This window comes from Cryobacterium sp. TMT2-4, from assembly GCF_004402575.1.
Classification (GTDB): Bacteria; Actinomycetota; Actinomycetes; order Actinomycetales; family Microbacteriaceae; genus Cryobacterium; species Cryobacterium sandaracinum.
In genome coordinates this window covers 56541-110925 of sequence record NZ_SOGE01000044.1, presented here as the reverse complement: position 1 = coordinate 110925, position 54385 = coordinate 56541, and the positions used below count along the sequence as shown (strand labels likewise).

Here is a 54385-nt window from a genome sequence, read left to right as displayed (position 1 = left end):
ATCACCCGACGCCCTCATCGCCCTCGCCATGCTCAGCCTCGGCGGCCACAAACCAGTGCTCCCCGGCCGGGTTTAACCCACAGAAGCAGCAGGAGAGCCAAAATCTCCGTCGAATTGGTTCTACACCGGCTCAGGGGAACCGACGGGTCACTCCGGGGGGTCGTTCGCATGCTCGGCGGCTGCGGCCAGTGCGGCGCGCTCGCTCTTCGAGAGCCGCGCGACGTAAGCGCGCTTGAGTTCGGCCCAGCGGGGCATCGAGACCTGGTTGGCAGGTACCTGCTGGTCGGAACCGGTGGGAGTGGTGCGGTCGGCCATGGGGTACTCAGCGACGCTCGCCGATTGGGGCGGCGCTCGGCGGGGACTGGCGGGACAGGAACGCTCTCTTCAGGGACGCCCAACGCAGCAGGGAAACGTAGTGGGTAGCGGTGGATCCGGATGTATCAGCCAATGGTTCTCTCAGTCTCAAACGTGGTTTGAACGGCACGCCGCTGAGCCTGGTTCAATAGAAGAGCGATCGAGATTGTCACGGTAGAACATCGGGATCTGTCACGGTTGAGCATCGAGATGAAGACCGGCCCACCACCATCAGCGGACGGGATCGCAATTCACCAGTATACCGCGTCGCCTCTCAGGTCCACTGTCTCTAGCCCGGCATCCGCCCAGACGTTCGGGCTAGAGTCGGCGGATGCAACCGCCTCGCCCTGACGCCGACACCGCCGCCTCGACCCGGAACGCTCCGTCGACCGCACTAGGGAACGCGCCATTCGCGGGCTACGTGCAGGTGCGCGGGGCTCGGGAGAACAACCTCCGGAACGTTGATGTCGACGTTCCCCGGGACGCCATCGTCGCCTTCACCGGGGTCTCCGGCTCCGGAAAGTCGTCGCTGGCGTTCGGCACCATCTTCGCGGAGGCCCAGCGCCGGTTTCTGGAGTCCGTCGCGCCCTACGCGCGTCGGCTGATCCAGCAGGGCCACACCCCGCAGGTTGACGAAATCATGGGGCTGCCGCCGGCCGTGGCCCTGCAGCAGCGCCGAGGCGCGCCCAGCTCCCGCTCGAGCGTGGGCACCCTGACCACCCTGTCCAACTCGCTGCGCATGCTGTATTCCCGGGCCGGCATGTACCCGGCGGCTGCCCCACGCCTCGAGTCCGACTCCTTCTCCCCCAACACCGTGGCCGGCGCCTGCCCGCAGTGCCACGGCCTCGGCACGGCGCACACCGTGACCGAGGCAACCCTCGTGCCCGACCCTGCCCTGAGCATCCGTGACGGCGCCATCGCGGCCTGGCCGGGCGCCTGGCAGGGCAAGAACCTGCGGGACATCCTGATCACCCTTGGCTACGACGTGGACACCGCCTGGCAGGACCTGCCGCGCTCTGCGCGGGACTGGATCCTGTTCACTGAGGAACAGCCCGTGGTGGAGGTCACCCCGCAGCGCGACCGCATCGCCAAGCCGTACCAGGGCCGATTCTGGAGCGCGAAGAGCTACGTGCTGCACACCCTGGCCGACTCCAAGAGCCAGAGTCAGCGGGAGCGCGCGCTGCGTTTCGTCGAATCCGGCCCGTGTCCGCTGTGCGACGGCAGCGGTCTCACGCCCGCGGCCCTGGCGGTCACGGTGGCCGGCCGGTCGATCGCCCAGCTCAACCTGCTGCCGCTGACCGGGCTCGCCGAGCTGCTTCGCCCGACGCTCCGGGCGGGCGGTGCCGAGCGCACCGCCGCGCCTGGTTCCGCGGAGCCGCACACCGCGAGGCCGCACTCCGCGGAGCCCACGGAGGCCGCCGTGACCCTCACCCGGGACCTGCTCGCCCGCATCGAGGTGCTGCTCGAACTGGGCCTCGGCTACCTGAGCCTCGGGCGCGCGACGCCCACCCTCTCCCCCGGCGAGATGCAGCGCCTGCGCATCGCCACCCAGCTGCGCTCGGGCCTGTTCGGCGTGATCTACGTGCTCGACGAACCGTCGGCCGGGCTGCACCCGGCCGACGCCGAACCGCTGCTGCTCGTGCTGGAGCAGCTGAAGGCATCCGGCAACTCGGTCTTCGTCGTCGAGCACAACATGGACATCGTGCGCCGCGCCGACTGGGTCGTCGACGTGGGCCCGCTGGCCGGGGCCGGCGGCGGCGTCGTGCTCTACAGCGGACCCATCGCAGGTTTGGCCGATGTGTCGGAGTCGGTTACCCGGCAGTTCCTGTTCCCGGCCGCGCCGGAGCCGGCCGCGCCAGCCACGCTCCAGCCCGACGCGCCCCAGCCCGCGGCGCTGCGCACACCAGAACGCTGGCTGGGCCTGCACGGTGTCACCCGGCACAACCTCCGAGGCGTCGACGCCGGCTTCCCGCTCGGTGTGCTGACCGCGGTGACCGGCGTGTCCGGTTCGGGCAAATCCACCCTGGTCAGCCAGGTTCTGGCGGATGCCGTGCGGCTCGCGCTGCATCCGGAGTCCGACGTCGCCGTCGCCTCTGATCCGACGGCAGCCGCAGGCGCCATCGACGACGACGGCAACGACGGCGACGACGGCGAACGCGGCGACCCCGAGCCGCGGGCGCGGGTCGACCGGATCACCGGCCTGGAGGCCGTGGACCGCCTGGTGCGCGTGGACCAGAAGCCGATCGGGCGCACTCCGCGCTCCAACCTGGCCACCTACACCGGGCTCTTCGACGCGGTGCGCGCGACCTTCGCGGCCACGGACGAGGCCCGGAAGCGCGGCTACGGCGCCGGGCGGTTTTCCTTCAACGTGCCCGGCGGCCGCTGCGAGACCTGTCTTGGAGAGGGCTCGGTGAGCGTCGGGCTGCTCTTCTTGCCCGGCAGCTACACGCCCTGCCCGACCTGCCTTGGCTCGCGCTACAACCCGGAGACCCTTCAGGTGACCTATCAGGGCAAGTCCATCGCCGACGTGCTCGGCCTGAGCGTCGAGGAGGCCGCCGGCTTCCTCGCCGACGTGCCGGCCGCTGCCCGCAGCCTCGCCACCCTGCGGGAGGTCGGGCTCGGCTACCTGCGTCTCGGCCAGCCGGCCACCGAGCTCTCCGGCGGCGAGGCCCAACGCATCAAGCTCGCCACCGAACTGCAGCGCGCCCGCCGCGGCCACACGATGTACCTCCTCGACGAGCCGACCACCGGACTGCACCCCGCGGATGTCCGCCTTCTCCTGGCCCAGCTGGGCCGCCTCGTCGACGCCGGCAATACGGTGATCGTCGTCGAGCACAACCTCGATGTGGTGGCCGCCGCCGACTGGGTGATCGACCTGGGACCGGCCGGCGGAGATGCGGGCGGCCAGATCGTGGCGACCGGAACCCCGGATGCCGTCGCGCGGCACCCGCACAGCCGCACCGCGCCTTACCTTGCCCGCCGCTTGGCTGATCGCTAGTTCGGCGACGCAAGTGCCATAGATTGGGAAGCGTACGTGTCGGCGCGAAGGAGCACTCATGACTGGTTGGCGGATCCGCGACTTTCACTCGGACGACCTCGACGGTATCCTTCGCCTCTGGGAAGAGATCACGGCCGCCAAGACGGAGCCCGTCTACGGCCTGTCCGAGGTGCTGGCCTCCTGCCAGAAGGATGACGCCGTGGTCGCCCTTGCCGGCGACGAGGTCGTCGGGGCCGCCGTGGGCCGCGCCGCCCACGCCCAGGGCTGGGTCGTCTTCCTCGCCACCGCGCAGCGCTACCAGGGCCGCGGCATCGGCACGGCCCTGCTGGCCGCCCTCGAGAAGAAGATGTCCCGGCACGCGTTGACCAAGCTGTCCGCGCTGATGCCCGAATCGGCCACGCGCGTCGACGCCTTCGTGAAGCGGGGCTTCGAGGTCAAGCAGCACCTGCGCTACTTCGAGCGCCACATCCCGGTGCAGCGCGAGGAGCTGCGATCGCTCAGCGAACTGGGCGGGCGCATCCTGCCGCGCGATCTCTGGGAGGGCGTCGGCGGCATGCGAACCGAAAAGGAGCTGCTCGAACGAAGGCTCGTCATGCCGCTGGCCAAACCCGACATGGCCGAACAGTACGGCGTCGTGCCACCGAAGGCGGTCGTGCTCTTCGGGCCTCCCGGAACGGGCAAGACCACCTTCGCAAAGGCCATCGCGTCGCGGCTGGAATGGCCCTTTGTCGAGGTCTTCCCCTCGCGGCTCGCGGCTGACCCCAAGGGCCTTGCCGGTGCGCTTCGGGAGACCTTCCTGAAGATCTCCGAGCTGGAGCACGCGGTCGTGTTCATCGACGAGGTCGAGGAGATCGCGGCGCAACGCGGCGGCGAGCCACCCTCGGCGCTGCAGGGCGTCACCAATGAGCTGCTGAAGATCATTCCCGCCTTCCGCGAGCAGCCCGGCCGGCTCCTGGTCTGCGCCACGAACTTCATCCGCGCCCTCGATTCCGCCTTTCTCCGGCACGGACGCTTCGACTACGTCATCCCGATCGGGCTTCCGGATGTCGCCGCCCGCCAGGCCATCTGGGAGCGCTACATCCCCGAGGGCAGGAAAAGCACGGTCGACCTGAGCGCGCTCGTCACCGCAAGCGACGGGTTCTCACCAGCCGACATCGAGTACGCCGCCCGGCGCGCCTCTCAGCAGGCGCTGGAACGCGCACTGTTCGAGGGGGAGGACGAGTCGACGCCCGGCGGCCCGGGCACCGAGGACTACCTGGTCGCGATCCGGTCGACCCGCACGACCGTGTCGGCCCAGGTCGCCAGCGAATTCCTGGAGGACATCGAGCGGCTCGCCCGGCTCTGAGCACGAGGTGCCGGGCAACGGACACCGCGCCAGGCCGGCAACCTCAGGCCCCGAGGCCCCGTTCGGCGCGGCCCGATTCCTGGATGAACTCGGTCAGGGTGGCTTCGATCGTGGCATACGACCAGCGGTACGCGGCATCCTCGTCGCGCGCGAACAGCGCCTCGGCCAGCTGGTTGTGCCGGTGGGCCGACGGCGGCGTGTACTCGGTGATGGTGAAGCGCTTCTCCTCCTCGCGCGTGCGGAGGAGCGCCGCGACCGTGCCGGCGAAGTGCCCCATCACGCTGTTGCCGGAGGCGATCAGGATCAGGGAGTGGAACTCGATGTCGGCCTCGAGGAACCCGCGACCGTCGCCGGCAAGGTCAGCCGCGACCATGCCCTCGGCTGCCGCCCGCACCGCGTCCAGCTGCTCGGCGGTCATCAGGCGCGCGCTCAGTCGGGCGGCCACAGGCTCGATGCCGAGGCGCAGTTCGAGCATCTCGCGCATCTGGGTGAGATAGTCGGTGCCGCGTCCGCGCCAGTAGATGATCTGCGGGTGCATCAGGTCCCAGGAGGTGCGGGGCAGCACCTGGGTGCCCACCCGCTGCCGCGGCTCGACCATACCCAGCGACTGCAGCACCCGCAGTGCCTCGCGCAGCACGGAGCGAGAAACCGCGAATTCCTCGCTGATCACGTCCAGGTTCAGGATGTCGCCGGTCAGATATCCGCCGTCGACGATCTGTTGGCCCAGCGAGTTCACCACCCGCGCATGAAGCCCTCGCTCACGCCACACTCCTGCGCCCGCCCCACGGTTCATCTCAGCTTCTCCCTGCGGACTGGCCGCGCGCGTCGTCGCGACGTCGCCCATCGTGATCGTACCGGCGTTGGTCCCGGAGTCGCGATTCGTGTGCCACACTCAAATATCTGATTAATCAGATTATTGGACGATGAGGTCGCAGTGAAGCAGCCTCGGAATGGAAATTCAGATGATTCTTCCCTACGCGGCTCCGGTGGTTCCGATTGAACCGGCCGGCAGCGACCTCCAGCTCATCCTCGCCGCCCTCGTCGGCGTCGCGGTGATCATCCTGCTCATCACCTGGCTCAAGGTGCATCCGTTCCTCGCCCTCTCGATCGGCGCCGTGGGCGTCGGCGTCGGGGCCGGCCTCGCTCCCGCCGCCGCCGTCACGAGCTTCAGCGCCGGCTTCGGCGCCACCATGGCCGGCGTCGGCATCCTGGTCGGCTTCGGCGCCATGTTCGGCAAGCTGCTGGCCGACTCCGGCGGAGCCGACCGCATCGTCGACTCGCTGGTGACGCGCTCGAGCGCCCGCACCCTGCCGTGGACGATGGCCCTGATCGGCGGGCTGATCGGCCTGCCGATGTTCTTCGAAGTCGGCCTCGTGCTGCTCATCCCGGTGATCATCCTGGTGGCCCGCCGCAGCGGGCTCTCGCTCATCCGCATCGCCATCCCGGCCCTCGCCGGCCTGTCCGTCATGCACGGCCTGGTGCCGCCGCACCCCGGTCCACTCGTGGCCGTGACCACTCTCGATGCGAACCTCGGGCTCACTCTCGCGATCGGCGTGCTCATCGCCATTCCGACCGTCATCATCGCCGGCCCGATCTTCAGCCGGTTCGCGAGCCGCTGGGTCTCCGTGCCCGTGCCGGCCCTGTTCCTCACCAACGAGGATCAGGGTCTGGGCGAGAACATTCGGCGCCCGAGCTTCCTGATCACCATCTCGGGCATCCTGCTCCCCGTCGTGCTGATGCTCGCCCGATCGATCGCCGACGCGATCGACCCGGGATCCACCTCGCCTCTCAACGCCACGCTCGACTTCCTCGGCACGCCGATGATCGCCCTCGGCATCGCTGTGATCTACGCGATGATCGTCTTCGGTCGCGGTGGCGGCATGGACCGCGCCGGGGTCGCCAGGTCCCTCTCCGACTCCCTCCCGCCGATCGCGGGCATCCTGCTCATCGTGGGTGCGGGCGGCGGGTTCAAGCAGGTGCTCATCGACACCGGCATCGGCACCGTCATCGCCGACGCCGTGGCCGGCAGCAGCGTCTCGGTGCTCGTGCTGGCGTGGTTCGTCGCCGCCCTGATCCGCGTCGCTACCGGGTCGGCCACCGTCGCCACCGTGACGGCCGCCGGCATCCTCGCCCCCGTCGCGGCCAGCCTGGGCAGCACGGATGTCTCGCTGATGGTTCTCGCCATCGGCGCCGGTTCGCTCTTCCTCTCCCACGTCAACGATGCCGGGTTCTGGCTCGTCAAGGAGTATCTCGGCACGACCGTCGGGCAGACTCTGAAGACCTGGACCGTGATGGAATGTCTGATCTCCGTGGTCGGCCTTGCCGGCGTCCTCCTGCTGAATATCGTGATCTAGCATGTTCGAGACTCAGCAGCCCGTGCTCGTGATCATGGGCATCTCCGGATCCGGCAAGTCCACCGTGGCGGGGCTCCTCGCCGGCCAGCTGGGCTGGGATCTCGAGGAGGGCGACGACCTGCATCCCCAGGCGAACATCGACAAGATGTCTGCCGGTCGGCCTTTGAACGACGAGGACCGCGCGCCCTGGCTCGACACGGTCTCCTCGTGGATCATCGAGCACACCATGGCGGGGGCGCCGGGAATCATCACCTGCTCGGCGCTCAAGCGCCGTTACCGCGACGTGCTGCGCGAGCACAACGTGATCTTTGTGCACCTGACCGGGTCGACGGACCTGATCGGGCGCCGGCTTGCGACGCGCCTCGACCACTACATGCCGACCTCCCTGCTCGATTCGCAGGTGGCCACACTCGAGGCGCCTGACGCCGACGAGCGCGCGATCTCCATCGACGCCGGCCGCGCTCCGGCCGAGGAGGCCGCCGAGATCGTGCGGCGGCTCGGGCTCACGCCCCGGTCCGGCTCGTCGAGCCTGGGCGCGCGAGAACCGGGCAAGTCCTCGGTGCCGGGGTCGCGAGCAATTTCCTGATCGGGTCTGGCGAGTGTCGGCGGCATGAACTACACTCACAGAATCGAATAGATGTTCGAGAAAATCAAGGGAGCCACGCATGCCTCAGATCATTGACGCAGTCGTCGACGTGGAGCTGTCCATCGACGGCGACCCGCGGGCGTTCATCTGGAACCGGTTCGAACACACCGTCATCGGCCAGCCGCAGGCGATCTTCACCCGCACCCGCTGGTGGGAGAATGCCGGCGGCGTGCCGTCCCGCATCGACACCGAGCTCTGGCGCCTCGATGCCTCGCGCGGCGACGAGGAACAACACCGCTACGACCTGCGCCGCGACACCGACGGGTCGTGGGTGCTCGCGCTCGACTGGGGGTGAGCCCCGGCCCGGGTGTCGCCCCGGACCGAGGCTGCTCCCAGCTGACGCCGATCCGCCCGGTATACCCTGAGGGGGCATCCACGGTGAGCGACAGGCCGACGGAAGCCCAGACCACAGTTCGGACGGAGGCGGCAAGCTGCACACACGCGCTGCGATCTCGCTCCGTGGTGGACGCCGGGTCTTCCACTCCGCCCTGCTCATGATGGCCGCGCTGCTGCTCTGCCTGCTCGCGGCGCACACGGCCGGAACCGGACACGGGCCGGCGCACGGACCGGGCGGCCTGTCCTCGGCCCCGACCGCTCCCGCTCCCTCATCAACAACAGCGTCAACAACCATGACCACTGCGATGACCGCCGACGCACACTCCGCGGCCGGGCACACCGCATCATCCGCCGCGCCTCTCGCTGCATCCCTCGCTGCATCCCTCCCCGCATCCCTCACCGGCCCGCTGCTCGAGCGCATCGCGCCCGCGACCGCGACCGTGGTCGCCCTCTCCGCCGGCGCACTCGGCAGCGCCGACACCCACGCGATGTCCGGTCTGGCCACCCTCTCGATGACGTGTTCCCTGCTGCTTGTGCTGGTCGGCCTGATTCTGCTGGCACGGCGCCCGTCGGCCTGCCGTCGCCTGCTCGAGGCCGGCAGCTTCATCGTCGGCTCCTTTTGGGAGATTCCGCTGCACCTGCATCGGCCCCGCCTCACCCTGCTCTCCATCAGCCGCATTTAGGCCGAAACCCTCGCCAGCGCACCCCACCGGCCTGCGCGGCCCGGCCGCACCCCGGCCCCCGGTTTCTCAACCTTTTGTCAACGAATGGAACACCAATGCTCCGCACCATCCGCACCTCGCTGATCGCCGCCGCCGCGCTCACCACGGCGCTCACCCTTACCGCCTGCGGCGACCCGACCCCGGCCGCCGACGCCCCGGCCGCCGACGGACCCACCGCCACCGCGTCCGCCAACGCCAACGCCGCGGATGTCGACTTCGCCCAGATGATGATCCCCCACCACGAGCAGGCCGTCGCGATGAGCGACGACTTCCTCGCCAAGCACGGCACCGACCCGCGCGTCGTCGCCCTGGCGACCAAGATCAAGGCCGCGCAGGAGCCCGAGATCACCCAGCTGACCGATTGGCTGGGCGAGTGGGGCGCCGAAACGGGCGGCATGTCCGACATGAACCACGGCACCGACGGCATGATGAGCGAGGCCGACATGATGACGCTCGGCAACGCCTCGGGCGCAGACGCCGACCGGGTGTTCCTCAAGCTGATGATCGCGCACCACGAGGGCGCAATCGCCATGGCGCAGACGCACATCGACGAGGGCAGCAACGCCGACGCCCAGACCCTCTCGGCCACCATCGTCGCGTCGCAATCCGCCGAAATCGCCGTCATGACCGACCTCCTCGCCGCGTACTGACCCATGACGACGTCCAGCAGAACCCTCCGCCTCGGCGGCGCCGCCCTGATCACCGTCGGCCTCGCGGCCGCGCTGGCCGGTTGCGCGCCCACTCCGGCTGCTCCGCCAACCGGCACGTCCGCCCCCACCACGGCGGCTTTTGAACACATTCACGGCCTCGGCGCCGACCCGTCCACCGGCAAGACCTACGCCGGCACGCACCAGGGCGTGTGGCAGGTCCCGACCGACCTGCTGCCCGACAGCTACCTGGCCGGCGCGCCGGAGGCCGGGCTCACCCAGCCCACCCTGAGCGATGGCCCGGCCTTCGACGCCATGGGCTTCACGGTGGCAGCGCCGGGCCTGCTGCTGGCCTCCGGGCATCCGGGCTCCGACGAGTCCACGTTGGTGGGCCCCAACGTGGGACTGATCAGCAGCGTGGATGCGGCAGCCACGTGGTCGAACGTCTCTCTCGCCGGCAAGACCGACTTCCACGACCTCGACGCGGTGACCCTGCCGCCGGGAGCCTTGCGCGTCTACGGCTACGACGCCGCCGCCGGCAGGGTCAGCATCAGCGACGACGATGGGGCCACCTGGTCGCCCGGAGCCGCGGTGGCGCTGCGCGACCTCGCCGCCGACCCGGCGACCCCCAACCGGGTCTTCGCGACCACCGAGAACGGCCTCGCCGTGAGCAAGGATGCCGGGCGCACGTTCGCGCTGGTCCCCGGCGCACCGATGCTGTACCTGATCGACGTTCAGGATGCCGCGGCCGGCGGCGGTGTCGTCGGCATCGACCCGGAGGGCGTGCTCTGGCACGAGGAGGCCGGAAGCGGAACCTGGACCCGCGGAGGACAGACCGACGGCAGCCCGGAGGCCTTCGGCTTCGTCGGCGGGAGCGTGCCCTGGCTCCTCGCCGCCGACCGACGCGGGGTCGTCGCGAGCGACGACTTCGGTCTCACCTGGACCGTGCTCGTTGCGGCCCAGGCCTAGCCCGGTGCGACGGATGAAGCTATGACCACCACGCTCCCAGCCGGTTCCCAGCCGCGCCGGGCAGAACCCGCTGCTCGCCTAGAATGAGCCCGAAAGAATTGAAGGACATGAAGCACACTGGGTTGTTCCGGCGCACGCCACCGGTTGCGGTCGAAACCGGCCGTCTCGCCGATTTCGCTTACCTCGAACCCGGCGCGGTCTACCTCGACTCCGCCTGTCAGAGCCTCCGGCCGCAGCCGGTCCTCGACGCCCTGACCGAGTACTACACGGAGTACAACGCCTGCGGCGGGCGCGTGAAATACGCCTGGGGCACCCGCGTCGACCGGGAGGTGCAGGACGCCCGCCGGGCCGTGCTCGAGCTGCTCGGCCTCTCCGGCCGGGGTCACGCGGTCTCCTTCACCCTCAACACGACCTTCGGGCTGAACCTGCTGCTGCATCAGCTGCCGCAGGGCCGGTTCGGGCAGATGGTCACGAGCCACATCGAGCACAATTCGGTCTTCCTGCCCACCATGACGGCGGCGACCCGACTGGGGGTGCCCCGCCTGGTGCTCGACCGCGCCCCCGACGGCGCCCTGGTCTACCGGCCGGCCCAGCTCGAACGCGCGATCGTGGTCGTCAACGTGGCCTCCAACATCGACGGGCGTCTGCTTACCAACCTCACCGACCTGGTGCGCGACACCCACGCCCGCGGCGGCATCGTCATTCTCGACGCCGCCCAGGCCATGGCGCACGAACGCACCCTGCTGGCCAAAACCGAGGCCGACGCGCTCTGCTTCTCCGCCCACAAGATGTACGGCGCCAGCCTCGGCGTGGTCGTCGCCACCCACGAGCTGCTCAGTTCCCTCGAGCTCACCTTCGTGGGCGGCGGCATGGTGGCGGACGTCCGCGAAGACTCCTACGACCTTCTCGCCAACGACCCGGGCGCCCTGCTCGAACCCGGGCTGCAGGCCTGGGGCGAGATCATCGCCCTGCGCCGTGCGATCGAGTGGCTGGGACAGGTGCGCCCTGGCGGCCGGCCCGCGGCCGAGCACCTTCAGGGTCTCTCGCAGCGTCTCTTCGAGGGTCTCGGCGACATCCCCGGCCTCACTCTGGTCAACACCGCGGCCAGCCCGGTGATCAGCGCCTACGCCCCGAAACAGGATTCGCACCGGCTCGCCGTGTTCCTCTCCCAGTCCCACATCATGGTGCGCAGCGGCTACTTCTGCGCCCACCACTACCTGAAAGACCAGCTCGGGCTGCCGCCGCTGCTGCGCTTCTCGCTCGGACTGCACTCAACCACGGCCGATGTCGATCAGGCCGCACAGGCCCTCGCGCGCCTGATGAAAGGCCTCTCCTAAGTGTTCTGCATTGCCGCATTCATCGTTCTCGTTCTCATGGGGGCCGTGTCGGCACGATACCGCCGCTACCTAGGCAGGGCGTGGAACTGCACCCTCCGCCGTGTCACGTTCCGCCCCTGCGACACCACCTTCAAGCAGGACATCAAGGACCACCTGCTCGCGCCGCTGGCGGTGCGCCGTCCGAAGCTCGTCGGCCCGGCATCCGTCGCCCTCGAGGTGGTCGCGCTGCTCGTGGTGCTCACCACCGTCTGGAGCGCATACGTCGTCGTCAAGAGCGGTGTGAACCTGTACGTCTACGGCACCTGCAACAAGCAGGATTCCGCATCCTGCAGCCTGGGCGCCGAGGCCTGCTCGATCCCCGACCAGACGCCCACCTTCGGCGAGTCCCTGCTCTCCGGCGACGTGATCGGCGCCTTCGGCAACGACTTCGCCAGCCTCGGCGAGACGTTCTCGGCGATCCCCTCCCGCATGCAGAACTGGGAGGCCGAGGAATACCTGCCCGCCAACGCCAGCTACCTGGGCGTCTACGACGCGAAGAAGGAAACCGCGCTCGAGGTCATCGACCCCGGCTGCACCTACTGCCTGCAGCTGTTCAACAACATCGAGGAGGCCGGGTTCGACGACCGGATGAACCTCACCTACATCGCCTACCCGATCGCCGCCGCCGACGGCTACAAGTTCCAGAACTCGCTGCTCGTCACCCAGTACCTCGAGGCGCTGCGGCTGAACCCTCTCGCCGACGCCGCCACGCCGGTCGACTGGGAGATCCTGCGCCGGATCTACACGGAAGTCGATGACAAGGGCGTTTCCTGGCAGAGCGTGATCAACGGCGCCGAGCCGGCTGTCGCCACCGCGCTGCTGCAGGACTGGTCGGCCGAATTCGGCCTGAGCCAGGAACAGGTCGCCGACGTGGCATCCGTCGCCGCCTCCGACGAGGTCGCGGACATCATCGCCGCGAACACACGGCTGGTCGAGGAGAGCATCCACACCGTGAAGATCCCGACGATCATCTTCGATGGCCGCCGTCACGACGGCCTGGTCTCGGTGGGCGACCTGGACTAGCCCGGCGAGACTGTGAACGGCTAGACCGGCTTGACCACCATCAGCACGACCACGACCACCAGGAGCAGCGAGACGATGCCCGAGCCCATGGCCACGCGCGAGTAACCGGCGACCTTGGCGCCGGCGACCCGGGTACCGCCGGCGGACTGCTCGGCGAGGAGCTCCGAGACCGACTTCATGGCCGGAACCACCAGGAACAGGCTGAGTACGAGGGCCACCGCGTAGAGCACGATCGACAGCCAGATCCAGGTCGACGCAAGGGAGGCGTTGTCCCTGAAGCCCGCCGCGCCGAAACCGAGGAACACCACCAGCAGCGACAGCAGAGTGAAGAGATTGGTGGACTTCGCCAGTGAGGCCACCTGGCCGGCTTCCCCTGCACGCATGGAGCGCATGGCGGTCATGGGGAGGATGGCCATGGGCCCGACGATGAAGACGCCGGAGACAATGTGCAGGGTGTTGAGGGGTTCCATTTTTCCAGCGTAGGCCCCCGCCGTCCGCTCGCCGGTGCACCGACACGTTTGAGGGGTTGGCGGCCCGCACCTCTCACGGCTGTCGTCTCGAGGCCCGCACCTCGGGGTGGTCGTCGGGCAGGGCGTGCCGGGAGCCGGCGCGCAGCAGCACGAGGTTCTTCCGCTCCCAGTCGAGCACGGCCTGCCGCTGCGGATCGATCGCCCGACCTTCCGCGCAAGCCGCGGCGGCGCGCCCGCAGACGCAGGCCAGCGGCATGCCCTCCACGGCGTGGTGCAGCTGCCCGATCCGCCAGAGCACGGCCATAGCCCAGTCGAGCTGACGGTGCGCGAGCTCGGTCTTCCGCTCGGCGCGCCGCACCAGGTCACTCTCGAGGAGCGCGCGCACCCCGGCGCTCTTCGTGCGGTCGGACTCGCCGGCCACGACGCCGCGCAGCTCCACCACCTGGGCCGTGAGCCCGTCGATCACCGCCTGCTGCTCGGCATCCGCCCCCGCCGACTTCTCGGCGAACTGCCGGTGGTTCTCCTGCTGGTCGGCGTATTGCCCGACCCACAGCTTGATGTGCTCCGCGTCCCGGCGGGTGGCCTTTTCCGCCCCCAGGTGGTGCAGGCAGGATGCGCAGACCACCTGGTCGGTCGCCGAGGTGAACGTGAACGGCTGCAGCGACTGGCAGCAGAAGCACTGCGCCCGGATGGCCACATACAACGGATACGGGTGGGTCACGGTTGGTCCTTCGTTAGCCTTCTTGAGCCCTATCGCCGAGCGTACCCAATCGGTGGGAGGCCGGGGTCACCCGCGGATGGCGGCCATCCGCTCGGCCAGTTGCGCGGGCGTCAGCGGTGCGCCTCCCCCGATGAAGGACCTCCCTGGGCCGCGGGATTTCCTGCTGGGGATGAGGGTTCCGTCCCCGGCCTCCGGGCCGGCCCCTTTTCGCAGCATCCCACCGGGCACGCATCCGTCCATGGTCCGAGCGCGGTGAGCGCGCAGCGTTCCGGGGTCGTTGCCGGCGTCAGTCGCTCAAGCAACAGGTCGACGAGCCCCGCCACGAACGCCGGGTGCAGGCCGGGGGTCGACACCCGGGTAAACCCCAGGTCGTGCGCGGCGGCAGTGGCCGCCGCCTCCGTGTCGAGGTCCCAGGAGACCTCCATGTGGTCGGAGATGAATCCGATCGGCACCACGACGACGGCCCGCGTGCCGGCCGCGGCGAGCACGACGATGACGTCGTTGACGTCAGGTTCGAGCCAAGGCATTTCGGGCGGACCCGACCGCGACTGGAATGCCAGAGACCAGGCCGGGGTGGCGTCGGCCACTGTGTCGTCGTCCGCCGCCGCTAAAACGGCGGCCATCACCACCTCCGCGACGGACCGGTGCTGCGCCTCGTAGGCCCCGCCGGCACCGAAGGATCGCTCGCGTGGGCCACTCTGCTCGGCATCCGCCATCGGGATGGAGTGGGTTGTGAAGAGCACGTGAACGTCGTCCGGGGCCAGGCCCTGCCGCGCGAAGTCGGCGAGGGCGGAGCAGACGCCGAGCACGAACGGGGCGACGAAGCCGGGATGGTCGAAGTAGGGGCGAACCGCGTCGATGCGCACGGCGTCGCCGAGCCCGGTGGCGCACCGCGCCTCGGCCAGGTCTTCCCGGTACTGCCGGCAGCTCGAGTAGGAGCTGTACGCGCTCGTCGTGAGCGCGAGCAATCGGGTGTGGCCGGCGTCGACGGCCGCCGTCACGGCGTCTCGCAGGTACGGAGCCCAATTGCGGTTCCCCCAGTACACCGGCACGAAGGTGTCTCGGGCGGCCAGTTCGGTTTGGAGCGCGTCACGGAGCGCCCGGTTTTGGGCGTTGACCGGGCTCACACCACCCGAGGAGCGGTAGTGGGCGGCCACGGTTTCGAGGCGTGCCTCCGGAACTCCGCGGCCCCGGGTGACGTTCCGTAGGAACGGGATGACGTCGTCCTGGCCCTCGGGGCCTCCGAAGCCGAGGAGGACCACGGCGTCGTACCCGGCTGGCTCCGCGGAAGGCGCGGGCACGAGGCCATCCACTGGCTGGGACTCAGGCACCGACGTGGGCGCCGGCCGCGCCGGGCTGGAACGGGCAGGCCGGGTCTTCCCCCAGCGGATCGCCGCTCGACGCGAACGCGCGGGCTCGGGAGCCCCCGCACAGGTCCGCGTACTCACAGCTGCCGCAGCGGCCGGTGAACTCCGTGGCCCGGATCTGTTTGAGTAGCGGGTTGTCCCGATAGATCTCGGCCAGCGGGGTCGTGCACACGTTCCCGAGGCCGAGCGGCAGGAACCCGGCCGGGTAGACCTCGCCGTCGTAGGCCACGAAGACGATGCCCTTGCCGTCGCGGGTCGACGCGGTCTGCGCCCGTGGCAGGCCCGCGGGCGGCCCCATCAGGGCTTCCAGCCTCGCGGACAGGGTGTTGTACGGTGCGCTCATCGGTGCAGGGTCACCGGCGCGTCGGCGGGCGACGATTCGCCGGAAAAAGGGTGCCTCGACCGTGCGCACGATGAAGCCGTGCTGGGAGGCGTCGAAGAGGAAGTGGCAGATGTCTTCGTGCTCCGCTGGGCTGACGGCCTCGGTCGAGACGCCGCGGCCGACCTGGACGAGGAAGAAGACCTCCCAGATAGCGGCGCCGGCGTTCTTGATCAGGGCCGCGACATCTGCGAGCTCGTCGACATTGGCGCGCATGACGGTCGTGTTGACCTGGACGGTCAACCCCGCCGTGGCGAGAGCCCGGATCGCCGCCATGGTGTCGTCGAAGTGGCCCGGGATCCCGCGCACGCCCTCATGGGTCGCGGCGACGGCGCCGTCAAGGCTGATCGACACCGCCTTGACCCCGCTCGCCACGATCCGTTCGATCATCTGCGGAGTGAGACTCGGCGTGACCGACGGGGACAGCGCCGTCGGCAGTCCAAGGCCGGTGGCGTAGTCGACGAGTTCGAACAGGTCAGGGCGCATCAGGCAGTCGCCGCCGGTGAGCACCAGGATCGGGTACGGCCGGCCGAATCCGGCCACCTGGTCAATCAGGTCTTTGCCCGCTGCCGTGGTCAGCTCGCCCGGTAGGGCTTGCATCGTGGCGCTGGCCCGGCAGTGTTTGCAGGCAAGCGGGCAGGCGCGGGTGGTTTCCCAGAACACCAGCATCGGGCGCTGCGCGTAGTCCGGGCCCTTTCCACGGCGGGCGGTCGGCAGGGTCGGCAACACGGCGGTCTCGCCGAGGGGGATGCTGAGCCCGCTCATGCGGGCACCTCGCTCGCGGGACGCGCATCGGTCAGAAGCTGCGCGAGCTTGTCGGCGGTGCGCTCGGCATCGGCCACGCAGCTGGCCAGCCCGACCCCCCGGTAGGCGGAACCGGTCAGGTAGAGCCCCGGCAGCCGACCCAGAGCCTCCTCCGCGGCGGCGAGCCGGCCCTGATGGCCGACGATGTACTGCGGCATCGCCTGCAGCCAGCGCTCGATGTGCTGCTCGGTCGGGCGCCCGGTCAGACCCATGGCCTCGACGAGTTCGGCGTGCACCTGGCTGACCAGGGTGTCCTCATCGAGGTCCATCCAGCGCTGGTCGCGGCGCCTGCCCACCATGCAGCGGATGATCATGGTTGTGTCATCGGCGAGGTGCGGCCACTTGGCGCTGGACCAGGTGCAGCCGACAATGAGTTTGCCTTCCTCCGGCGGCACCAGGAAGCCCGTGCCGACGAGGTTGTGGGCGACGGCGGAGCGCGGATAGGCCAGGCAGATCGTGGCAACATCGACGTAGGGAATACCCGCCAGCGCGGCGGCCAGGTCGGGGGCTTCCTTGCGCACCATGTCCGCCGCAGCGAACGCGGGAGTGGCGAGCACCACCGCGTCGGCCTCGAGCACCGTGCCATCGCTCAGTTTCACCTCATAGCCGGCGGTGCCGCGCGACACGGAGACGACCGCCGTACCGAGGCGCACATCGTCGCCCACGACGTGGACGGCCAGTGCGTCGATCAACCGGGCGAGTCCCCCACGGAGGGTGACGAGGACCGCACCTCCTGCTCCGGCGGGCTTGGGTGGGGCATTCCGGCGTCGGCGCCGCAGTCCGAGGTAGAGGCTGCGATTGCCGCGGGCGAGAGCGTCGATGTCAGGCGCGGTGCTCCGAGCACTGAGCTCGTCGGCCCTGCCGGCATGCACACCTCCGAGCAGCGGATCGACGAGGCGATCGAACACCTGCCCGCCCATCCTCGGGCGAACGATTTCGGCGATTGTGGGGTCGTCTGGCAATCCCGCCGGGGCCGCCTTCACGAGGTCCAGGGCAGCACGGGCAAGACCGAGCGGCGACAGCAGTCGGGATTTCATCAGGGGCAGCAGCCGATCGGGGATGCCGAAGAGGGTGCCGGCCGGGAGCCGTCGCAGCTTACCGCGCGACCAGATGCGTGCGCCGGACCCGGCGGGGGCCACGACGAGGTCGCTGACCCCGAGATCCTCGATGAGGGCTGCCACCACGGGTGCCCGCACCATCAGCGCGTCAGGTCCGACGTCAACGAGGTGCCCGCCGAATTGCTCAGTGGAGATCTTGCCTCCCAACCGCGCCCCACCCTCAACCAGAGTGAGACGCACCCCGTCGCCAAGCCGGCGGTGCAGGTAGTGTGCTGTCGCCAATCCGCTGATTCCGCCGCCGACGATGACGACCCGTGGTTGAGCGAGCATTCGACATACCTCCAGTTGCCGGTGAATCCGGGGCAACCGGCAACCTGTGGCAATCCTTGTTACTTCGATCCTACGACCGTCGTTTCCAGCGGCCTCTCGCGGGCCGTCGGTGGCGGCCGCCGATCGGAGCACGAATCGCCGCCCGGACCGGGCCCGGGCCAGCCCTGGAATCAGCCCGGACCACGGCCGTATTCACGCCTTCTCATATTCCGTCGGACGGTTGCGCGCGACCGCCGCGCAGGCCCGTTCGACGGCGGCCACGGATGCGGCGACGTCGTCCGCATCCGTCGACCAGTTGCTCACGGAGACCCGCAGCACATCCCGGTCCTGCCAACACGAACCCGACATCCAGGCGATTCCCTCCTTGAGTAGTTCTTCCGTCACCCGTCGGGTGCGCTCGTCGTCGCCGAAGCTGACGCAGACCTGGGTGAAGACCACGTCGTTGAGCACCTCGGCGCCGGTGATGCGACCCAGTCCGTCGGCGATGGCCCGGGCGTGATCGGCCAGCCGCTCCACCAGCATCACGGTGCCCGATCGGCCCAGGGAGCGCAGAGCCGCCCAGACCGGAACACCGCGCTCGGCGCGACAGCTCGGGCACCTTTTCGTAGGGGTCACCCGGACCGGTCTCGTCGGCGAACAGGTAGCTCGTGTGCACCCCGAAGGTGGACCGCAGCTCGGCGGGCCTGGCCACGATGGCCATGCCACAGTCGTAGGGCACTTGGAGTGTCTTGTGCGCGTCGGTGGCCCAGGAATCGGCGGTGTCGAGGCCTGCCAGCTGCTCGCGGTAGCGCGGGCTCACTGCGGCCCAGAGGCCGAAGGCGCCGTCGACGTGCACCCAGGCACCATGCTGGTGGGCGAGGTCGGTGAGTTCACCGACCGGGTCGAAGGCGCCGGAGTGCACATTGCCGGCCTGAAGGCAGACGATCGCGGGGCCAGTGCCCTGGTTGAGCGCGGCCGCCAGGGCCTCGGGGAGCATGCGGCCCTGGTCGTCGGCCGGGACGACAATGGGGGCGCCGAGTCCCAGGTAGCGCAGAACCAGGTCAATCACCGCGTGGCGCTCATCGCCCACGTAGACGGCGACGCGGGGCGCCCCGGCCAGACCGGCGATCGCGACGTCCCAGCCGGCGCCGCCGAGCACATGATCGCGTCCGGCCGCCAAACCTACGAAGTTCGCCATGGTAGCCCCGGTGGTGAAGCCCACGTCGGCGCCGTCCGGCAGACCCAGCAGATCGAGGATCCAGCCGCCGGCGGCCTCCTCGGCGGCGGCCGTGGCCGGGGTCGCGAAGCGCATGCCGGCGTTCTGGTCCCACGCGCTGACCAGCCAGTCGGCTGCCAGGGCTGCCGGCAACGTGCCGCCGATCACCCAGCCGAAAAAGCGGCCGGACGTCATCGCCATCAGCCCCGGTTCGGCCAGCCGGGCCAGCTCGTCGATCACCTCCGCCGGGTCCGTCGGCTGCAGCGGCAGCGGCGCTGCGAAGCCCGCGGCGAGGGTGTCGGCGTCGACGCGTGGCCCCACGGGCCGGGTGGGCAGGGAGGAGAGCCAGTCCAGGGCATGGGCTTTCGCTCGCTCCAGGGCCTGACGATAGTCATCCGGGTCAGCAGACATGCCGAGATTTTATGCCCGCCGGGAGACCACCGAAAGAGCGCTGTTTTCCGGGCGCGGGTCGTCGCTGGCGAGGATGACCCATCGGAGGCGATCGCGACCCCCGTCCCGGCTCCGACGGCGATGCCCCCGTCGGCCTGCGTCGGCGAACACGCGGTCGATGCCCGGTTCCGCGGCGACCGTACGGTTTTGTTCCGACATGGGGGCTCGTCCAGCCGAAATTCAGCCCGTCCGCCGTACCGTGGTCAATGGAGTTCCCCCACTCCAAACGAATCGGCCCCGGCAGATTCCTCGCCTCCCCCCAGGCGCGGTGAAGCCGGGGCTTTTTCGTGGCGGTCAGCGAACTTCCTTGAACAAATCACGGCCGATCGGCTCTCGCGACCGCTCTGAGAATCAGAGTCGCACTTCCCCCGATTGGGGCGGCTCTGGGGTGACGCGCAGACCGGCGGGTGTGTTCGAGATGCGGACGAGTTACTCCACCCTTGCCCGGTTCAGGAGAGGTTCTTTGCTGCCTTGAAAGTTGAACTGCAACGGGATGGTGGGGTGGATCCAGATGGAGCTGTGGCCGCTGCCAGCCGCCGCCGTGTACTCCCAGGAGAAAGAGAAGCTCTCCCCTCGACGCACCTTGGCGAGGATGACGATCTTGAGCTGCGAGACCCCGATCATCGAACTCGACAATGACAGAGGGATTTCCGTAGACAAATTCGCCCATGATTATTGTCCGAGTCCCACGTCGATGTCGCCCATCATGGCATCGAAGTCCTTCGCTGTTGCCTCTGCGTCCCCGTTTTTTTCCACAGTTTCCTTGATGCCCACTTCCGGCAGCTGCGGAACGGGAAAACGACGTGCCTCCTCTTCTACACCGTCGCCGACATCGGCGATATCCCTGGCCCCGAAGCCACGGCGGGTGTTGTTCGGGACGCTCCAGCGCCCTGCACGGAGCAGAAGGCCCCTTGCGCGAAGCGTAGGGGGCCTCCTGTACGGACGCCGCGTCAAGGGCAGATCCGGTCCGTGCACCGAGTCAGTTAGCGGCGGTTGTCGCGCTCGTCGCGGTCGCAGTTCTCACGGCTTCCCGATTTGGCCAGGCCGCGGCTAATCATGTAACCGATGGTGAGGAGCGTGGCGGACAGACAGGCGGAGCTGGCCCCGAAACCCTGCCCGTCGTCCCCGTTATCGACCATGGCGGAAGCGATGAACGCGCGACGAGAATCAGCATTCAGGCGATGAATTCGGTCGTCTTGAAAGCAGCCTTCGTCTCGGTCGAAACGCTCACGGGCTCAGATCACACCGCTGTCTGTGTTCGACGGAACCTGGTTCTGACACACCACGCGTTGCTCCTGCTCGGCGCCGGACCGCACGGACCGACTCAGCGTCCGGCGTTGGCCTCCGGGCGCAGACGGATGAGCCGATGCGGGCCATCTTCCTGCAGCTCGGCCACCTCGCTGCGCGAGGAGAGGAAGTCGGTGAAGGAACGGAAGCCGAGCGGTTTTTCGTTGAACGAGGGGTCCATCCGGCGCATCTGGTTCTTTACCGTGCCGGTGTTCAGCCACTCGTCATCGTCGCCCTTTGCGTGCCCGATCTGCAGGGCACGCACGAGGAGCTCCGACGCGATTGTCTGAGGGTCGATGTCCTCGGCCGGTTCCGGCTCCGGCTCGTCGAATTGCGAACTTGTGGTGTGCGAGAACATCGGGATCGTCGTCAGGGTGCGGGCTTTGACGGGCACCGTCTTGGGTGGCACGGTCGCGGGTTCTGCGGCCTTCCTGCCCGACGGGGGCTTCTGCACGAGCGCCACGGGGGCGGGCGCGGCGGCGGCGACCTTCGCTATGCCGGGGAGAGAGTCATAGTCTTCGAATTCGTCGCACGCAGCCGCGAGGGAGGTGCTGGTCGACCCGGCCACTCCAATGCCCACCACGAAGCGACCGAGACGTTTCGACTTCTGGGCGAGGGCGATGTAATCCGAGTCACCGGCGACGATGATGACGTGGGTGAGGTCGGGCAGCCGGAAGAGGTCTTCGACCACGTCGACGGCAAGACGGATGTCCGCCCCGTTCTTCGTTCCCCGCGTGGTCGTGGTGAATAGCTGGGTGAGGTCAACCGCTCGGGACATGAGCTGGCGTTGGTAGCTCGCATTCACGGGCACGGACCAGTCGGCGTACGCGCGATTGACAACCAGCGTGCCGAACGACGCGGCGAAATCAATGATCGCGTTGAAGTCGACCGTCGCGGCGTTCAGCTTCGCGGCAACCTCGGGCTCGGCATCCGCGCTCGATCTGTCGAAATTACGGATGCCATCGCGCTGGAAGGCATTTCGTCCGTGTAGTTGCTGATAGCGAGAGACGACGATGTTGTCGAAGTCGATGTAGAGGCCGACGCGTGCATCATTCGGTTCAGTCATGGTGGGTTCCTTAGCTACCGGGCGGACGAATCAGTCGCAACCCCAGACTCAAGTCTGCTGCGCACGATGCGACGACGGCAACTCGCGGAATCGACTGCGGCGCTCAGTACGCGCGCACCGATCCGCGCCGAGCCTGCCGGGAGGTACACAATGAGGTATGGCCACTGACGATCCATGCCCGGTTTTCTTTCTCTCGGATAGCACCGGAATCACGGCGGAAACGCTCGGGAGCACCCTCCTGTCCCAGTTCCCCACCGTGGAGTTCGACCGCACGACGATCCCGTTCATCCTGAATGTGGACCAGGCCCAGGCCGTGGTCGACCTGATCGACGCTCTGGTGGAGCGCGGCCAGAAGCCGATCGTATTCTCCACGGCCGTGACCAGCGACATCCGCCGCACCCTCGGCACCTGCACGGCCACCCTGATCGACCTGCTCGGAACCTATCTCGGCGAGCTCGAGGAGACCCTGGCGACGCAGGCCAGCAACGAACCAGGGCGCGCCCACGGCCTCGGCAACGCCGCCCGCTATCAGTCCCGCATGACGGCCGTCGAATACGCGATGGAGCACGATGACGGCCAGAGCCTGCGAGCGCTCGAGAAGGCGCAGCTGATCCTGGTGGCCCCGTCGCGCTGCGGCAAGACCCCCACCACGATGTACCTGGCGCTGCAGCACGGCATCTTCGCGGCGAACTTTCCTCTCGTCGACGAGGACTTCGAGCGGGAGGGTCTCCCCAAGCCACTGCGACCGTTCGTGGACAAGTGCTTCGGGCTCACCACCAATCCCCTGCGCCTGAGCCAGGTGCGCACCCAGCGCCGGGAAGGTTCGCCCTACGCGTCCCTGCGGCAGTGCGGGTTCGAGCTGCGCAGTGCGGAGCGACTCTATGCCTCCCACGGAATTCCGTTCCTCAACTCGGCGAGCATGTCCGTGGAGGAGATGTCGGCCATGATTCTGCAGCAAATGAACCTCAAGCGCTGACTCACATTCAAAACGCAGACAAGTGAACATGTCAATCAAGTAAACAAATTGCGCTCAGGCCGGATAGACCTGTCACTATGGGAACAGGGCGCTTATCCATGAGGTGAGCCTCCTCACCTCGTGGCCTCACCTCTGGTCGCACACTGCAAGGGAGCAGAACACATGACGACAGACATCCTCTGGTTTTCCGAAATCGGACTCACGGACCTGGACCGGGTGGGCGGCAAGAACGCTTCCCTGGGCGAAATGGTGCAGAATCTGACGTCGGCCGGCGTCAAGGTGCCCGACGGATTCGCCACCACCGCGGACTCCTACCGCCGGTTCCTGTCCGATTCCGGTTTGGACCAGCGGATCATCGAGCGCCTGCGGGGCCTCGACATCGACGACGTCACCGCGCTGGCAGCGGCCGGCAAGGAAATCCGCGGCCTGATGCGTGACACGCCCTTCCTGCCCGAGTTCGAGTCCCAGATCCGGGCCGCCTACGCGGCCCTGGTCCTGAAGCACGGCGGCTCCGACGACATTTCCTGGGCGGTGCGTTCCAGCGCCACCGCCGAGGACCTTCCGGATGCGTCCTTCGCCGGTCAGCAGGAGACGTTCCTGAATGTGCGCGGAATCGAGAACATCCTGCCGGCCATCAAAGATGTCTTCGCCTCCCTCTACAACGACCGGGCGATCGCCTACCGGGTGCACCACGATTTCGAGCACGCCGAGGTGGCGCTGTCGGCCGGGATCCAGCGCATGGTGCGCTCGGACATCGGCTCCTCCGGGGTCATGTTCACGATGGACACCGAATCCGGCTTCCGCGACGCGGTCTTCATCACCTCCTCCTACGGTCTGGGCGAGGCCGTCGTGCAGGGCGCCGTCAACCCCGACGAGTTCTACGTCTACAAGCCGGCACTCGAGGCCGGCCGTCCCGCCATCCTCAAGCGCACCCTCGGCGAGAAGGCGCTGCAGATGACCTTCACGAAGAACCGTGAAATCGGCCGCACGATCGACTTCGTTCCCGTGGACGTCGACCTGCGCAACCTGTTCAGCATCGCCGATGCCGACGTGGAGGAGCTGGCCCGCCACGCCCTCTCGATCGAGGCGCACTACGGACGCCCGATGGACATCGAGTGGGGCAAAGACGGCATCGACGGCGGCATCTACATCCTGCAGGCCCGCCCGGAGACGGTTCAGTCGCGAGCGACCGCGGTGTCCCAGAGCCGGTTCAAGATGAACGAGACCGGTAAGGTGCTGGTCGAGGGCCGCGCCATCGGCCAACGGATCGGCGCCGGAAGCGTGCGCATCCTCTCGTCCATCGACCAGATGGCGAGCTTTGCCACCGGCGACGTGCTCGTCGCGGACATGACCGACCCCGACTGGGAACCGATCATGAAGCGCGCCAGCGCCATCGTGACCAACCGCGGCGGCCGCACCTGCCATGCCGCGATCATCGCCCGCGAACTCGGCATTCCCGCGGTCGTCGGCACCGGGACCGCCACCGACATCCTCTCCGACGGCCTCGAAGTCACGGTGTCCTGCGCCGAGGGTGAGGCGGGCCTGATCTACGAAGGGCTGCTCGACTTCGGCATCGAGGAGACCGCGCTCACCACCCTGCCGCCGGCCCCGGTGAAGGTCATGATGAATGTCGGCACCCCGGAGCAGGCGTTCACGTTCGCCCAGCTGCCCAACCACGGCGTGGGTCTCGCCCGGCTCGAATTCATCATCAACCGTCAGATCGGCATCCACCCCAAGGCCTTGCTCAACCTTGCCGACCAGCCCGCCGACGTGGCCCGCGAGATCAACACCCGCATCGCCGCCTACGGCAATCCGCGCGACTACTACATCAAGCGCCTGGCCGAGGGCGTGTCCACGATCGCGGCCGCCTTCGCGCCGGAGACCGTGATCGTGCGGATGAGCGATTTCAAGTCCAACGAGTACGCCAACCTCATCGGCGGACCGGCCTACGAGCCGCACGAAGAGAACCCGATGCTCGGGTTCCGCGGTGCGTCCCGCTACCTCGAGCCCTCGTTCCGGGACTGCTTCGACCTCGAATGCGAGGCGCTCTCATTCGTGCGAAACGAGATGGGGCTGACCAACGTCAAGCTGATGATCCCCTTCGTGCGCACCCTGGACGAGGCCGCGGGCGTTATTGAACTGCTCGCGGAGAACGGGCTGCGCCGTGGGGAGAACGGCCTTGAGATCGTCATGATGTGCGAGCTGCCGGCCAATGCGCTGCTCGCCGACGAGTTCCTGGACTACTTCGACGGGTTCTCCATCGGCTCCAACGACATGACGCAGCTGGCGCTCGGCCTCGACCGCGACTCGGCGATCGTCGCCGGCGGCTTCGACGAGCGCGACCCGGCCGTGAAGAAACTGCTCAGCATGGCGATCGCGGCCTGCAAGGCCCGCGGCAAGTATGTGGGCATTTGCGGTCAAGGCCCCAGCGACCACCCGGACTTTGCCGAGTGGCTCGTCGCCGAGGGCATCGACTCCGTGTCGCTGAACCCCGACACCGTGGTCGACACCTGGCTGCGGCTCGCCGGCGTGACCGCGGGCAGCAATCACTTCGGCACGGATGACGCCGCCACCGACCCCAAGGATGCCTCGGCCGCCTGATCGGAGGTCGAGCTCGCCGAGCCCCGCGGGCGGCGCCCGAATCACCCGGGAACGTGCCACGCAGCTCGGCGCACTCCGGGCATCCGTCGTCGGTGCCTAAACTCGGGGATTTTCACGACACGCCGCGAGATCAGGCTGGGGTGACCCAGCCGGCGTTACGGCAATTTCTCCGAGTTTGCGTAGCGACGGATGCAGCGGGCACCGGGCGTCAGAGCGGCCCGATCAGCTTGCCGGCGTCAGTAGACGTACGGCTGGGCGGGCTGGTCCGTGGGTGTGATCTCGCTCGGAACAAGGGCGATGGTCTCATCGCTGCGGATGCTCGGGTTGGTGTTGAAACCGCTCTCGATGGCAACCCAGCTGTCGGTCGGGAATTCGTCCTGCCAGCCGGGGTAGTAGACGGGGATGCCGACCGGCTGCGCGTCGACCGCGCAGCAGGACACGACGAAGCGGGCCACGAAGAACACGTTCTCGGGGTCGCTCGTGTCGGGCGTGACGAACCCGGTCACGGTCGCGGTCTTGTCGGCGAAGAAGTCCTCGCCGGCGCCTTGGCGCAGCAGCGAGGACCAGTCCCGCACGGTGAAGGTCGAGTAGTTGCCGCCGACGAGGTCGCTCGCCTCTTTCTGCGTGATGAGCGAGGTCGAGCCGTTCAGGTCGCGCTTGGCGACCGTGGCCGTGGTCAGGGTCGCCGGCGGCAACACCAGGAGGCCCACGGTGGCCGCGACGATGATCAGGATGCTGCCGGCCGGCCAGAGCCACGCCCAGCGTCCTCCGTCGTCCTCAGGCAGCTCGTGCTCGTGCTCGTCTTCGGCTGCGGGCAGGAGAGCGAATGCGGCCACCACCAGCGCGGCGGCGATCACGGCCATCACCATGGTGAACACGAAGTACCGGGGGTGGATGTAGAGCCCGAGCTGCCCGCTGACCCCCAGGCAGACCGTGGCCACAATGCCCACGATGCTGAGAAGCGCGCCCTGCCAGCGCCGCAGGAGCCGTCTAAACGACATAGTTGATCGCCAATCCGAGAACCGCGGAGCAGAGAGCCACAATCAGGGTGAGCTGCATCAGGGTCTTGGCCGTGAAGGTCGTGCGCAGCAGGGCCAGCATCTTGATGTCGATCATCGGGCCGAAGACCAGGAAGGCCACGATGGCACCGGGCATGAACGTCGCACCGAACGAGAGGACGAAGAAGGCGTCGACGTTGGAGCAGATCGAAACCACGAAGGCCAGGGCCATCAGCGCCAGCACGGACCAGACCGGGTGGCTGCCGAGCGTCACGAGCACCTCGCGGGAGACGGCGGTCTGGATCAGCCCGGCCAGTCCGGCGCCGATAAAGAGCGCCGGCAACATCGCGCTGGTCTCCTTCGTGAACAGGCCGGCGCTGCGCTTGATCTTCCCGTCGGCCGCGTCATGGTGGTCGCCGAGTGCACAGGCATCCTGAAACCGGGGAGCGAGCAGGGACTCGGGTTTCGGGTGCCGGCTGTAGATGTAGCCGATCAGGTTGGCGATCAGGAATCCGCCGGCGATGCGCCAGACCAGGATGCCACTGTCCCAACCGAAGGCCTGCTGGGTGGTGATGATGGTCACCGGGTTGAGGATCGGGGCCGCGAAGAGGAACGTCATCGATTCGCCGACCGTCAGCCCCTTGGCGATCAGGCCGCGCGCCAGAGGCACATTGCCGCACTCGCAAACCGGCAGCAGCATGCCCAGCAGCGAGAGTACGACCCGCCGGGCGACCGGGTTCTTCGGCAGGCGCCGCAGCAGGAACCCCTCCGGCAGCCAGGTCTGCACCACGATCGACAGCACGATGCCGAGGAAGACGAACGGCAGCGACTCGATCACCACGCTGATCGACAGGGTGACGAAGTCGCGGAAGGTGTCCGCCAGGGTGTCGGCAGGGGCCGACGGCGCAAACACGCGCAGCAGGATCACCAGCCCGATGATGACGAGGCCGACGGAGAGGCCGCGGCCGGGCCTCCGGCGCGCGGTGAAGGGCCGCGCGGCGATGGTCTGACTCATGGGTATATCTTGTCCTGTTTCGACTCGGTTGCGCTCGGGACAGGCAGCCATCGGCAGGAGGTTGGCGGGGGTATCCCTCGGTTAGCCGCACCAATCAGGGAGAAAACCGGACACGCTACGGCTGCTGGTGCCGCGGTCGAGGTCTACCAGGGTGGTCGTCATGCCCGAGAACGCGGGCAGGGTCGGGTAGTAGTCGCCGAGGCCGGCCGCCGGGATCGTCTCCACCGCGAGGTACTGGCCGTTCGGCGAGACGCAGAAGTCCCGCACGCGCGACGCGTCCGACGCGGGAGTGAACGCGACGCTCGAGTCGGCGGCGTCGGTGACGGCGATCAGGTAAGCCAGCTGGTTGCTGTCGCCGGTCTCCTGCAGAAACAGGCGGGCGTAGCGCCCCTGCTCGGTGAGGAGCACGAGCTTGCCGGGGTAGGCGCTCGCTTCGAGCAGGCTGGGCGCGAGGTCGAGTGTGGTCACGGCACCGTCGGCGAGGTCGATCGTCGAGCCTTGGTCGGGGTCGGCGACGACGAGCGCGCGGGTGCCGGGAATGAATCCGCGCATCTCGTCGTGCTCGCCCAACGGGGTCAGCACGGCGTCGCCGAGCATGTCGATCAGGAACAGAGTCTGCCCGGCGTTCTGCACGACGAGAGAGGTGCTGTCCGGCACGAAGCGCAGGTCCATCACCGTCATCGGCAGGCCGTCCACCCCGGTGACCTCGGCCGGGAGGCCCGAGTACTCGGTCAGGTCGTAGACGAAGGGGGTGCGGTCGTAGCGGCGCCCCGCCGTCTCCGGGGCGCTGGTGAAGGTGTACGCGATCAGGGTTTTCGATGGGGAGGCCGCCAGGTTCTCGATCACGCCCGCGCCCGGCACGGGCACCTGCACGTTGTCCCCGCCCCCGAACGAGACCACCTCGAGGGTGGCCGTGTCGTCTTCGGCGAGCGTGACGGCGGCGAGGTGGTTCTCCAGGGCGACATACTGCTGGATGCGCGGGGCGCTGAACACGATGTCTCCGTCGCCCCGGCCCTGCAGGGTCGTTCGGCGCACGGTGTCGGGCCGCTTCGCACCGGCGTCATCCACCCGGCTGTCGCGCTGCAGCGCATAGATGTCGACGTCCGGGGTTGTGAACTCGTATTCCAGGGTGGCGGTGGCGTCCTGGGTGATGCTCGCGACATCCGTCACCGTCACCGTATAGACGGTGTTGTAGCGCAGGATGCCGGCGAACTCCACCGTCAGGGCGCGGTCGGCGACACGGGCGGAGACCTCTGTAGCCGGGGATACCGCCACCTGGCCGGCTTGGACCTCGGCCAGCGGCTGGTTCGCGGTGAGCAGCAGGCGCGCGTTGCCACGCGTGACGGCGGCGTCGAGGTTGATCTCGGCGGAGGCCAGGCGGGGACCCTGGCTGAAGTTGGCCATCGCGAGGCCCGCCACCAGCAGGACGAGAACCGCAACCGTGACCGAGAAGAGCTGTCGGAAACGCCGGCCCGCCAGCCGCGCGGAGCGCGATCGATTCGCGGACGCGGGTGCGGCCGAGAGCGCGCTCCGTTCTTGGTTCATCCTGCCAATAGTATCGGCCGATTTTCCGGGCGCGCCGGAGACCGGGGGATCAGGGCCGCGCAACCGGAGAAATCGGCGCAACGCCGTCGGGGGCATAGGATCGGGGGGAGTATTCAGGCGTATGCAGTCCTAGCCCTGGTCCGCAGCGTCGTCAATCGCATTCCTCGCCGCGTTGGCGCACATCACGTCGATCCCCCGATCGAGATCGTGATCATTTGACCGCTTCGATCAGACCTCCCACTGTCTCAGGACCTACCAAGCAAGGCATCAGTTATGACTTCTACGCGATTCCCCCTGTCGCGCGCGGAAACGCGCGCCCGGCTCCTGTCCATGCGCGGTGTACTCTTCGACCTCGACGGGGTGCTCACGCCCACCGCCGATGTTCACATGGCCGCCTGGTCGCGCCTGTTCACCCGCTTTCTCGAGGACCAGGGAGTGAGCCCCGCCTACAGCGAGGCCGACTACTTCCAGTACATCGATGGCAAGCCCCGCTATGACGGCGTGCGGTCGCTGCTCGCCTCCCGGGGCATCCAGCTGCCCGACGGCGACCCGACGGACGCCCCGGAGCGCAACACCGTCTGCGGCCTCGGCAACCGCAAGAACGAGGCCTTCAACGAGACCCTCGCCGAAAGCGGTGTCACGCCCTACCCGGGATCGATCGAGTTCCTCGACTACGTCGTGGCCGCCGGCCTCGCCGTGGCCGTCGTCACCAGCTCGCGCAACGGGGAGAAGACCCTCGCGGCAGCCGGCATTCGCGGACGCTTCGAAATCGTCGTCGACGGCCTGCTCTCGGCCGAGCGTGGTCTGGCCGGCAAGCCGGCCCCCGACACCTATGAGCTCGGCGCGGCACTCCTCGGCCTCGATGCGGTCCAGTGCGTCGTCGTCGAAGACGCGCACTCGGGCATCCAGGCCGGTCGCGCCGGCAACTTCGGCCTCGTGCTCGGAGTGGACCGCGGCGTGGGCACGCAGACCCTGCTCGACGCCGGGGCCGACGTCGTCGTTACCGACCTGCACGAGCTGCTCCCCAACGTCGAAACGGAGGCCGGAGAATGAACCGGATCACCGACACGAACGACCCGCTCGACCGCAACCGATTTCCGATCGACGAGTGGGCCCTGGTCGAGAAGGACTTCTCGGGTGACGACATGGGACGCACCGAGACGCTGTTCGCCATCGGCAACGGGTACCTCGGCCTGCGCGGCAACGTGGACGAGGGCCGGGACGGCCACGCCCACGGCACGTTCATCAACGGGTTCCACGAGACCTGGCAGATCCGGCACGCGGAAGAGGCTTTCGGCTTCGCACGCGTCGGGCAGACGATCGTCAACGCGCCGGATGCCAAGATCATTCGCATTTACGTCGACGACGAGCCGCTCGTCCTGACCCTCGCGGATCTGCTCAGCTATGAGCGCCGCCTCGACTTCGCCGGCGGCATCCTCTCCCGATCCCTCGAATGGCGCACGCCCTCGGGCAAGCGCGTGCTGATCCAGTCGCGCCGCCTGGTGTCGTTCACGGAACGCCACCTCGCAATCCTCGAGTACGAGGTCACCATGCTGGACGCCGACGCGTCGGTCGTGATCTCCAGCCAGATCCTCAACCGCCAGGACGGCATCGGCGAGTACGACGCCCCGAAGCCCACCAACGGCAAGGACTTCGACCCGCGTAGGGCCGAGTCGTTCACCGACCGGGTGCTGCGCCCCCGCTTCAAACGGGCATCCGAGGGCCGCTACATCCTCGGCTTCCGCTGCACGAACTCGGGCATGACCATCGCCTGCGCCGCCGACCACCAGCTTGAGACGCTCAATGAGTACGACGAGGCCTCGCACATCGGCGACGACCTCGCCAAGCACGTCTACCGCATCAAGGCCAAGCAGGGCCAGTCCATCCGACTGACCAAGACCCTCAGCTACCACACCTCCACCGGCGTGCCCACGCACGAGCTCGCCGACCGGTGCGACCGCACGCTCGACCGCGCCGTCGCAGCCGGAACCGAGCAGTACGTCGCCGAGCAGCGCGACTGGCTCACCGCCTTCTGGGCGCGCACGGATGTCGAACTCGCCGGCCAGCCTGCCCTCCAGCAGGCCACCCGCTGGAACTTCTTTCAGCTCGCGCAGGCGTCCATGCGAGCCGACGGCCAGGGCGTGTCCGCGAAGGGCGTGTCCGGATCCGGCTACGGCGGTCACTATTTCTGGGACACGGAAGTGTACGTGCTCCCCTTCCTGACCTACACGTCACCGAACGCCGCGCGCAACGCGCTGCGGTTCCGGCACGCGATGCTCGAGCACGCCAGGATGCGCGCCACCGAACTGAACCAGCTGGGCGCGCTGTTCCCGTGGCGCACGATCAACGGCCTGGAGTCGTCCGCGTACTACGCCGCCGGCACCGCGCAGTATCACATCGACGCTGACATCTCCTATGCGCTGACCCAGTACGTGTCGGCCACCGGCGATGAGGACTTCCTCTCCCGCGAGGCCATCGACATCCTGGTGGAGACGGCGCGCATGTGGGCCGACCTCGGCTTCTGGCGCGGCAACGGCAACGACGTCTTCCACATTCACGGCGTTACCGGGCCCGACGAGTACACGACCGTCGTCAACGACAACCTCTACACGAACATCATGGCCCGCTCGAACCTGCGGGACGCGGTCACCAGTGTGCGCAGACTGCGCGAGGTCGACATCGCCTCCTACGACTTCATGGTCGCCCGCCTCGGGCTCGGCGAGGCCGAGATCATCGAGTGGTCGTTCGCCGCGGAAGCAATGCACATCCCCTTTGACAAGACCCTGGGCATCCACCCGCAGGACGCGCAGTTCCTGGAGAAGGAACGTTGGGACCTCTCGCAGACGCCGCCCGCCAACCGCCCGCTGCTGCTGCACTACCACCCCCTCGTGATCTACCGCTTCCAGGTGCTCAAGCAGGCGGATGTCGTGCTCGCCCTCCTGCTGCAGGGTGACCAGTTCACGCCGGAGCAGAAACGTGCCGACTTCGATTACTACGACCCGATCACCACGGGTGACTCGACGCTGTCCGACGTCGTGCAGTCGATCATCGCGGCCGAGGTCGGCTACCACGAGCTGGCGCTCAAATACTTCACCTCGGGCCTGTTCGTCGACCTCGCCGATCTGCACCACAACGCGGCGGACGGCGTTCACGTGGCATCCGCCGGCGGTGTCTGGAGCGCGCTCGTCTACGGCTTCGGCGGCATGCGCGACCACGGCGGCAAGATCACCCTCGACCCGCGACTGCCTGAGACCTGGGAGGCGCTGACCTTCCGCGTCACGCTCCGGGGAACCCGGCTGCGCGTGGACGTGCGGCAGAGCGAGGTCAACCTCACGATCGAGGAGGGCGTCGACGTCATGCTGTCCGTGCGCGGTGTTTCCGTCATCGTGCGGATGGGCCTGCCCATCACGGTCGCGCTGACCCACCAGGGCCCGCGCGACCCGGGAGCACCCTCTCGGACCTTGGTCGAGGGCGGGCGACGGGCCGACGGCACCGTCATCACGTCCTCGATCCCGACGATCGCGCACACCACCGAGTTCCTGGAGCCGAACGACTAGTTCGCTTCCGCGGGGAGGGCCACGGCACATCGTCGGGGGCCCTCCCTCGTTTCTAGCCCTGGCCCTGGCCCCGGCCCCTCGTCCGTCGCTCTGGCAATAACCAATTCGACGGAGATTTCGCGATAGTGACCGCGTTTCACATGAAATAGGTCGATTTTCGTCAAAATCTCCGTCGAATTCGTTCGCGGCGTCGGCAGGCCAGTGCCCGGGGAGCCGGAAACCGGGACTGCTACCGAGTTACAGCGCCGCCTGGATGGCCGCCGCGTAGGCCTGGTAGCCGGCGGGGGTCGGGTGGAAGGCATCCGGACCGGCGAAGTAGACCCACGAGTCGACGTCTCCGATGCCGTGGCCCGCGAAAGCCGCGGACACGTCGACGTATTCGATGCTGGAGTTCGGTCGGATTGCCTGGGCCTGGGCTACGACGCCCTGGATGGTCTGGTTTAGCAGCATGGTTGCCCCGTTGAGCTGGGCGATCAGCGGGTTAGCCGAGGGGGCAAAGAGCAGCGGGTAGCCGGTGACGACCACGTGGGCATTCGGGGCGGCCGCCGCGACGCGCGCGTAGGTGTCGGCCAGACGGGCTGTAAGCTCGCCGGAATAGATCAGGGCGCCGGCGGTGGAGATGGCGTTCCCGCACGCGACCGGATCCGCGGACGCGCACGCCGCCGCCACGCCGGCCACATTCAGATCGTTGCCGCCCACGGTAAGTGTCACCAGGGTGGTCCCCCGGTTCAGGGACGACAGCTGCGTGGTGGTCACAGTCCCGGTGGTGGCCAGGCTGCAACTGACGTTGCGCAGCAGGTTCGTGCCCTTCACCGCGTCCAGAAGGGCGGGGTAGCCGTTCGGGCTCTGCAGGCAGCTGTCCACGTAGTCACCGCCGCCTTGCCCGGCCGCGTAAGAGTCGCCCAAGGCGACGTACTTGTTGGCCGGGGCCGTGGGTGCGGCGGATGCCGGTAGAGCACCAGCGGCAAGCACGCCCGAGGCGGCGAGGATGGCGGCGAGGACGCAGGACAGGAGTCGGATTCGGGGTTTCATGGCCCGACTTTACTCGGATCTGCGCTCTAGGTGCAGGGTTGATTTCGGCACGACCTCAGCGACTCCCGGAAAGCGGCCTGGCGCTCAGCCAGCTCGGCTTTCTGGGCCGCCCGTGCTCACGGTGCCGACCTCACCAATTCGACGGAGATTTTGCCGGGATCACCCCGATCGGTGCGAAAAACCGGGTTCCTGAGCAAAATCTCCGTCGAATTGGTTCGCGCGCTCAGGGGATTGAATCGCGCGTCAGGCGGCAAGAACGTCAGGCGGTAAGGGGCACGTAGCGGTAATACTCGATGCCCTGGTCGTAGAAGTCGGGGCCGTTCGCGGTGCCGAGGTGGTCGACGACGAACTGGTCCTCGGCCGGGGCCGGCACGAGGTCACCGGGGCGCCCCTCGTGCAGCGCGATGTACTGCGCCTCGGTCAGGTCGACCGGGCCGTGCAGGGCGGTCTCGAAGTTGATGCGTGCGGCGGCGGCCTGCCAACCCTCGGCGACCCGCATCGGGAGAGCCTCGGCGGCGTCGCCGCTGCCGTAGCCGAGCGCCAGCCACTCCTGGCCGGCGAGCTCGAGCCCCTCCGTCAGTGCGTGCTGCAGACCGGATGCGAGCCACGCCGGCAGTGCGGCCGTGTAGAGGTTGCCCAGGTCGCGCATGGCGTCCGAGCCGAGGCCGAGCTTCTCGCTGACCAGGGTGTTCCAGACTTCGGTGCTGCGCAGGTGCTGGCGCAGGCGGCGGGACAGCGGGAAGACGTCACCGATGATCTCGCCGATGTCGGCCCCGTTTCCGTGGAACGGCGAGGGTGCGCACATCTCGGCGAGCAGGAGGTCGGCGTCGATCCCGGCATCCGCGCAGTGCGCGCGCAGCTGGTCGCGGCCCGATTCCTCGTCGGCCGCGAGCGTGAACAGGTAGGCCATCACCCAGCCGGTCGCCGGCATCTGGTGGTACGGGCGGTGCATGAACACCCGGTCGACCTCGTTGAAGTAATCGAGGGAATTGCCGGGGCGCTTTCCCAGCATGGCCGTCATCGCGTGGTGGGTCGCGTCGATGTAGCAGCTGGTCGAGTACCGGCCGTTGAACACGGGCAGGTCCTGCATCTGCCCGTCGTCGCGGGGCGGCTGCCCGCGGAAGCGCGCGAACGGCTTGCGGAAGTCGGCCACCCGGTAGTCGGAGTCGCTGCCGGACCCGGCCAGATTTACTTCCAGCAGTCGGGCCTCGCTTTCCAGGAGCACAGCGACGGCGCCTGCACCTTGGGTGGGCTCGCCGCTGCCGCCGCGAGCGTATTCGGCGATGTCGGCGGAGACGACGATGGCCTGGCGGCCCACGCCATCCGTCGCCAGGTAGCGCAGGGCGGCCTTGATGCCGTAGACGCCGGCGAGGCAGGCCTGCTTGAACTCGGGCACCTCGCAGTCGCGCGCGAGCAGCGGCATGCCATGGGCGGTGAGGGCATCGTTGACCATGCCCTTGACGATGACCGCACCGGCCGAGTTGTCGCTGCTGGATTCGGTGCCGAGGGCCAGGAGGCCGACCTGACCGGGGTCGATGTCGTAGTCGCGGATCAAACGCCACACCGCGTTCGCCGCGAGCGTGTAGACACTTTGGCCTGGGCCGCGCATGCGGAAGCTGCGTCCAACGACGTTCCGGACCTTCCCCCACGGCTGGTCGTTCCAGTCGCACCAGGCTTCGAGCTGCACCCGGTAGGGCGGCACGAACAGGGAGAATCCACTAATTCCAGGCGTCAACAGTTCCCTCTTCAGGTTTGGCGTGGTTGTTCACCCACACCGGGTCTCAAACGCACCACTCCATTATCAACGGATCGGTTGGTGAAAGTGGTGACCAGGATCAGATCGTCAGGCGGAACCGACCCGATCACGGCGGTGCGGCCCCCCGGGAAGCGACTAAAATCGAGTGAACCCGATCGGAGCACCACTGTGGACCAACCCATCGATGGTGGCGCCACCGCCGTGGCCCGCGCGCACAGCAACATCGCCCTCGTCAAATACTGGGGCAAGCGCGACGCCGCCCTGAACACGCCCGCGGTCGGCTCCATCTCGGTCACGCTCGACGCGCTCTACACCGACACCCGCGTCACCTTCACGCCCGGTCTGGTCGCCGATGAACTGTGGCTGGCCGGATGCCGCATCCCGGCCACGCGCATCAGTCACGTTCTCGACCTGGTGCGTGGGCATGCCGCCAGCATTGGCCTGTCCGCCGCCCGACTGAACGCCATCGTGACGTCGACGAACAACTTTCCGACCGGGGCCGGCCTCGCCTCGTCGGCGTCCGGCTTCGCCGCCCTCGCGGTTGCCGCGTCCGGCGCCGCCGGCCTCACCCTGGCCGACCGGGAACTGTCGATCCTGGCCCGGCACGGCTCGGGCTCGGCCGCCCGCTCGATCTTCGGCGGCTTCGCCGAGATGCACGCCGGCACCGCCGCCGACGGATCGGACGCCTACGCGGAAGAGCTGCTCGACCGGGCGGACTGGCCGCTGGCGGTCGTCGTGGCGATCACCGAGCACGGCGAGAAATCGATAAATTCCACTATCGGCATGAACGAGAGCAAGGCCTCCTCGCCGTTCTACCAGGCCTGGCGTGACTCGGCCGACGACGACCTCAACGAGATGCGCTCCGCCATCCGTGACCGCGATTTCGCCCGGCTCGGGCAGCTCTCCGAGTACAACTGCCTCAAACTGCACGCCCTGATGCTCACGACCCGACCCGCACTGATCTATTGGAACGCCGCGACCGTCGCCGCGATGCACGCCGTGGCGGGTCTTCGCGCCCAGGGCGTGCCGGCCTATTTCACCATCGACGCCGGGCCGCAAGTCAAGGTGCTCTGCCTGCCCGGCGACGCCGCCGCGGTTCAGCGGGCGATGGTGCTCGTGCCCGGCGTGCTCGAGGCGCGCATCAGCGCGCTCGGCCCGGCCGCCTGCCGGCTGGAATGACCATGGCGACGACTCTGCCGACGCCTCCGCCGAAGCCGACGATCCGGGCGTCCGCGCCCGGCAAGCTCTTCCTGCTGGGCGAGTACGCCGTGCTCGAGGGCGCGCCGGCCCTGCTCACCTCCGTCGACCGACGCGTAGAGGTGACGGTCGACGAGTCACCCACGGGCTCCTGGCAGGTCAGCGCGTCCAATTTGGGCATCCGGAACCTGGTGTTGGGCACGGGTGGCGCCCTCCCGGCCGGGCTCACCGACCAGCAGCGCGACCACCTCCGCGTCTTCGACCAGGTGCGCGTCGCCGTGCAGGCCGCTGCGCTGCAGGCGCGGGTGCTGCCGCAGAGTCAGGCCCCGCTCGCCATCACCATCGACAGCAGCGCGCTGTCCCGGGGCGGCCACAAGCTCGGCCTCGGTTCCAGCGCCGCCACCGCTGCCGGCCTGACCGACGCCCTGGCCCGCGCCCTGGGCCTGACGCTCGACCGGGACGAGCTGTTCCGCCTGGCCCACGCCGCCCACCGCAGCGCGCAGAACGGCGCCGGCAGCGGCGGAGACGTGGCCGCGAGCGTGCACGGCGGGTTGATCCGCTATGCCCCGGGTGCCGCAGTGGTGCCTCTGCGCTGGCCGGAGGAGCTCTGTATCTCGGCCGTCGTCACCGGCGAGGGTGCGCTGACCACCCGTCTGGTGGGCCGCGTGGCCGACTACGCTGCCGAGAACCCCGCCCGGCACCGGGCCGACCTCGACCGGCTGAAACACCTCGCCGAACAGGCCGAGGCGGCGCTGGCCATCCCGGCCGATTTTCTGAGCCTCGCCTCCGACTACTTCGCGGCGCTCACCCAACTCGACGCGCATGCCCAGGCCGGCATCGTGAGCGAGCGACACCGTGAACTACACGCCCTCGCCCGGCGCAAGGGCGGCATCTTCAAGACCAGCGGGGCCGGCGGCGGAGACGTCGGTCTGGCCTTTAGCTACGCTGGAGAACCCACCGAGCGACTCGCCAGGGCACTCGCCCGGGCCGGGGCCGCCATCGTCCCGCTCGGCTTCTTCGCCGCCGGCCTACAGGGAGGCACCGCGTCATGAGCCGGTCCCGCATCCCCCGCTTCTACCAGTTGTCGGTCAGTGAACGCATCGCGCTCCTCCGGCAACGTGGTGTCCTGTCGACGGATGCCGCCGCGCACCTCGCAGACGGAACGTCCGCCCTCGACGTGGAGGCCGCCGACCGGTTGATCGAGAACGTGATCGGCGTCTTCTCAATGCCGATGGGACTCGGCCTGAACTTTCAGATCAACGGCCGGGACCACCTGGTGCCGATGGTGGTCGAAGAGCCCTCGATCGTCGCCGCGGTCAGCTCCGCGGCCCGGCTGGTGCGCCAGGCCGGCGGGTTCACGAGCGTCGCCGACGAGCCGCTGCTGATCGGCCAGATCCAGGTCGTCGACCTTATCGACCCCGAGCGCGCCCAGGCTGACCTGCTCGCGCGCGGCGACGAGCTCGTGGCGTTGGCCGACAGCGGGCATCCGAAAATGGTGGCGCGCGGCGGCGGCGCCCGCGGCATCGAGGTCTTCCTGCGCGGTGCGACGGCGCAGAACGGCGAACTGCTCGTAGTGCACCTGCTGGTCGACACCCGCGATGCGATGGGCGCCAATCTCGTCAACTCGATGTGCGAACGGCTCGCCCCACTGGTCGAGGAGATCAGCGGCGGCCGCGTGTTCCTGCGCATCCTCTCCAACCTCACCGACCGGGCCCTGGTGCGCGCCCGTGCTGTGATCCCGCACGCGCTGCTCGAGACCGCCGACTTCCCCGGCGAACGCGTGCGCGACGGTATCGTGCTCGCAAACGAGTTCGCGGCCATGGATCCCTACCGGGCCACCACGCACAACAAGGGCATCATGAACGGCATCGACGCCGTCGCCCTCGCCACCGGCAACGACTGGCGGGCGATCGAGGCGGCGGCCCACGCCTACGCCGGCCGCGGCGACGGCTACGGCCCGCTCACCACCTGGAGCGTGAACGACGCCGGCGATCTCGTCGGCGAACTGACCATCCCGTTGAAGGTCGGCACGGTCGGCGGCCAGGTGGAGTCGAACCCGGCCGTACGGCTCGCCCACACGATCCTCGGGGTGTCTTCAGCGCCCGAGCTGGCCGAGGTGATGGCCGCCGTGGGGCTGGCCCAAAATCTGGCCGCCCTCAAGGCCCTGTCGACCAACGGCATCCAGCACGGCCACATGCGCCTGCACGCGCGGGCCGTGGCGGCTGCCGCCGACGCCAGTGGAGCCCGGTTCGAGGAGGTCGTCGAGAGGCTCATTGCCGACGGCGAGATCAAGGTGTGGAAGGCGCGCCAGATCATGCAGGCCCTCGAAGAGAGCAGTGACGGCGACCGGGTTATTGAGCCGGCCGCGCCGGATGCCGGGTACGGCACCGCCGCCGTCGTCGCCTTGCCCGCGGCTCACCCCGCACCCACTGCCACCCTTACGCCCAGCGCTTCCGCCACGTGCGCTGCTGCCCTCACCCCCGGCGCCCCCGGCTCGGATGCCCACGTCGGCTACGGTAAAATCATCCTGATGGGCGAGCATTCCGTCGTCTACGGCTACCACGCGATCGCCGCGCCGATCGGTCTGTCGGTGCGCGCGCAGGTCACCCGCCAGGCGTCGCTCCGCGAACCGGTCATCGCCGACCGGGACGTCGACGGCTCGGTGCGCGAACCGATCCGAGCAGACCTCTCGCACCGGGTGGCGGCGCTGATCGTCACCCGGCTCGGCGTGCCCGACGCCGGCCTTCGGGTCGACGTGTTCTCTCACCTGCCGCGCGCCAGCGGCCTGGGTGCCTCCGCCGCGTTCGCGGTGGCATTGATCCGCGCCGTCGCCGACAGCTTCCAGCTCACGATCAGCGACGCCGAGGTCTCGAGCCTCGCCTTCGAGTGCGAACAGATCGTGCATGGCACCCCGTCGGGCATCGACAACACCGTCGCCACCTTCGGCCGGTCGGTTCTTTTCCAGAGATCGGATGCCCCGGGCGGCCACACGATCCGCGACATCTTCACTCCCCACCCGATCCCCATCGTCATCGGGCTGTCCGGGGTGGAGTCGCTGACGAAGCAGACCGTGGGCCTCGTGCGCAGCGCCTGGCAGCGCAACCCCGCGCGTTACGACGCGATCTTCAGCCAGATCGACGGGCTGGTGTTGGCCGGGGTAGACGCGCTCCGCCGTGGCGACATCGCCGAGCTCGGCGAACTGATGAACATCAATCAGGGACTGCTCAACGCGCTACAGGTGTCGAGCCCGGAGATCGAGTCACTCGTGGCAATCGCCCGCCGCGCCGGCGCCCTCGGAGCGAAGCTGACCGGTGGCGGGGGCGGCGGCGCCATGATCGCTATCGCCGAACCTGGCGGCACCGAGCCGATCATCACCGCGATGCGCAGCGCCGGCTACACGACTTACCTCACCGAGATTCGCTGAGCACCCGAAATTCGAACCTGTATTTGAGGTATTCGGAGCTGGGCATCTTGCCATTCCCGACAGCGATAAAAGTCGATTATGGCAGTCGTCCACAGGTTTCACGCGTAGTTATCCACACCGGGCGTTCCAGTAATTATGCGGGCAAAAGCCACATTTCACTCTGCTGTCCACAAGGTTATCCACAAGGCTGTGGATAGACGTATCTTCGACGTCTGCCAGGCCGGCCTGCCCGCCTCGCGGCGCAGGTCTCAATCGGCGGCCCTACGGCGGGCCCACGCGCCCCGGCCACAGGTCGACACCCAAACCGTTCTCCAGACGGGCCACGGTCGCCAGGTCCGGCCAGGACCGCCCGTGCAGCACCGAGAGCAGTGTCGTGTGGTCGAGCCCGGCATCGCGCGCCACGGCGCGCACGCTCCGCTTGCCGATTGCGGCCTGCACGTTCACCGCGAACTGACGGGCCACCTCGCCGACGGCGCCCGCCGACGGCACGTCGGGCCACCCCACCACGAGGTCACGGGGAGCAGGTCGCGCCGGTCTGGACATAGCCCGAGCGTAGACGACGGATGTCCCCCTCGGATCGCCCACCCCAACCCGTCAGTCGAATCCACGGTGGTCGGGCTGGTCGAGACCCGGTGAGCCGCTCTCTGAACTTGTGAACAAACCTTCGAGATAAACTCTGAATCGAGTCTCTAAATACTGACAGACTATCAACTCTGTGTTCGCTTTGAGGTATCCTCGTATCATGATCAATCTCGCGGATGACCTCAGGCAAGCGGCCGAGGCCGTCGCCCTGCTGGGTTCCTCGAGTGCCGATTATGAGGCGCTGGCTGATGCCGCAGTATTGTCCGGTCAGAAGCAGATCGCGGCGGCTCGCCGCCTGCTCGACACCCGCGCCGCGTGGATGGCCGGCACCATCGCCCGCCGGTCCCGGCCGGAGTTGGGCCACTCCGGGTTGGCGGCGCAGCAGGGGTTTCTCTCGCCGGAGGCCCTCATCCAGAAGTGGACCGGCTCCTCGAAGGGCGACGCCTACAAAATGGTCGCCGTCAGCACCATGATGGCTGATGCCGAAGCAGCCGAGAAGCAGGTCGAGGCGGCGCTCTCCTCGCCCGACAGGGATGCCGCCGAGGTCGCCGAATTCGAGGCGAAGGTGCCGTGGCAGGCGCCGATCGCCCGGGCCGTCACCGCCGGAACCCTCTCCGTCGACGCGGCCGAGTCGATCCGCTCAGGGCTCGGCCAGATCGACGCCGCGGTCACCGCCGAGAAGCTCGGTGCGGCACTCGAAGCGCTACTCACCGAGGCGTCGTCACTGAATGCCGACGAGGTCTTCAAACGGGCGAGACGGATGCGCGACCGGCTCGATGAGGCCGGCATCGCCGCCCGCGAGAAGCAGGCCGACGACGACCGCTACCTGCGGGTCTACCGGCTGGGCAACGGCAACGTGCGACTCAGCGGGCTGTTCGCGCCCGAAGATGGCGAGTTCGTGCTCTCCACCTTCGACTAAGCAGGTCAACGAACACGGGCCGGCCGAACCCGCCGCTCACGGGCAGATCGAGGGCCACCCTTTCCCCATCTCCCAGGAAACCATCGACCGGCTGCTCTGCGACGCCGGCACCCGCGGCATCAAATTCGACGACAACGGGCAGATCATCAACGTCGGCCGCGACGAACGACTCTTCACCGAGAAACAGCGCGCCGCGATGGCCGTGCGTGACGGCGGATGCCTCTGGATCGACTGCGACAGATCACCGGCCTGGAGCGAAGCCCACCACATCAACGAGTGGTTGAAAGGCAACGGCAACACCGACCTCGCCGACGGGGTACTCCTCTGTCATCCCCACCATCTGCTGCTGCACAACCAGCATTGGACGATCAGCCGCACCGGAACTCAGCATTGGTTGCGGCCACCGGTGGAGGTTGACCCGAAGCGGACACTGATCGCTCTGCCGAGCAAGCGGGCGAACCTGTAGGGCGGGACGGGTCGCCGGGTCTCGACGGGCTCGACCACCGGGGCTGAAACTACCGGAACGACACAAGGCCCCCAATCTCTCGGGGGCCTTTCTGTTCGACTGGGTGGACGGCAATCAACCCATCGTGTTCGCTGTGGGTTGATTGCAAAACTCAAAACTTCGGCCTGACCCCGTGTGCTGGTTGCGTAGTTCCTCGCGATTCTTCTGAATGATCTTGCCGATGCTCTGGCGTTCGACGAAAATCTTCTGAAAATTCATGGAATCGAGGGACACGCCTCCGCTGGCTCCACCGCGCTGTAGCGCCCGCGAGCGCCACGAAAGCTGGAACGCCTTCCTGAACCGCCTACACCCGTGTGTGGTGTGGTGCAGTTTCTGGTCATCGACGAAGTCTTTCGCGTCGCGCAGTGACCGGGCGAGGCGGTCGAGCTTGGTGGCCACAAGCGTGTCCCCGGCCCGGCATGCAGCCAGCGCTTCTCGTAGTCCTGGCCGCGCCCGGTTCGTGCCGGTGACCCTTGATCGGTGAACGTCCGGCTATCGGGCACCAGGTAGATATAGATCCAGCACATACGTCGGCGACGGGCGTCCCAACAGCGAATGCTGGAATGGATGTGCGCCAACTCACCGGTGACGACCTGGAACTCATTGCGAAAGCGAAAGCGAAAGCGGAAGAGGCAATTGGCGCCAACACGGACGTTGAAGGCGGCGTACACACAGTCAGGGCTGCCGTTTGTGATGCCACGGGACATATCCACGTCGGCGTCAACGTTTATCATTTCACGGGTGGCCCCTGCGCTGAGCTCGTCGCGTTGGGATCAGCACGAACCTCCGGAGCGCGCGAGCTAACAGCGATTGTCGCCGTGGGCGACAGTCGGCGTGGCGTGAACATCCCGTGCGGCCGCGATCGCCAAGTTCTTGCCGAAGAGAAAGCGACCGCTGATGCGGCGAGCTCGGTTGCTGGCTAGTTCGACCATGAGTTGTCACGGGACGGCCGGGTGCCTCACGAACGGATAGCTTCCCATAACGCCGTTGACAGTTCCTGATGAGGCAACCCGACCGAGCTGTGGTTCTGCGGCGTGGACCCGACCTTTTCACCTTGCTGCTGCGTGAGGAAGAATTAGTCTGTACAACCACGATCCGAGACACCAATGGGTCGTGGTGAGAATTGTGCCGCCGAGAGCTACCATTCCTCCCAGCACGATTCCCAGCGCTGATAATCCGAAATAGAAGGACAAGGCCGCACCTGCAAGTAGCACGGTGGACAGCAGGTAGGAAAACCGTCGTGGACTCGGCGTGGGGGGAAGCGCCGGAGCGCGAAACATATGGCGAACGACCAAGTTATAGACCAGATCGAGAATCATGCCACGGGGAAATAGTGCCCCTGTGAGAGGAACGATTGCACCCAATCCAAGAATGATAGGCGACTGCAAAATCAATCCGAGAACGATCAAGACAGTGCCCACTGCCGGTGTGAATCGTAGGGGCCATGCGTAACAAGACTTGGCTTCATCATCGAGGCCTCCGAATCCCTGCTTATCCAGATTGGTCTTCGTTAGTTCTCTCAGTGCCGCCACCTTCGATTCCTTGATGCTGGCCATAGGCAACCCCATTTCGCAGATAGGGGCTATTCGTCTTTTCTTAGGACATCTCAATGTTCCTAGGATATCGAACCCATGCCTCCGGCCCGGCAATGAGTGTTCACTCCTACTCCCGGCACCTACATGGCAATCGACCGTGCCAGTGGCAAGCGCGTCACCAGACCCGTCACACCAGTGACCGTCACCATCCCGATGGATGCCGGAGCCCCAGCCGAACGGAATCAGGACCCCCGGTTGGCCGTGAAGCACCTCCAGAAGTTCGCCTTCAATTACCTCGCGGCGACCATCGCCGCCGTGTCATCGAACCTGCGGAAGATATTCGACTTCTTCGTGAAGACCGCCGAACGTGACAGCGGCGAGAGTCTCTCCCGAGAACACCGACGCAAAGAAGCCACCGGAACACCGTTGAATAAACACAGCGCACTTCCCGCCCTGGCACCGCCGCAGTAGCAGAAACCAACGCCAATTCCGAACGTCACCCCGCGCACCGAACGCTTCAGCTTGCCCACCAGCAGGCTGATTGGCGTTTAAAGCGCAAACCCCCGAGCGGCGAGCGTTAAAACGGCCACCGAACGCGCACTGAGTCATTAAAAGAAGAAGGCCGGCTGAGCATTTCTGCTCAACCGACCTGTCCACTTGGATTTCATGACAACCATTCCTGGATTTCCTGAAACATCCACTGTGCGCGAGGGGGGACTTGAACCCCCACGTCCTTTCGAACACTGGCACCTGAAGCCAGCGCGTCTGCCAATTCCGCCACTCGCGCGAACTTAGGCAGATTAGCACTTTCCGAGGGCACAACGCCATTCGAGACAGGCAGGCCGCGCGAACACAGGTCTTCGCGGCGTGCCGAACATCCTGAACACGCGCCCGATATGCGCCCGACATGGTGACCCGGACTGGCTCCCGTAGGATGACAACCCTCACCGGGTATTGCCCGGCGGGTGAGTTAACACTTGAGACAAGTAACATGCTCATAGCCGAAAGGATCGGATCGGGAGACCTGTGGGCATTCTGGATAGTTTTGAAAAGGGTCTCGAACGCGCCGTCAACGGTGCGTTCGCCAAGACCTTCAGGTCGGGGCTGCAACCGGTTGAAATCACCTCAGCACTGCGTCGCGAACTCGACACAAAAGCAGCGGTCGTGTCCCGCGATCGCATTCTCGCGCCCAATCGCTTCACGGTGCGAATGAGCCATGCCGACTTCCAGCGCATGTCCGCCCTTGGCCAGACCCTCCTCGACGAACTCACCGAACTCGTGCAGCTGCACGGCCGCGAGCAGCGTTACCAGTTCGCCGGCGGCGTCTCGATCACCCTGTCCGCGGATCGCGGCCTCAGTGAGGGCATGGTCCAGATCGACTCCAGCACGATCAAGGGCAGCGTCGCCTGGATCCCCGTGGTCGAGGTCAACGGCAAGCGCTATCCGCTGACGCAGTCGCACACCGTCATCGGCCGCGGGAGCGACGCCGACATCACCATCGACGACTCCGGCACCTCTCGCCGGCATGTCGAGATCCTCTGGGACGGCTCCCGTGCCCAGGTGCGCGACCTCGGCTCGACAAACGGCTCCCAGCTCAACGGTTCACCGGTCACGCAGGCCATCCTCGAGCCCGATTCAGTCGTCACCATCGGCCGCACCCGCATCGTCTTCCGGGTCATCGCGCAGGCATCCTCTTCCGAGCCGGTGACCGAGCGTCACCGCGACGGCGGCCGCGAACGTCACGACATGGACGGATTCTGGGGACCCACCGCATGAGCGTCAGTGAGCTCACCCTGCTGGTGCTGCGCCTCGGCTTCCTGCTGGTGCTCTGGCTCTTCATCTTCGGCATCGTCTATGCCCTGCGCAGCGACCTGTTCGGCCAGCGCGCCCGCAAGATGCAGGCGGATGTCGCTGGCTCGGCCGGCGCGCCCGCCGCGTTCCCGAGCGCCACGCCCGTGCCGAGCGCCACCCAGCCTCCCGCCGCCGCGGCCTCCGCGCCGACGGAGCAGTTCACGGCTCGGCCTGGCCCGGCGTTCACCGCCGTGGACGACAAGGCCACCAGCCAGAACGCGACCCGCCTCGTGATCACCTCCGGCCCGAAGTCCGGCACTGAGTTCCCGCTCACCGGCGACTCGATCACGATCGGGCGGTCGGGCGACTCGAGCCTCGTCATCCGTGACGACTACACGTCCACCCACCACGCGCGTCTGATGCTCTGGCATGACAAGTGGATGATCCAGGATCTCGATTCGACCAACGGCACCTTCCTGGATGGCAACCGTTTGGCCGTGCCGACCCCGGTCCCCCTGAACACCACCGTCAAGATCGGCGCAACCAGCTTCGAGCTTCGGCGGTAGCTGCATGGCGACAGTCAGTCACAGCGCGGCCGCGTCCCACGTTGGAAAGATTCGGTCCAACAACCAGGACTCCGGCTATTCCGGGCGCCATCTCTTCCTGGTTGCCGACGGCATGGGCGGGCACGCCGGCGGCGACGTCGCTTCGGCGATCGCCACCAAACGCATCATGGATGCTGACCGGGACTTCCAGTCCCCGCAAGACGCCGAGTTCGCCCTGCAGGCGGCGCTGATCGCCGCGAATTCGCAGCTCGCCGAGACCGTGTTCGAGCACGCCGAACTCACCGGCATGGGCACCACCGTCAGCGCGCTGATCGTGCTGGAAGACGAGGTGGCGATCGCGCACATCGGTGACTCGCGCATCTACCTGCTCCGCGAGGGCGAACTCTCCCAGATCACCATCGACCACACCTTCGTACAGCGGCTCGTCGACAGTGGCCGCATCACCGAGGCGGAAGCCATGGTGCATCCGCGCCGCTCGGTGCTCATGCGCGTGCTGGGCGACGTCGAATCGGCGCCGGAGATCGACACCTCCATCCTTGCGACCTTCCCCGGTGACCGCTGGCTGATCTGCTCCGACGGGCTCAGCGGCGTGGTCTCTAATTCGGGCATCGCCGCGGCCCTGCTCAGCCCACTTGACGCCCAGGGCGTGGCCGATCGCCTGGTCAAGGAAAGCCTCGACGGCGGAGCCCCTGACAACGTCACCATCGTCGTCGTCGACATCGGCTCACCCGCCGAACGCATCGACATGCCCACCGTGGTTGGGTCGGCATCCGCTCCCCTCGCCTTCGGCGAGGAGCCCACCCGCGGCCGGGCGCTGCGCATGTCGAGCTTGCGCCTGCACCCCGTGCGTGAAACGCACTTCGAGCCTGACTCCCAGGACTATCTCTCGGAGCTGATCGAGGAAGACAATCGCCGGGCCCGCCGCCGCAAGATCACCTGGCTGGTCGGCATCATCCTGCTGATTCTGGCCATCGTCGGCGCCGGCTTCCTCGGCTACCGGTGGACCCAGTCCCGTTACTACGTGGGGGTGGAAGGCAGCACGGTCGCCATCTTCCAGGGCGTGCAGCAGGACCTCGGCCCCCTCTCCCTGTCCTCCGTCTTCGAGGACACCGACCTGGAGCTGTCCGAACTGCGGGTCTACGACCGGCAGCAGGTCGAAAAAACCATCAGCGCAACCTCCCTCGCGGATGCGTTGCTCATCGTCGAACGGCTCCAAGATGCCAGCGTCCAGTAACCGGTCCACGACGACGGATGCGCCTGCGCGCCCGCCCCGCACAGGTCGCGTGCGCCGACTGCACCTGCCCCAGAAGCTGCGCAACCTCGAGTTGGTCCTGCTGCTCATCGCCTGCGGCATCAACGCGGCCACCGTTGTGCTCGTGCAGCTCGGCGCGCTCGGCCGAATCGACACGACACTGGTGCTGCTCGGCGCCGGCCTGTCGGTGCTGGTTCTGGCCATGCACGTGGTGCTGCGCGTCGTGGCCCGCGAGGCCGACCCGTTCATCCTGCCCATCGCCACCCTGCTCAACGGCCTCGGCATCGCCATGATCTACCGCATCGACCTGGCCAACGAAGAGTCCGGCTGGGCCAGCGCCTCCGTACGCCAGACCGTGTGGAGCGCCCTGGCCATCGGCTGCGCGATCGCGGTCATCCTGATCATCCGCAACCACCGGGTGCTGTTCCGCTACACCTACATCGCCGGGTTCGTCGGTGTGGCACTGTTGCTGCTCCCGCTCGTTCCCGGCCTCGGCCGCGAGGTCAGCGGGGCGCGCGTCTGGATCGGCGTCGGATCCTTCGCCACCTTCCAGCCGGGCGAGATCGCGAAGATCGCCCTGGCCGTCTTCTTCGCCGGCTACCTCGTGCGCAACCGCGACAGCCTCTCCATGGTGGGCAAGAAATTTCTTGGCATGCGTTTCCCGCGCCTGCGCGACCTCGGCCCGATCCTTGTCGTCTGGGCGCTGTCCATGTCCGTGATCATCTTCCAGCGCGACCTCGGAACCGCCCTGCTCTACTTCGGTCTATTCCTGGTCATGCTCTACCTGGCCACCGGCCGCCTCAGCTGGGTGCTGCTGGGCATGTCCCTCTTCCTCGGCGGTGCCCTCATCGCCAGCCAGACCCTGGACTACGTCAACGGCCGGTTCCAGAACTGGCTCGACGCCCTCAACCCGGATGTCTACGGGGCCGACGGCGGCAGCTACCAGCTGGTGCAGGGGCTCTTCGGTCTCGCCAAGGGCGGGCTCATCGGCACGGGCTTGGGCCAGGGGCGTCCAGAGATCACCCCCGTCCCCCAAAGCGACTACATCATCGCCAGCCTCGGCGAGGAACTCGGCCTGGCCGGCATCTTTGCGATCCTCGCGCTCTACCTGCTCCTCGTCGCGCGCGGCTTCCGCATCGGCTTCGCCGGCAATGACGACTTCGGCAAGCTGCTCGGCGTGGGTCTCTCCTTCGTCATCGCCCTGCAGTGCTTCATCGTGATCGGCGGCGTCACCCGTGTGATTCCCCTCACCGGTCTGACCACACCCTTCCTCGCCGCCGGCGGGTCCTCCCTCGTCGCGAACTGGATCATCGTGGCCCTGCTCCTGCGCCTGTCCGACACGGTGCGCAACCAACCCAGGCTGGTGGTCTGATGAATCGTGAACTCAAACGAGTGAGCATCGTGGTCATGCTCATGTTCGTGGCCCTGCTCGTCTCCACGACAATCGTGCAGGTCTTCCAGGCAGACAGCCTGTCCGCGGATGCCCGCAACACCCGCACGCTCTACGACAGCTACTCCGTCGAACGCGGTCCGATCCTCGTCGCGGGCGAGCCGATCGCCCAGTCGATGCCCGCCGACGATGAATACAAGTTTCAGCGCACCTACAGCAACGGGCCGCTCTACGCCCCGATCACCGGGTTCATTCCGCTCAACGGTGCGCCCACCGGGCTGGAGCATTCCCTTAACGGCGAACTCAGCGGAACGTCCGACGCCCAGTTCTTCGACAAGATGAACGCCCTGATCACCGGCCAGAACCCCAAGGGGGCTTCTGTGGAGGTCACGATCGACCCGGTCGCGCAGCAGGCCGCCTGGGATGCCCTCGGCGACCTCACCGGCTCCGTCGTCGTCTCCGAGCCGGCGACCGGTCGCATCCTCGCCCTGGTCTCCAAGCCCAGCTACGACCCGAACCTGCTCACCGTGCACGACAACCAGCAGGTCACCGACAACTATCAGTCGCTGCTGAACGACGACGGTAACCCGCTGCTCAGCCGCGCCACCAAAACCCTCAACCCACCCGGCTCGGTGTTCAAGCTGGTCGTGATGACGGCCGCCTTGGAATCGGGCAAGTTCACCCCGGAGAGCACCTTCCCGAACCCGCCCACGTACCAGCTGCCCGGCTCGTCGGCGGTCGTCATCAACTCCGGCGGCGGCACCTGCGGCGGAGGGGACACCGTCACTCTCGCCACCGCCCTGCGTCTCTCCTGCAACATTCCACTGGCCGAACTAGGTCTGCAGCTGGGCAACAAGGCCATTCGCGACACGGCCGAGAAGTTCGGCTTCAACAGCGACTATTCGATCCCCCTCGACGTGTCTCAAAGCGTGTACCCCACGGTTCTCGACGACGCCCAGACCGCACTCTCGGCCTTCGGCCAGACGGATGTCCGTGCGACGGCCCTGCAGATGGCGATGGTTTCAGCCGCGATCGCCAACGGCGGCCAGCTGATGACGCCCAACCTCGTCGACAAGGTGACCGCACCGGACCTGAGTCCGATTCAGGTCTTCGAGCCGGAAGCAATGAAACGGGTGATGAGCGCCGAAACGGCGGCAACACTGAACCAAATGATGGTCAACGGAGTCCAGGATGGCGCCGCCAGCAATGCAAGAATAGACGGGGTTAAGGTGGCAGGTAAAACGGGCACGGCGGAGAACGCCGAGGACGAGCCTTACACCCTGTGGTTCACCGGATTCGCTCCTGCGGAGGATCCGAAATATGCGATCACCGTTCTCGTTGAAAATGGCGGGGGACTTGGCCAGACAGGGTACGGCAATCTGCTTGCCGCACCTATTGCAAAGGAAGTACTAGAGGCGGTGCTGAACAAATGAGACCCACATCAGGGCTCACCTTCGGGGGACGATACGAGCTGCAGTCCCGGATCGCCATTGGCGGGATGGGCGAGGTTTGGAAGTCGATCGACCTCGTAATCGGTCGCACGGTCGCCATCAAGATTCTCAAGGACGAGTACCTCGGTGACCCTGGGTTCCTCGAGCGGTTCCGCGCCGAGGCCCGTCACGCCGCGCTCGTCAACCACGAAGGCATCGCCAACGTGTTCGACTACGGCGAAGAAGACGGCAGCGCCTTCCTCGTGATGGAACTCGTACCCGGTGAAGCACTGTCCACCATCCTCGAGCGCGAGCATGTCCTCCCCGCGGACAAGGTGCTGGACATCGTCTCCCAGACGGCCGCCGCACTTCACGCCGCGCACGCCGCCGGACTCGTGCACCGCGACATCAAGCCGGGCAACCTGTTGATCACGCCCGAAGGCCGCGTCAAGATCACCGACTTCGGCATTGCCCGCATCGCCGACCAGGTGCCGCTTACCGCGACTGGCCAGGTCATGGGCACCGTGCAGTACCTCTCACCCGAGCAGGCCAGCGGCCGCTCCGCCTCGCCGACCACCGACATCTACTCGCTCGGCATCGTCGCTTACGAAAGCCTCGCCGGCCGCAGGCCGTTCACGGGCGAGTCCCAGGTCGCGATCGCCATGGCGCAGATCAATGAGACCGCCCCCGACCTGCCCGACACGGTGTCGGAGCCGGTGCGCAACCTGGTGATCTCCTGCCTGGCCAAGAACCCCGCGGACCGTCCGGCCTCGGCCGCGCACCTGTCCCGTGCCGCCGCAGCCCTCCGCCGCGGCGACATCGCGGCCGCTGCGGCATCCGTGCCTGCCATCATGAACGGCGTCACGCCCACCTCCGCGACCATGTTGATGCCCGGCGCCGGCGGAATGCAGGCCACGACCGTGCTGCCCACCGGAGCGCCCGCGACGCGTGCCTCCGCGACGGCGGAACCCGAGGAAAAGAAGCGCAGCCCGTGGACCTGGCCGCTGATCGGCCTGATCGGCCTGCTCGCGCTCGTACTCACCGGCACCCTGATCGCCCTGTTCACACAGGACAACACGACGCCGGTGGAGACGCCGACCACGTCGGCACCGGCATCGGTGACTCCGTCCCCGAGCAAAACGCCCACCCCCTCGGCGACCCCCGCGCCATCGCCGACCCCAACGAGCAACACCGTCGAAGTCAGTCTGGCCGACTACCAGGGACTGACCAGCACGGAGGCGCGCGACAAGCTGTCCGGGCTGGGATTCGTAGCGGATGTCCAAGCCGGCAACGCGGCCACCACCCCGGAGCAGATCGCCGACACCGTCTACGACGTGAACCCCACCGGCCCGGTGACGAAGGGTTCCACGATCACGGTCACGGTCTACGCCCCCGCCGTCACCCCCGACGACCCGACCGCGGCGCCCACCGTCGCCCCCGCCTCGGTCGCCGCCGGAGCAGAGGCCACGGTCACCTGGGCTGCACAGTCCTGCCCAAGCGGCCAGACCCTCTCCGGCTATGAGGTCGTGGCCGACGGCGACGCCGTCTCCCCCGGCCCGATCAGCCCGGACGCCACCTCTACGAAGATCACCGCGGGTCCCGACGCCGGCACCTTCACGGTCAAGTTCCGCTACATCTGCGGCCAGGTCGCATCGGCCTACTCGAAGTCCAGCACACCTGTCACCGTCACCCCGGCGGCGTAGCGGAGGCTCAGGAAGGTACGGCTAAAATACGGTGAACTGTGTGCGCGAGCTGGGAGTAATGCTTTGACTGATGAAGGCCGTCTGCTCGCCGGTCGTTACCGGGTGGGTGCGCTCCTCGGGCGAGGTGGAATGTCCGATGTGCACATCGGCACCGATTCCCGGCTCGGCCGCACGGTCGCGATCAAGCTGCTCAAGTCATCGCTTGCCGCCGACCCGGCATTCCGCACCCGCTTCCGCCAGGAGGCGCAGGCGGCCGCCCGTATGGCTCACCCCACCATCGTGCGCGTCTTCGACGCGGGCGAGGAGTCTGTCTCCGAGATCGGCGGCCACGAATCGCAGATCCCGTTCATCGTGATGGAATACGTCGACGGTCGACTGCTCAAGGACATCATCCGCGAGGGCGCGGTTCAGCCCGACGAGGCCGTTCGCATCATCGTCGGCGTTCTGACAGCCCTCGAATACTCTCATCGCGCGGGCGTCGTGCACCGCGATATCAAGCCCGGCAACATCATGATCACCAAGACAGGTCAGGTCAAGGTGATGGACTTCGGCATTGCCCGGGCCATCTCCGACTCCTCGACGACCGTGGCGCAGACCACGGCGATCCTGGGCACCGCCTCCTATTTCTCCCCCGAGCAGGCCAAGGGTGAATCGGTGGATGCCCGCACCGACCTCTACTCCACGGGCGTGGTCCTGTTCGAGATGCTCGCCGGTCGCCCTCCATTCCGCGGTGACTCCGCCGTGGCCGTCGCCTACCAGCACGTCAGCGAAGCCCCGGTCGAACCGAGCTCGATCAACTCCCGGGTGTCCCCCGCACTCGACGCCGTCGTGCTGCATTCCCTGGCGAAGGACCGTTTCACGCGCTACCAGAGTGCCGTGGAGTTCCGCACCGACGTCGAGCTGGCCGGGTCAGGGCAGATTCCGGAGTACCACACGTCCGATGACTCCAGCGGCGGGCTGTTCGCTGCTGCCCCGCTGGCGGCTTCCGGCTCCGAGCTCGCGCTCAAGCAGCTCACCGAAGACGAAACCATGGTGCGCACGCAGCGCCGCCCACCCGTGATCTGGATCTGGGCCGGTATCCTCAGCGTCATCGTCATCGTGCTCTCCGTCATGATCTGGGCCTTCAGCCTCACGCCAAGCGTTGATCTGCCCGACAACTCGCGCCGGGTGCCGTCGCTCACCGGATTCAGCTATGAGAACGCCCAGAATTCACTTCTGGACCGTGACCTGGCCGCGATCCGGGCCGAGGAGGCCAGCGCCACGGTGCCCAAGGACCAGGTGATCCGCACAGACCCTCCGGCAGGCACGATCGCCCAGCCGACCGACCTGATCGAGGTTTATGTCTCCACCGGCGCCCAGCCGGTCGACGTTCCGGATGTCACCAACCTGCCCCTCGCCGACGCCCAGACCGCGGTGACGGACCTCGGCCTCACCGCGGGGTCGGTCACTCGGGAGAACTCTCCGACCATCGCCGCCGGTCTGGTGCTCCGAACCGACCCAGTCGCCGCGACGACGGAAAAAACTGGTGTCACGGTCGATTTCATCGTCTCCAGCGGCCTCGTAGCCCTCCCCGACCTCGAGGGTCAGCTCCTGAGCGCGGCGATCGATATGCTCGCCGCAGCCGACGTGCAGTTGTTCCCCATCCCCACACCCGATGAGACATGTCCCCAGCGGGATGGCTCGCCGGTGACCCAGCAGTCCCTCGCTCCGGGCGACGTGCCCCAGAAGTCCGAGGTTACGCTGGTCTACTGCACTGGCCCGGCTGCCGACTGAGTCCCGGCCCGGCGGCTGACTGCCTCAGCTGAGCTTCAGCAGGGGAGTGAGCCCCTGGGCCGTCTTCCGGGCGCCGGGCAGTCCGGCCAGAGCCAGCCAGTTGGCCACCATCAGGTAGCCGCCCTCGGTCAGCACCGACTCGGGGTGGAACTGCACACCCAAAATGGGGGCGCTCACGTGCCGGAGCCCCATGATCACGCCGCCCTGCGTGCGTGAGGTGACGATCAGGTCGCTCGGCACGGTGCCGTCGACGACGGCGAGCGAGTGATACCGCGTCGCTGAGAACGGCTGCGGCACGCCGGCGTAGAAGTCGCTGCCGTCGTGCGTGATCAGGCTGGTCTTGCCGTGCATGAGTTCTTCGGCGTTGGTGACCGTGGCCCCGAAGGCCTCGGCAATCGCCTGGTGCCCCAGGCAGACGCCGAACAGGGGCTGGCCGGAACCGAGGGCGGCGCGCACGATCGGTACGGAGACGCCGGCGTCGGACGGCTTGCCGGGACCGGGTGAGATGAGCACGCCGTCAAATTCCGCGATGCGGGCCGCGGCCTCCTCCGGCTCGAAGGCATCGTTGCGCAGCACGACCGTTTCGGCTCCGAGCTCCATCAGGTAGCCGTTGAGCGTGTAGACGAAACTGTCGTAGTTATCGATGACGAGGATGCGGGTCATGGGCTTCCTACCGTGACTTCCTGATTGTTGACAATGGAATCCACCCATGGGAACGCCCAGGTGGCAAGCACGAACAACATGGCTGTGAGCAACACGAACACCAGCACGATCCGGAGCCAGACCGGTCCGGGCAGAACCCGCCAGAGAGCAGCGTACATCCGAGCCTCCTAGCCCTGGGCCTGGGCCTGGGCATTGATAACGGTCGCGACTTCGGCCGGCGGGCCGGCAGATGTCGGTTGCCACGCCTCGAGAACACCGTACGCGATGATGCGCTCGGC

Annotated in this window: 49 protein-coding genes, 1 tRNA gene and 1 pseudogene (1 of these 51 running past the window's edge); 28 read left to right on the top strand and 23 right to left on the bottom strand. The window is 67.6% G+C overall.

Annotated features, from left to right (window positions below; translation table 11 throughout):
• Positions 1 to 147 precede the first annotated feature (147 nt).
• Positions 148 to 315: a hypothetical protein gene (locus tag E3O54_RS16465; RefSeq protein WP_166784790.1), complete on the bottom strand. Its 168-nt coding sequence runs from the start codon at positions 313 to 315 to the stop codon at positions 148 to 150.
• A gap of 370 nt (positions 316 to 685) precedes the next feature.
• Here E3O54_RS16465 and E3O54_RS15690 point away from each other — a divergent pair, with 370 nt between their 5' ends.
• Together E3O54_RS15690 and E3O54_RS15685 are read left to right on the top strand one after the other, a co-directional pair.
• The gene (locus E3O54_RS15690) at positions 686 to 3352 is read left to right on the top strand and encodes an excinuclease ABC subunit UvrA (protein WP_166785320.1); all 2667 of its coding nucleotides are present in this window, start codon (positions 686 to 688) and stop codon (positions 3350 to 3352) included.
• A 58-nt stretch (positions 3353 to 3410) separates the two neighbouring features.
• Entirely contained in the window at positions 3411 to 4697 is a 1287-nt protein-coding gene (locus E3O54_RS15685) for an ATP-binding protein (RefSeq protein ID WP_104170965.1), read from the top strand.
• A gap of 43 nt (positions 4698 to 4740) precedes the next feature.
• Here E3O54_RS15685 and E3O54_RS15680 read toward each other — a convergent pair whose 3' ends face one another.
• A complete protein-coding gene (locus E3O54_RS15680) occupies positions 4741 to 5436 on the bottom strand; it encodes a FadR/GntR family transcriptional regulator (protein WP_158250247.1) in 696 nt (231 codons plus the stop codon).
• A gap of 211 nt (positions 5437 to 5647) precedes the next feature.
• On the opposite strand from E3O54_RS15680, the gene E3O54_RS15675 reads away from it, so the two are divergent.
• The 8 genes from E3O54_RS15675 to E3O54_RS15640 all read left to right on the top strand — a co-directional run bounded on the left by E3O54_RS15675 (position 5648) and on the right by E3O54_RS15640 (position 12770).
• Complete coding sequence (locus E3O54_RS15675; RefSeq protein WP_241976933.1) at positions 5648 to 7051, top strand: GntP family permease; 1404 nt, start codon at positions 5648 to 5650, stop codon at positions 7049 to 7051.
• Between the two features lies 1 nt (position 7052).
• Positions 7053 to 7637 carry a gluconokinase gene (locus E3O54_RS15670; protein ID WP_104100588.1) on the top strand — a complete coding sequence of 195 codons (585 nt, stop codon included), beginning with the start codon at positions 7053 to 7055 and terminating at the stop codon, positions 7635 to 7637.
• Positions 7638 to 7716: 79 nt separating this feature from the next.
• Positions 7717 to 7992, top strand: a complete 276-nt coding sequence (locus E3O54_RS15665) for a hypothetical protein (protein ID WP_134375211.1) — start codon at positions 7717 to 7719, stop codon at positions 7990 to 7992.
• Positions 7993 to 8191: 199 nt separating this feature from the next.
• Positions 8192 to 8716, top strand: coding sequence for a hypothetical protein (locus E3O54_RS15660; protein ID WP_134570107.1), 525 nt, complete (start codon positions 8192 to 8194; stop codon positions 8714 to 8716).
• Between the two features lie 95 nt (positions 8717 to 8811).
• On the top strand, positions 8812 to 9405 hold the full coding sequence (locus E3O54_RS15655; protein ID WP_134375215.1) for a DUF305 domain-containing protein: 594 nt from the start codon (positions 8812 to 8814) through the stop codon (positions 9403 to 9405).
• Positions 9406 to 9408: 3 nt separating this feature from the next.
• Complete coding sequence (locus E3O54_RS15650) at positions 9409 to 10371, top strand: F510_1955 family glycosylhydrolase (protein WP_134401987.1); 963 nt, start codon at positions 9409 to 9411, stop codon at positions 10369 to 10371.
• A 107-nt stretch (positions 10372 to 10478) separates the two neighbouring features.
• Positions 10479 to 11708, top strand: a complete 1230-nt coding sequence (locus tag E3O54_RS15645; protein ID WP_158250248.1) for an aminotransferase class V-fold PLP-dependent enzyme — start codon at positions 10479 to 10481, stop codon at positions 11706 to 11708.
• Between the two features lie 36 nt (positions 11709 to 11744).
• Entirely contained in the window at positions 11745 to 12770 is a 1026-nt protein-coding gene (locus tag E3O54_RS15640) for a hypothetical protein (RefSeq protein WP_233191368.1), read from the top strand.
• A gap of 20 nt (positions 12771 to 12790) precedes the next feature.
• Here the strand turns inward: E3O54_RS15640 and E3O54_RS15635 are convergent, their stop codons facing one another.
• The 9 genes and pseudogenes from E3O54_RS15635 to E3O54_RS15600 form a co-directional block, all read right to left on the bottom strand.
• Complete coding sequence (locus E3O54_RS15635) at positions 12791 to 13240, bottom strand: DUF2269 family protein (RefSeq protein WP_134401985.1); 450 nt, start codon at positions 13238 to 13240, stop codon at positions 12791 to 12793.
• A 73-nt stretch (positions 13241 to 13313) separates the two neighbouring features.
• Positions 13314 to 13961: a hypothetical protein gene (locus E3O54_RS15630; RefSeq protein ID WP_134342761.1), complete on the bottom strand. Its 648-nt coding sequence runs from the start codon at positions 13959 to 13961 to the stop codon at positions 13314 to 13316.
• A 110-nt stretch (positions 13962 to 14071) separates the two neighbouring features.
• Positions 14072 to 15262, bottom strand: a complete 1191-nt coding sequence (locus tag E3O54_RS15625; protein WP_241976932.1) for a ferrochelatase — start codon at positions 15260 to 15262, stop codon at positions 14072 to 14074.
• Between the two features lie 22 nt (positions 15263 to 15284).
• On the bottom strand, positions 15285 to 16472 hold the full coding sequence (locus E3O54_RS15620; RefSeq protein WP_134375225.1) for a TIGR04053 family radical SAM/SPASM domain-containing protein: 1188 nt from the start codon (positions 16470 to 16472) through the stop codon (positions 15285 to 15287).
• The gene (gene hemG / locus E3O54_RS15615) at positions 16469 to 17899 is read right to left on the bottom strand and encodes a protoporphyrinogen oxidase (protein ID WP_134401984.1); all 1431 of its coding nucleotides are present in this window, start codon (positions 17897 to 17899) and stop codon (positions 16469 to 16471) included. The genes E3O54_RS15620 and hemG overlap by 4 nt, the downstream gene beginning before the upstream one ends.
• Positions 17900 to 18091: 192 nt before the next feature.
• Positions 18092 to 19505, bottom strand: a pseudogene (locus E3O54_RS15610) (aspartate aminotransferase family protein).
• A 468-nt stretch (positions 19506 to 19973) separates the two neighbouring features.
• Positions 19974 to 20204 carry a hypothetical protein gene (locus tag E3O54_RS15605; RefSeq protein ID WP_134342759.1) on the bottom strand — a complete coding sequence of 77 codons (231 nt, stop codon included), beginning with the start codon at positions 20202 to 20204 and terminating at the stop codon, positions 19974 to 19976.
• Positions 20205 to 20527: 323 nt separating this feature from the next.
• Positions 20528 to 20683, bottom strand: coding sequence for a hypothetical protein (locus tag E3O54_RS16460; RefSeq protein ID WP_166805270.1), 156 nt, complete (start codon positions 20681 to 20683; stop codon positions 20528 to 20530).
• A gap of 185 nt (positions 20684 to 20868) precedes the next feature.
• Positions 20869 to 21897: an NYN domain-containing protein gene (locus E3O54_RS15600; protein ID WP_104100603.1), complete on the bottom strand. Its 1029-nt coding sequence runs from the start codon at positions 21895 to 21897 to the stop codon at positions 20869 to 20871.
• A 157-nt stretch (positions 21898 to 22054) separates the two neighbouring features.
• Here E3O54_RS15600 and E3O54_RS15595 point away from each other — a divergent pair, with 157 nt between their 5' ends.
• A complete protein-coding gene (locus E3O54_RS15595; RefSeq protein WP_104194700.1) occupies positions 22055 to 22873 on the top strand; it encodes a pyruvate, water dikinase regulatory protein in 819 nt (272 codons plus the stop codon).
• Between the two features lie 162 nt (positions 22874 to 23035).
• On the top strand, positions 23036 to 25474 hold the full coding sequence (gene ppsA, locus E3O54_RS15590) for a phosphoenolpyruvate synthase (RefSeq protein WP_134401983.1): 2439 nt from the start codon (positions 23036 to 23038) through the stop codon (positions 25472 to 25474).
• 236 nt (positions 25475 to 25710) lie between these two features.
• Here the strand turns inward: ppsA and E3O54_RS15585 are convergent, their stop codons facing one another.
• The 3 genes from E3O54_RS15585 to E3O54_RS15575 form a co-directional block, all read right to left on the bottom strand.
• Positions 25711 to 26475: a TIGR03943 family protein gene (locus tag E3O54_RS15585; protein ID WP_134401982.1), complete on the bottom strand. Its 765-nt coding sequence runs from the start codon at positions 26473 to 26475 to the stop codon at positions 25711 to 25713.
• Complete coding sequence (locus E3O54_RS15580) at positions 26465 to 27487, bottom strand: permease (protein ID WP_134401981.1); 1023 nt, start codon at positions 27485 to 27487, stop codon at positions 26465 to 26467. The genes E3O54_RS15585 and E3O54_RS15580 overlap by 11 nt, the downstream gene beginning before the upstream one ends.
• A gap of 81 nt (positions 27488 to 27568) precedes the next feature.
• Positions 27569 to 29032, bottom strand: coding sequence for a hypothetical protein (locus E3O54_RS15575; protein WP_134401980.1), 1464 nt, complete (start codon positions 29030 to 29032; stop codon positions 27569 to 27571).
• Positions 29033 to 29305: 273 nt separating this feature from the next.
• On the opposite strand from E3O54_RS15575, the gene E3O54_RS15570 reads away from it, so the two are divergent.
• The gene (locus E3O54_RS15570) at positions 29306 to 30085 is read left to right on the top strand and encodes an HAD family hydrolase (protein ID WP_370248059.1); all 780 of its coding nucleotides are present in this window, start codon (positions 29306 to 29308) and stop codon (positions 30083 to 30085) included.
• The gene (locus tag E3O54_RS15565) at positions 30082 to 32589 is read left to right on the top strand and encodes a glycoside hydrolase family 65 protein (RefSeq protein ID WP_104100610.1); all 2508 of its coding nucleotides are present in this window, start codon (positions 30082 to 30084) and stop codon (positions 32587 to 32589) included. The genes E3O54_RS15570 and E3O54_RS15565 overlap by 4 nt, the downstream gene beginning before the upstream one ends.
• 237 nt (positions 32590 to 32826) lie before the next feature.
• On the opposite strand, the gene E3O54_RS15560 is transcribed toward E3O54_RS15565, so the two are convergent.
• Together E3O54_RS15560 and E3O54_RS15555 are read right to left on the bottom strand one after the other, a co-directional pair.
• Positions 32827 to 33621: an SGNH/GDSL hydrolase family protein gene (locus tag E3O54_RS15560; RefSeq protein ID WP_134401979.1), complete on the bottom strand. Its 795-nt coding sequence runs from the start codon at positions 33619 to 33621 to the stop codon at positions 32827 to 32829.
• Positions 33622 to 33880: 259 nt separating this feature from the next.
• A complete protein-coding gene (locus E3O54_RS15555) occupies positions 33881 to 35356 on the bottom strand; it encodes a hydroxymethylglutaryl-CoA synthase family protein (protein ID WP_104100612.1) in 1476 nt (491 codons plus the stop codon).
• A gap of 189 nt (positions 35357 to 35545) precedes the next feature.
• Here E3O54_RS15555 and mvaD point away from each other — a divergent pair, with 189 nt between their 5' ends.
• From mvaD to E3O54_RS15540, 3 genes are read left to right on the top strand one after another with little or no spacing between them, the layout of a single operon-like run.
• Positions 35546 to 36556: a diphosphomevalonate decarboxylase gene (gene mvaD, locus E3O54_RS15550; RefSeq protein ID WP_241976931.1), complete on the top strand. Its 1011-nt coding sequence runs from the start codon at positions 35546 to 35548 to the stop codon at positions 36554 to 36556.
• A gap of 2 nt (positions 36557 to 36558) precedes the next feature.
• A complete protein-coding gene (locus E3O54_RS15545; RefSeq protein ID WP_134401978.1) occupies positions 36559 to 37626 on the top strand; it encodes a mevalonate kinase in 1068 nt (355 codons plus the stop codon).
• The gene (locus tag E3O54_RS15540; protein ID WP_134401977.1) at positions 37623 to 39998 is read left to right on the top strand and encodes a hydroxymethylglutaryl-CoA reductase, degradative; all 2376 of its coding nucleotides are present in this window, start codon (positions 37623 to 37625) and stop codon (positions 39996 to 39998) included. Before E3O54_RS15545 ends, E3O54_RS15540 begins: the two co-directional genes overlap by 4 nt.
• Positions 39999 to 40259: 261 nt before the next feature.
• Here E3O54_RS15540 and E3O54_RS15535 read toward each other — a convergent pair whose 3' ends face one another.
• Positions 40260 to 40541, bottom strand: a complete 282-nt coding sequence (locus E3O54_RS15535) for a helix-turn-helix transcriptional regulator (protein WP_134401976.1) — start codon at positions 40539 to 40541, stop codon at positions 40260 to 40262.
• Between the two features lie 199 nt (positions 40542 to 40740).
• Here E3O54_RS15535 and E3O54_RS15530 point away from each other — a divergent pair, with 199 nt between their 5' ends.
• The gene (locus E3O54_RS15530; RefSeq protein WP_134401975.1) at positions 40741 to 41499 is read left to right on the top strand and encodes a DUF222 domain-containing protein; all 759 of its coding nucleotides are present in this window, start codon (positions 40741 to 40743) and stop codon (positions 41497 to 41499) included.
• Entirely contained in the window at positions 41468 to 41965 is a 498-nt protein-coding gene (locus E3O54_RS15525) for a hypothetical protein (protein ID WP_134401974.1), read from the top strand. The genes E3O54_RS15530 and E3O54_RS15525 overlap by 32 nt, the downstream gene beginning before the upstream one ends.
• A gap of 114 nt (positions 41966 to 42079) precedes the next feature.
• Here the strand turns inward: E3O54_RS15525 and E3O54_RS17425 are convergent, their stop codons facing one another.
• Positions 42080 to 42433, bottom strand: coding sequence for a hypothetical protein (locus E3O54_RS17425; protein WP_370248069.1), 354 nt, complete (start codon positions 42431 to 42433; stop codon positions 42080 to 42082).
• 134 nt (positions 42434 to 42567) lie between these two features.
• Between E3O54_RS17425 and E3O54_RS16530 the strand changes: the two genes are divergently transcribed.
• Positions 42568 to 42927: a cytidine deaminase gene (locus E3O54_RS16530; RefSeq protein ID WP_174720234.1), complete on the top strand. Its 360-nt coding sequence runs from the start codon at positions 42568 to 42570 to the stop codon at positions 42925 to 42927.
• 126 nt (positions 42928 to 43053) lie between these two features.
• On the opposite strand, the gene E3O54_RS15510 is transcribed toward E3O54_RS16530, so the two are convergent.
• Positions 43054 to 43560, bottom strand: a complete 507-nt coding sequence (locus E3O54_RS15510) for a DUF4395 domain-containing protein (protein WP_166784794.1) — start codon at positions 43558 to 43560, stop codon at positions 43054 to 43056.
• 123 nt (positions 43561 to 43683) lie between these two features.
• Between E3O54_RS15510 and E3O54_RS15505 the strand changes: the two genes are divergently transcribed.
• On the top strand, positions 43684 to 44010 hold the full coding sequence (locus E3O54_RS15505) for a hypothetical protein (RefSeq protein WP_134375257.1): 327 nt from the start codon (positions 43684 to 43686) through the stop codon (positions 44008 to 44010).
• Between the two features lie 232 nt (positions 44011 to 44242).
• On the opposite strand, the gene E3O54_RS15500 is transcribed toward E3O54_RS15505, so the two are convergent.
• A tRNA-Leu gene (locus E3O54_RS15500) sits at positions 44243 to 44326 on the bottom strand.
• Positions 44327 to 44565: 239 nt separating this feature from the next.
• Here E3O54_RS15500 and E3O54_RS15495 point away from each other — a divergent pair.
• The 7 genes from E3O54_RS15495 to pknB all read left to right on the top strand — a co-directional run bounded on the left by E3O54_RS15495 (position 44566) and on the right by pknB (position 53444).
• Positions 44566 to 45315 (top strand): DUF3662 and FHA domain-containing protein, encoded by a 750-nt coding sequence (locus E3O54_RS15495; RefSeq protein ID WP_104100621.1) that lies wholly within the window; start codon positions 44566 to 44568, stop codon positions 45313 to 45315.
• Positions 45312 to 45896, top strand: coding sequence for an FHA domain-containing protein (locus E3O54_RS15490; protein WP_104100622.1), 585 nt, complete (start codon positions 45312 to 45314; stop codon positions 45894 to 45896). Before E3O54_RS15495 ends, E3O54_RS15490 begins: the two co-directional genes overlap by 4 nt.
• A gap of 4 nt (positions 45897 to 45900) precedes the next feature.
• Positions 45901 to 47130 carry a PP2C family serine/threonine-protein phosphatase gene (locus E3O54_RS15485; protein ID WP_104100623.1) on the top strand — a complete coding sequence of 410 codons (1230 nt, stop codon included), beginning with the start codon at positions 45901 to 45903 and terminating at the stop codon, positions 47128 to 47130.
• Entirely contained in the window at positions 47114 to 48520 is a 1407-nt protein-coding gene (locus E3O54_RS15480) for an FtsW/RodA/SpoVE family cell cycle protein (protein ID WP_104100624.1), read from the top strand. Before E3O54_RS15485 ends, E3O54_RS15480 begins: the two co-directional genes overlap by 17 nt.
• Complete coding sequence (locus tag E3O54_RS15475) at positions 48520 to 49971, top strand: penicillin-binding protein 2 (protein WP_104100625.1); 1452 nt, start codon at positions 48520 to 48522, stop codon at positions 49969 to 49971. The genes E3O54_RS15480 and E3O54_RS15475 overlap by 1 nt, the downstream gene beginning before the upstream one ends.
• Positions 49968 to 51671: a protein kinase gene (locus E3O54_RS15470; protein WP_104100626.1), complete on the top strand. Its 1704-nt coding sequence runs from the start codon at positions 49968 to 49970 to the stop codon at positions 51669 to 51671. The genes E3O54_RS15475 and E3O54_RS15470 overlap by 4 nt, the downstream gene beginning before the upstream one ends.
• Before the next feature lie 63 nt (positions 51672 to 51734).
• The gene (pknB, locus tag E3O54_RS15465; protein WP_134401973.1) at positions 51735 to 53444 is read left to right on the top strand and encodes a Stk1 family PASTA domain-containing Ser/Thr kinase; all 1710 of its coding nucleotides are present in this window, start codon (positions 51735 to 51737) and stop codon (positions 53442 to 53444) included.
• A 24-nt stretch (positions 53445 to 53468) separates the two neighbouring features.
• Here the strand turns inward: pknB and E3O54_RS15460 are convergent, their stop codons facing one another.
• The 3 genes in view from E3O54_RS15460 to E3O54_RS15455 are tightly spaced (at most 9 nt apart) and all read right to left on the bottom strand, a layout consistent with a single transcriptional unit that may run on beyond the window.
• Positions 53469 to 54107 (bottom strand): aminodeoxychorismate/anthranilate synthase component II, encoded by a 639-nt coding sequence (locus E3O54_RS15460; RefSeq protein WP_104100628.1) that lies wholly within the window; start codon positions 54105 to 54107, stop codon positions 53469 to 53471.
• Positions 54104 to 54265 (bottom strand): DUF4175 domain-containing protein, encoded by a 162-nt coding sequence (locus E3O54_RS16455; RefSeq protein ID WP_146067669.1) that lies wholly within the window; start codon positions 54263 to 54265, stop codon positions 54104 to 54106. Before E3O54_RS16455 ends, E3O54_RS15460 begins: the two co-directional genes overlap by 4 nt.
• 9 nt (positions 54266 to 54274) lie before the next feature.
• Positions 54275 to 54385 carry the 3' end of a class E sortase gene (locus E3O54_RS15455; RefSeq protein WP_134401972.1) on the bottom strand. 723 nt of this gene lie beyond the right edge of the window, so 111 of the gene's 834 nt are visible here — the last part of the coding sequence; its start codon lies off the right edge, out of view; the stop codon is at positions 54275 to 54277.

Bases quoted from the DNA above. Each gene is read 5' to 3' on its own strand.
- E3O54_RS16465 (WP_166784790.1), bottom strand. From the start codon at position 315: ATGGCCGACCGCACCACTCCCACCGGTTCCGACCAGCAGGTACCTGCC.
- E3O54_RS15690 (WP_166785320.1), top strand. From the start codon at position 686: ATGCAACCGCCTCGCCCTGACGCCGACACCGCCGCCTCGACCCGGAAC.
- E3O54_RS15685 (WP_104170965.1), top strand. From the start codon at position 3,411: ATGACTGGTTGGCGGATCCGCGACTTTCACTCGGACGACCTCGACGGT.
- E3O54_RS15675 (WP_241976933.1), top strand. From the start codon at position 5,648: ATGGAAATTCAGATGATTCTTCCCTACGCGGCTCCGGTGGTTCCGATT.
- E3O54_RS15670 (WP_104100588.1), top strand. From the start codon at position 7,053: ATGTTCGAGACTCAGCAGCCCGTGCTCGTGATCATGGGCATCTCCGGA.
- E3O54_RS15665 (WP_134375211.1), top strand. From the start codon at position 7,717: ATGCCTCAGATCATTGACGCAGTCGTCGACGTGGAGCTGTCCATCGAC.
- E3O54_RS15660 (WP_134570107.1), top strand. From the start codon at position 8,192: ATGATGGCCGCGCTGCTGCTCTGCCTGCTCGCGGCGCACACGGCCGGA.
- E3O54_RS15655 (WP_134375215.1), top strand. From the start codon at position 8,812: ATGCTCCGCACCATCCGCACCTCGCTGATCGCCGCCGCCGCGCTCACC.
- E3O54_RS15650 (WP_134401987.1), top strand. From the start codon at position 9,409: ATGACGACGTCCAGCAGAACCCTCCGCCTCGGCGGCGCCGCCCTGATC.
- E3O54_RS15645 (WP_158250248.1), top strand. From the start codon at position 10,479: ATGAAGCACACTGGGTTGTTCCGGCGCACGCCACCGGTTGCGGTCGAA.
- E3O54_RS15640 (WP_233191368.1), top strand. From the start codon at position 11,745: ATGGGGGCCGTGTCGGCACGATACCGCCGCTACCTAGGCAGGGCGTGG.
- E3O54_RS15635 (WP_134401985.1), bottom strand. From the start codon at position 13,240: ATGGAACCCCTCAACACCCTGCACATTGTCTCCGGCGTCTTCATCGTC.
- E3O54_RS15620 (WP_134375225.1), bottom strand. From the start codon at position 16,472: ATGAGCGGGCTCAGCATCCCCCTCGGCGAGACCGCCGTGTTGCCGACC.
- hemG (WP_134401984.1), bottom strand. From the start codon at position 17,899: ATGCTCGCTCAACCACGGGTCGTCATCGTCGGCGGCGGAATCAGCGGA.
- E3O54_RS16460 (WP_166805270.1), bottom strand. From the start codon at position 20,683: ATGGTCGATAACGGGGACGACGGGCAGGGTTTCGGGGCCAGCTCCGCC.
- E3O54_RS15600 (WP_104100603.1), bottom strand. From the start codon at position 21,897: ATGACTGAACCGAATGATGCACGCGTCGGCCTCTACATCGACTTCGAC.
- E3O54_RS15595 (WP_104194700.1), top strand. From the start codon at position 22,055: ATGGCCACTGACGATCCATGCCCGGTTTTCTTTCTCTCGGATAGCACC.
- ppsA (WP_134401983.1), top strand. From the start codon at position 23,036: ATGACGACAGACATCCTCTGGTTTTCCGAAATCGGACTCACGGACCTG.
- E3O54_RS15585 (WP_134401982.1), bottom strand. From the start codon at position 26,475: ATGTCGTTTAGACGGCTCCTGCGGCGCTGGCAGGGCGCGCTTCTCAGC.
- E3O54_RS15580 (WP_134401981.1), bottom strand. From the start codon at position 27,487: ATGAGTCAGACCATCGCCGCGCGGCCCTTCACCGCGCGCCGGAGGCCC.
- E3O54_RS15575 (WP_134401980.1), bottom strand. From the start codon at position 29,032: ATGAACCAAGAACGGAGCGCGCTCTCGGCCGCACCCGCGTCCGCGAAT.
- E3O54_RS15570 (WP_370248059.1), top strand. From the start codon at position 29,306: ATGACTTCTACGCGATTCCCCCTGTCGCGCGCGGAAACGCGCGCCCGG.
- E3O54_RS15565 (WP_104100610.1), top strand. From the start codon at position 30,082: ATGAACCGGATCACCGACACGAACGACCCGCTCGACCGCAACCGATTT.
- E3O54_RS15560 (WP_134401979.1), bottom strand. From the start codon at position 33,621: ATGAAACCCCGAATCCGACTCCTGTCCTGCGTCCTCGCCGCCATCCTC.
- E3O54_RS15545 (WP_134401978.1), top strand. From the start codon at position 36,559: ATGGCGACGACTCTGCCGACGCCTCCGCCGAAGCCGACGATCCGGGCG.
- E3O54_RS15540 (WP_134401977.1), top strand. From the start codon at position 37,623: ATGAGCCGGTCCCGCATCCCCCGCTTCTACCAGTTGTCGGTCAGTGAA.
- E3O54_RS15535 (WP_134401976.1), bottom strand. From the start codon at position 40,541: ATGTCCAGACCGGCGCGACCTGCTCCCCGTGACCTCGTGGTGGGGTGG.
- E3O54_RS15530 (WP_134401975.1), top strand. From the start codon at position 40,741: ATGATCAATCTCGCGGATGACCTCAGGCAAGCGGCCGAGGCCGTCGCC.
- E3O54_RS15525 (WP_134401974.1), top strand. From the start codon at position 41,468: ATGGCGAGTTCGTGCTCTCCACCTTCGACTAAGCAGGTCAACGAACAC.
- E3O54_RS16530 (WP_174720234.1), top strand. From the start codon at position 42,568: ATGGATGTGCGCCAACTCACCGGTGACGACCTGGAACTCATTGCGAAA.
- E3O54_RS15510 (WP_166784794.1), bottom strand. From the start codon at position 43,560: ATGGCCAGCATCAAGGAATCGAAGGTGGCGGCACTGAGAGAACTAACG.
- E3O54_RS15505 (WP_134375257.1), top strand. From the start codon at position 43,684: ATGGCAATCGACCGTGCCAGTGGCAAGCGCGTCACCAGACCCGTCACA.
- E3O54_RS15490 (WP_104100622.1), top strand. From the start codon at position 45,312: ATGAGCGTCAGTGAGCTCACCCTGCTGGTGCTGCGCCTCGGCTTCCTG.
- E3O54_RS15485 (WP_104100623.1), top strand. From the start codon at position 45,901: ATGGCGACAGTCAGTCACAGCGCGGCCGCGTCCCACGTTGGAAAGATT.
- E3O54_RS15480 (WP_104100624.1), top strand. From the start codon at position 47,114: ATGCCAGCGTCCAGTAACCGGTCCACGACGACGGATGCGCCTGCGCGC.
- E3O54_RS15475 (WP_104100625.1), top strand. From the start codon at position 48,520: ATGAATCGTGAACTCAAACGAGTGAGCATCGTGGTCATGCTCATGTTC.
- E3O54_RS15470 (WP_104100626.1), top strand. From the start codon at position 49,968: ATGAGACCCACATCAGGGCTCACCTTCGGGGGACGATACGAGCTGCAG.
- E3O54_RS15460 (WP_104100628.1), bottom strand. From the start codon at position 54,107: ATGACCCGCATCCTCGTCATCGATAACTACGACAGTTTCGTCTACACG.
- E3O54_RS16455 (WP_146067669.1), bottom strand. From the start codon at position 54,265: ATGTACGCTGCTCTCTGGCGGGTTCTGCCCGGACCGGTCTGGCTCCGG.